The organism is Paraburkholderia aspalathi (genome assembly GCF_900116445.1).
In the GTDB taxonomy this organism is placed as follows: Bacteria; Pseudomonadota; Gammaproteobacteria; order Burkholderiales; family Burkholderiaceae; genus Paraburkholderia; species Paraburkholderia aspalathi.
On sequence record NZ_FPBH01000006.1, the window covers coordinates 115,344 to 173,014 of the forward strand.

Annotated in this window: 50 protein-coding genes and 1 pseudogene (1 of these 51 only partly in view); 21 read left to right on the forward strand and 30 right to left on the reverse strand. The window is 60.1% G+C overall.

Annotated elements, in window-relative coordinates:
• Positions 1–257 precede the first annotated feature (257 nt).
• Complete coding sequence (locus BM438_RS12260) at positions 258–683, forward strand: VOC family protein (RefSeq protein WP_093634532.1); 426 nt, start codon at positions 258–260, stop codon at positions 681–683.
• Between the two features lie 44 nt (positions 684–727).
• Here the strand turns inward: BM438_RS12260 and BM438_RS12265 are convergent, their stop codons facing one another.
• Positions 728–1,285, reverse strand: a complete 558-nt coding sequence (locus BM438_RS12265) for a YaeQ family protein (RefSeq protein WP_054037178.1) — start codon at positions 1,283–1,285, stop codon at positions 728–730.
• Between the two features lie 159 nt (positions 1,286–1,444).
• On the reverse strand, positions 1,445–2,422 hold the full coding sequence (locus BM438_RS12270) for a LysR family transcriptional regulator (RefSeq protein ID WP_093634533.1): 978 nt from the start codon (positions 2,420–2,422) through the stop codon (positions 1,445–1,447).
• Positions 2,423–2,599: 177 nt separating this feature from the next.
• On the opposite strand from BM438_RS12270, the gene BM438_RS12275 reads away from it, so the two are divergent.
• From BM438_RS12275 to BM438_RS12295, 5 genes are all read left to right on the forward strand, one after another.
• Positions 2,600–4,048, forward strand: coding sequence for an aldehyde dehydrogenase family protein (locus tag BM438_RS12275; RefSeq protein ID WP_093634534.1), 1,449 nt, complete (start codon positions 2,600–2,602; stop codon positions 4,046–4,048).
• Between the two features lie 258 nt (positions 4,049–4,306).
• A complete protein-coding gene (locus BM438_RS12280; RefSeq protein ID WP_093634535.1) occupies positions 4,307–5,311 on the forward strand; it encodes an arabinose ABC transporter substrate-binding protein in 1,005 nt (334 codons plus the stop codon).
• A 99-nt stretch (positions 5,312–5,410) separates the two neighbouring features.
• On the forward strand, positions 5,411–6,961 hold the full coding sequence (gene araG, locus BM438_RS12285; RefSeq protein WP_093634536.1) for an L-arabinose ABC transporter ATP-binding protein AraG: 1,551 nt from the start codon (positions 5,411–5,413) through the stop codon (positions 6,959–6,961).
• A gap of 85 nt (positions 6,962–7,046) precedes the next feature.
• Positions 7,047–8,051, forward strand: coding sequence for an L-arabinose ABC transporter permease AraH (araH, locus tag BM438_RS12290; RefSeq protein ID WP_093634676.1), 1,005 nt, complete (start codon positions 7,047–7,049; stop codon positions 8,049–8,051).
• Positions 8,052–8,090: 39 nt separating this feature from the next.
• Positions 8,091–9,824, forward strand: a complete 1,734-nt coding sequence (locus tag BM438_RS12295; RefSeq protein WP_093634537.1) for an IlvD/Edd family dehydratase — start codon at positions 8,091–8,093, stop codon at positions 9,822–9,824.
• 259 nt (positions 9,825–10,083) lie between these two features.
• On the opposite strand, the gene sap1 is transcribed toward BM438_RS12295, so the two are convergent.
• On the reverse strand, positions 10,084–10,422 hold the full coding sequence (gene sap1, locus BM438_RS12300) for a surface attachment protein Sap1 (RefSeq protein ID WP_093634538.1): 339 nt from the start codon (positions 10,420–10,422) through the stop codon (positions 10,084–10,086).
• Between the two features lie 448 nt (positions 10,423–10,870).
• Positions 10,871–11,410 carry a spermidine N1-acetyltransferase gene (gene speG, locus BM438_RS12305; RefSeq protein ID WP_093634539.1) on the reverse strand — a complete coding sequence of 180 codons (540 nt, stop codon included), beginning with the start codon at positions 11,408–11,410 and terminating at the stop codon, positions 10,871–10,873.
• 221 nt (positions 11,411–11,631) lie between these two features.
• On the opposite strand from speG, the gene BM438_RS12310 reads away from it, so the two are divergent.
• The gene (locus BM438_RS12310; RefSeq protein WP_143131699.1) at positions 11,632–11,865 is read left to right on the forward strand and encodes a hypothetical protein; all 234 of its coding nucleotides are present in this window, start codon (positions 11,632–11,634) and stop codon (positions 11,863–11,865) included.
• A 226-nt stretch (positions 11,866–12,091) separates the two neighbouring features.
• On the opposite strand, the gene BM438_RS12315 is transcribed toward BM438_RS12310, so the two are convergent.
• Both BM438_RS12315 and BM438_RS12320 read right to left on the reverse strand, forming a co-directional pair.
• Positions 12,092–12,562: an HIT family protein gene (locus tag BM438_RS12315; protein WP_093634541.1), complete on the reverse strand. Its 471-nt coding sequence runs from the start codon at positions 12,560–12,562 to the stop codon at positions 12,092–12,094.
• Between the two features lie 81 nt (positions 12,563–12,643).
• The gene (locus tag BM438_RS12320; protein ID WP_093634542.1) at positions 12,644–13,579 is read right to left on the reverse strand and encodes a GlxA family transcriptional regulator; all 936 of its coding nucleotides are present in this window, start codon (positions 13,577–13,579) and stop codon (positions 12,644–12,646) included.
• 175 nt (positions 13,580–13,754) lie between these two features.
• On the opposite strand from BM438_RS12320, the gene BM438_RS12325 reads away from it, so the two are divergent.
• Positions 13,755–14,555 carry an SDR family NAD(P)-dependent oxidoreductase gene (locus BM438_RS12325; protein ID WP_093634543.1) on the forward strand — a complete coding sequence of 267 codons (801 nt, stop codon included), beginning with the start codon at positions 13,755–13,757 and terminating at the stop codon, positions 14,553–14,555.
• A gap of 30 nt (positions 14,556–14,585) precedes the next feature.
• On the opposite strand, the gene BM438_RS12330 is transcribed toward BM438_RS12325, so the two are convergent.
• Positions 14,586–15,113, reverse strand: coding sequence for an Lrp/AsnC family transcriptional regulator (locus tag BM438_RS12330; protein WP_093634544.1), 528 nt, complete (start codon positions 15,111–15,113; stop codon positions 14,586–14,588).
• A gap of 152 nt (positions 15,114–15,265) precedes the next feature.
• Here BM438_RS12330 and mdeB point away from each other — a divergent pair, with 152 nt between their 5' ends.
• Positions 15,266–18,016: an alpha-ketoglutarate dehydrogenase gene (gene mdeB, locus BM438_RS12335; protein ID WP_093634545.1), complete on the forward strand. Its 2,751-nt coding sequence runs from the start codon at positions 15,266–15,268 to the stop codon at positions 18,014–18,016.
• On the opposite strand, the gene BM438_RS12340 is transcribed toward mdeB, so the two are convergent.
• From BM438_RS12340 to BM438_RS12370, 7 genes are all read right to left on the reverse strand, one after another.
• Entirely contained in the window at positions 18,017–19,126 is a 1,110-nt protein-coding gene (locus BM438_RS12340) for a diguanylate cyclase (RefSeq protein WP_093634546.1), read from the reverse strand.
• Between the two features lie 71 nt (positions 19,127–19,197).
• Positions 19,198–20,214: a chemotaxis response regulator protein-glutamate methylesterase gene (gene cheB / locus BM438_RS12345; protein WP_093634547.1), complete on the reverse strand. Its 1,017-nt coding sequence runs from the start codon at positions 20,212–20,214 to the stop codon at positions 19,198–19,200.
• 17 nt (positions 20,215–20,231) lie between these two features.
• A complete protein-coding gene (locus BM438_RS12350) occupies positions 20,232–22,700 on the reverse strand; it encodes a hybrid sensor histidine kinase/response regulator (RefSeq protein WP_093634548.1) in 2,469 nt (822 codons plus the stop codon).
• Positions 22,697–23,380, reverse strand: coding sequence for a chemotaxis protein CheW (locus tag BM438_RS12355; protein WP_093634549.1), 684 nt, complete (start codon positions 23,378–23,380; stop codon positions 22,697–22,699). Before BM438_RS12355 ends, BM438_RS12350 begins: the two co-directional genes overlap by 4 nt.
• The gene (locus BM438_RS12360; protein ID WP_093634550.1) at positions 23,373–24,899 is read right to left on the reverse strand and encodes a CheR family methyltransferase; all 1,527 of its coding nucleotides are present in this window, start codon (positions 24,897–24,899) and stop codon (positions 23,373–23,375) included. Before BM438_RS12360 ends, BM438_RS12355 begins: the two co-directional genes overlap by 8 nt.
• A complete protein-coding gene (locus BM438_RS12365) occupies positions 24,896–25,360 on the reverse strand; it encodes a chemotaxis protein CheW (protein WP_093634551.1) in 465 nt (154 codons plus the stop codon). Before BM438_RS12365 ends, BM438_RS12360 begins: the two co-directional genes overlap by 4 nt.
• Before the next feature lie 76 nt (positions 25,361–25,436).
• Positions 25,437–27,104 carry a methyl-accepting chemotaxis protein gene (locus BM438_RS12370; protein WP_372450146.1) on the reverse strand — a complete coding sequence of 556 codons (1,668 nt, stop codon included), beginning with the start codon at positions 27,102–27,104 and terminating at the stop codon, positions 25,437–25,439.
• Between the two features lie 227 nt (positions 27,105–27,331).
• On the opposite strand from BM438_RS12370, the gene BM438_RS12375 reads away from it, so the two are divergent.
• Positions 27,332–27,673, forward strand: coding sequence for a hypothetical protein (locus tag BM438_RS12375; protein ID WP_054037047.1), 342 nt, complete (start codon positions 27,332–27,334; stop codon positions 27,671–27,673).
• Between the two features lie 99 nt (positions 27,674–27,772).
• On the opposite strand, the gene BM438_RS45480 is transcribed toward BM438_RS12375, so the two are convergent.
• The 3 genes from BM438_RS45480 to mnmE form a co-directional block, all read right to left on the reverse strand.
• Entirely contained in the window at positions 27,773–27,934 is a 162-nt protein-coding gene (locus BM438_RS45480; RefSeq protein WP_167378375.1) for a hypothetical protein, read from the reverse strand.
• 289 nt (positions 27,935–28,223) lie between these two features.
• A complete protein-coding gene (locus BM438_RS12380; protein ID WP_093634552.1) occupies positions 28,224–29,435 on the reverse strand; it encodes a tyrosine-type recombinase/integrase in 1,212 nt (403 codons plus the stop codon).
• A 176-nt stretch (positions 29,436–29,611) separates the two neighbouring features.
• Entirely contained in the window at positions 29,612–31,006 is a 1,395-nt protein-coding gene (mnmE, locus tag BM438_RS12385) for a tRNA uridine-5-carboxymethylaminomethyl(34) synthesis GTPase MnmE (protein ID WP_093634553.1), read from the reverse strand.
• Positions 31,007–31,355: 349 nt separating this feature from the next.
• On the opposite strand from mnmE, the pseudogene BM438_RS12390 reads away from it, so the two are divergent.
• A pseudogene (locus BM438_RS12390) lies at positions 31,356–31,766 on the forward strand (transcriptional regulator); the annotation flags it as partial.
• 173 nt (positions 31,767–31,939) lie between these two features.
• Here BM438_RS12390 and yidC read toward each other — a convergent pair.
• From yidC to rpmH, 4 genes are all read right to left on the reverse strand, one after another.
• Complete coding sequence (gene yidC / locus BM438_RS12395; RefSeq protein ID WP_093634554.1) at positions 31,940–33,601, reverse strand: membrane protein insertase YidC; 1,662 nt, start codon at positions 33,599–33,601, stop codon at positions 31,940–31,942.
• 30 nt (positions 33,602–33,631) lie between these two features.
• A complete protein-coding gene (gene yidD, locus BM438_RS12400; protein ID WP_007180115.1) occupies positions 33,632–33,862 on the reverse strand; it encodes a membrane protein insertion efficiency factor YidD in 231 nt (76 codons plus the stop codon).
• Between the two features lie 115 nt (positions 33,863–33,977).
• Positions 33,978–34,478 (reverse strand): ribonuclease P protein component, encoded by a 501-nt coding sequence (gene rnpA, locus BM438_RS12405; protein WP_171925254.1) that lies wholly within the window; start codon positions 34,476–34,478, stop codon positions 33,978–33,980.
• Between the two features lie 14 nt (positions 34,479–34,492).
• A complete protein-coding gene (gene rpmH / locus BM438_RS12410) occupies positions 34,493–34,627 on the reverse strand; it encodes a 50S ribosomal protein L34 (protein WP_004198824.1) in 135 nt (44 codons plus the stop codon).
• Positions 34,628–35,029: 402 nt separating this feature from the next.
• Here rpmH and dnaA point away from each other — a divergent pair, with 402 nt between their 5' ends.
• From dnaA to BM438_RS12445, 7 genes are all read left to right on the forward strand, one after another.
• Positions 35,030–36,667, forward strand: coding sequence for a chromosomal replication initiator protein DnaA (gene dnaA, locus BM438_RS12415; protein ID WP_093634555.1), 1,638 nt, complete (start codon positions 35,030–35,032; stop codon positions 36,665–36,667).
• A gap of 219 nt (positions 36,668–36,886) precedes the next feature.
• Complete coding sequence (dnaN, locus tag BM438_RS12420) at positions 36,887–37,990, forward strand: DNA polymerase III subunit beta (RefSeq protein WP_054037057.1); 1,104 nt, start codon at positions 36,887–36,889, stop codon at positions 37,988–37,990.
• Between the two features lie 114 nt (positions 37,991–38,104).
• Complete coding sequence (gyrB, locus tag BM438_RS12425) at positions 38,105–40,576, forward strand: DNA topoisomerase (ATP-hydrolyzing) subunit B (RefSeq protein ID WP_093634556.1); 2,472 nt, start codon at positions 38,105–38,107, stop codon at positions 40,574–40,576.
• A 155-nt stretch (positions 40,577–40,731) separates the two neighbouring features.
• Positions 40,732–42,342 carry a type I restriction-modification system subunit M gene (locus BM438_RS12430; protein ID WP_093634557.1) on the forward strand — a complete coding sequence of 537 codons (1,611 nt, stop codon included), beginning with the start codon at positions 40,732–40,734 and terminating at the stop codon, positions 42,340–42,342.
• Positions 42,339–43,667, forward strand: coding sequence for a restriction endonuclease subunit S (locus BM438_RS12435; RefSeq protein WP_093634558.1), 1,329 nt, complete (start codon positions 42,339–42,341; stop codon positions 43,665–43,667). The genes BM438_RS12430 and BM438_RS12435 overlap by 4 nt, the downstream gene beginning before the upstream one ends.
• 39 nt (positions 43,668–43,706) lie before the next feature.
• On the forward strand, positions 43,707–47,000 hold the full coding sequence (locus BM438_RS12440; protein ID WP_093634559.1) for a type I restriction endonuclease subunit R: 3,294 nt from the start codon (positions 43,707–43,709) through the stop codon (positions 46,998–47,000).
• A 4-nt stretch (positions 47,001–47,004) separates the two neighbouring features.
• Complete coding sequence (locus tag BM438_RS12445; protein ID WP_093634560.1) at positions 47,005–47,715, forward strand: YgjP family zinc-dependent metalloprotease; 711 nt, start codon at positions 47,005–47,007, stop codon at positions 47,713–47,715.
• Positions 47,716–47,849: 134 nt separating this feature from the next.
• Here BM438_RS12445 and BM438_RS12450 read toward each other — a convergent pair whose 3' ends face one another.
• The 5 genes from BM438_RS12450 to BM438_RS12470 form a co-directional block, all read right to left on the reverse strand.
• Positions 47,850–48,035, reverse strand: a complete 186-nt coding sequence (locus BM438_RS12450) for a hypothetical protein (protein ID WP_093634561.1) — start codon at positions 48,033–48,035, stop codon at positions 47,850–47,852.
• Positions 48,036–49,064, reverse strand: coding sequence for a serine/threonine-protein kinase (locus BM438_RS12455; protein ID WP_093634562.1), 1,029 nt, complete (start codon positions 49,062–49,064; stop codon positions 48,036–48,038).
• Positions 49,057–49,512 (reverse strand): hypothetical protein, encoded by a 456-nt coding sequence (locus BM438_RS12460; protein WP_093634563.1) that lies wholly within the window; start codon positions 49,510–49,512, stop codon positions 49,057–49,059. Before BM438_RS12460 ends, BM438_RS12455 begins: the two co-directional genes overlap by 8 nt.
• Positions 49,513–49,684: 172 nt before the next feature.
• Positions 49,685–50,533: an ImmA/IrrE family metallo-endopeptidase gene (locus BM438_RS12465; protein ID WP_244179357.1), complete on the reverse strand. Its 849-nt coding sequence runs from the start codon at positions 50,531–50,533 to the stop codon at positions 49,685–49,687.
• 13 nt (positions 50,534–50,546) lie between these two features.
• On the reverse strand, positions 50,547–50,864 hold the full coding sequence (locus BM438_RS12470) for a helix-turn-helix domain-containing protein (protein ID WP_093634565.1): 318 nt from the start codon (positions 50,862–50,864) through the stop codon (positions 50,547–50,549).
• A gap of 191 nt (positions 50,865–51,055) precedes the next feature.
• Between BM438_RS12470 and BM438_RS12475 the strand changes: the two genes are divergently transcribed.
• From BM438_RS12475 to BM438_RS12485, 3 genes are all read left to right on the forward strand, one after another.
• A complete protein-coding gene (locus BM438_RS12475; protein WP_093634566.1) occupies positions 51,056–51,265 on the forward strand; it encodes a hypothetical protein in 210 nt (69 codons plus the stop codon).
• Between the two features lie 399 nt (positions 51,266–51,664).
• Positions 51,665–52,315, forward strand: coding sequence for a Cap15 family cyclic dinucleotide receptor domain-containing protein (locus BM438_RS12480; RefSeq protein WP_093634567.1), 651 nt, complete (start codon positions 51,665–51,667; stop codon positions 52,313–52,315).
• 1 nt (position 52,316) lies between these two features.
• The gene (locus tag BM438_RS12485) at positions 52,317–53,432 is read left to right on the forward strand and encodes a hypothetical protein (RefSeq protein WP_093634568.1); all 1,116 of its coding nucleotides are present in this window, start codon (positions 52,317–52,319) and stop codon (positions 53,430–53,432) included.
• A 76-nt stretch (positions 53,433–53,508) separates the two neighbouring features.
• Here the strand turns inward: BM438_RS12485 and BM438_RS12490 are convergent, their stop codons facing one another.
• From BM438_RS12490 to BM438_RS12505, 4 genes are all read right to left on the reverse strand, one after another.
• Positions 53,509–54,063 (reverse strand): AAA family ATPase, encoded by a 555-nt coding sequence (locus BM438_RS12490; protein ID WP_093634569.1) that lies wholly within the window; start codon positions 54,061–54,063, stop codon positions 53,509–53,511.
• Between the two features lie 89 nt (positions 54,064–54,152).
• On the reverse strand, positions 54,153–54,806 hold the full coding sequence (locus tag BM438_RS12495; protein ID WP_093634678.1) for a DUF7002 family protein: 654 nt from the start codon (positions 54,804–54,806) through the stop codon (positions 54,153–54,155).
• 25 nt (positions 54,807–54,831) lie between these two features.
• A complete protein-coding gene (locus BM438_RS12500) occupies positions 54,832–56,445 on the reverse strand; it encodes an adenylosuccinate synthetase (RefSeq protein ID WP_093634570.1) in 1,614 nt (537 codons plus the stop codon).
• A gap of 31 nt (positions 56,446–56,476) precedes the next feature.
• Positions 56,477–57,671 carry the 3' portion of an ImmA/IrrE family metallo-endopeptidase gene (locus BM438_RS12505; protein ID WP_167378376.1) on the reverse strand. 47 nt of this gene lie beyond the right edge of the window, so only the last 1,195 of its 1,242 coding nucleotides appear in the window; its start codon lies off the right edge, out of view; the stop codon is at positions 56,477–56,479.

Sequence of the window (57,671 nt, forward strand, 5' to 3'; positions counted from 1 at the left end):
CAATTTGGCCCGATATCGGGTTTTCCCTTAAAAAGTTATTGCGTCGCATCAACCCCATGTGTATATTAGTACTTGTCTCCTCCATGTCTCCTCCTGATATGGATTCAGCCCGCTCCACATAGAGCGGGCTTTTTTTCGTCTGAACATTTCTGATCTGCCCCTCGTGGCGGATTCATCACCTGCTCTCGCGGCGCCGTCCTTTCTCCTACACTGGTGGCTGTTCATCCGTTCTGCGGGCCACGCAAGGGGCGTTCGATATGAAAATCCACATTCGCGAGATCGATCACATTGTCATTCGGGCGTCGAACGTTCCGGAGATGACGCGCTTTTACTGCGAGGTGCTCGGTTGCAGCGTCGAGAAGGAGCAGCCCGATCTGGGCCTGACGCAGTTGCGCGCGGGGCGCTCGCTGATCGACCTGTTAAAGGTCGGCGCGAAGCTCGATCACCCCGAAAACGGCGTGCCGGGCGCGGGGCGGAACATGGATCACGTGTGTTTGCGAGTCGAGCCGTTCGACGCCGAGGCGCTCAAGGCGCATCTGGCCGAACACGGCGCGCGGCCTGGCGAGGCGGCTTTGCGCTATGGCGCGGATGGGTTTGGGCAGTCGCTGTATCTGTTCGACCCGGAAGGCAATATGGTCGAACTTAAAGGGCCACCCGAAGCGGCGCGTGTGACGTCGCTGTAACGGGGCGCTGCCAAGGCCGTTAGCGGGCCGAAGAACCTGTCAGCCTACCAGGCGTTGGCAGGCGCCTTCAACACCGTCCACTCGATCTTCACCGCATCGGCATCTGCGCTGCCGAGCCATGCTTCGCCGTCCTGCACGGTGCATTGCAGACGCATGGTCCGTTCGGCGAGCGAGCCGAGCGCGGCGGCGACGTCTTCGCCGAGCGTCCATACCGTCACATTGCGCATGCGTTCGACCTTGCTGCGCACGCCCTGCCACCAGATGTCCGACGTGCGGCCGCCATAAGCGATCACGATCACTTCGTTCGAGCGGCCGCTCGCCTTGGCAATGCGCCGTTCGTCGGGCTGGCCGACTTCGATCCAGGTTTCAATCGCGCCGGTGAGGTCCTTCTGCCACAGATCCGGCTCGTCGACATCCGACAAACCTTTGCAGAATTCGAGGCGTTCCTGCGCGAACAGCGCGAACGCGGCGACGCGGACCATCATCCGTTCGTCGGTTTCCGAGGGATGGCGGGCGATCGTCAGGGAATGGTCGGCGTAATAGTGCCGGTCCATGTTGGCGATCTGCAGTTCCGCCTTGTAAATCGTCGATTTGAGAGCCATGCCGTTACTAAACCAGGCGCTCACTCCACCGGAGGCGGAGCGAACAGAAAAAGAATCGTCGACGGCGCGTTGCCGTTTTCCGTGTTTGTTGTACATCGCGTGTTCCTCCCGGGCCGAAAAAACCGGCTGCAATTGCGACTATTGCAACGGGAGAAGCATTTATCGCGCCACTGTCGGCTCGAAAGCAGTGCCATACACCTCGGCAGCGGCTGCCCGTAAGGCTTCGAGCACGACGGAGGCCGCTGGCGAAAGCAGATGCGACTGGCGCGTGATGATACCGAATGTATCCATTCTGCACGGTAAATCGATCGGTACCTGCTTGAGAACACCGTACTGTTGGTACTGACGCGCCACTTCGTCAGGTAAAACCGCCAACATGTCGCTTTGAAGTAATAAGCTCGAAATCGCCAAAAAATTGTTGGTATTGACGACGTTTTGGGGTGGATTCAGTCCGATCTGCGAAAACATCAGATCAAAGCGGTGACGCAAAACGCTGCCCGGCGGGTGCAAAACCCAACTCGCGTTGACGATTCCACGCAGTGTCAAACCTGTTTCATTTTCGAGAGGATGGCCGGGACGCGCCACCACGCACAGCGGCTCGTCGGCGAGCGGCTCGTAGCGGACTTCCGCCTTGAACTGGTTCTGCCGCTCCAGTACCCGGCCGATCATGATGTCCAGTTCGCCTTCGGCGAGCTTCGGCAGCATCACGTCCGACGTTTCCACCTCCACCCAGATTTGCAACTGCGGATAGCGTTCCTTCACGCTGGCGATGGCGCGCGGCACCATCGTCGCAGCCGCCGCGGCGATCACGCCGATCCGTACCTGGCCGGCCAGACCGGCGCGCAGGGCCGAGATTTCATCGTGTGCGTGGCTGAGATTCGAGAGCACCATGCGCGCGTGACGGATCATCACTTCGCCGTACAGCGTGGCGTGCATGCCGTGCGGTGTGCGGTCGAACAGACTCACCTCCAGCATGTCCTCCAGCTCTTTCAGAAGCCGCGACGCGGCGGGCTGGGTCATGCCGAGCACGTCGGCGGCGCGCCGGACGTTGCCCTCCTCTTCCATTGCCGCAAGCAGCAGCAACTGTCGCGTTTTAAGCCGCGCCCGCACGAACCAGTTCGAGTAGCTACGCGTCATGGCCTGTCTCCCTATGCGGCTCGATGCCGTCTATCGGACGATTTGCCGTCGTTGAGTCTCCATCATGCCATATCGAAATTGATATCGGGATGGCCGAAAAAGGGATTGGAAAGTTATTGGGGCGGCTCATACCATTCGTGGACTTTCTGAGCTTCCCCATGTGGCGCCCTCCCGTCGATGAATCGTGATCCGCTCGTCCCGCTCGTTGCCAGTCCGTTTCGCCATTACATCAATGGCGGATGGGAGACGGGCGCGACCACCGGCGTGTCGCTCAATCCGTCGGATCTGGATGAACCCGTCGGCGACTATGTGCGGGCCGATGCAAGGCAAACCGATACGGCTATCGAAGCGGCCAGCGCGGCGTTCCGCGAATGGTCGCTGGGTTCGGCGCAGCGCCGCGCGGATGCGCTCGATGCGATCGGCAGCGAGATGCTGGCGCGACGTGACGAACTGGGCCGGCTGCTCGCGCGCGAAGTCGGCAAGCCGTTGTCCGAGGCCTTGACCGAAGCTACGCGCGCCGGACAGATTTTCAAATTCTTCGCTGCAGAGGCACTCCGCGCGTTTGCCGAACCCGTGGCGTTGGCGCGCGCCGGCGTCGAGATCGATGTGACGCGCGAACCGCTCGGCGTCATCGGCATCATTGCGCCTTGGAGCGCGCCGCTGGCGATTGCCGCCGCCAAGATCGGCGCTGCCCTCGCCCACGGCAATTGCGTGGTCTTCAAACCGGCCGAATCGGCAGCAGGTTGCGCGGCGGCGCTGGCATCGATTATCAGCCGCGCAGGTTTTCCGGCCGGCGTGTTCAATCTCGTGATGGGCAGTGGGCGGCAGGTCGGCGCGCGGATCGCCGCGCATCCGTTGGTGGCGGCGATCAGTTTCACCGGGTCGGCAGAAACCGGCACACGTGTGCTGCAGGTTGCCGCTGCAAGGCAAGCCCGTGTGCAGCTGGAAATGGGCGGCAAGAATCCCTTCGTGGTGCTGGGTGATGCCGACCTCGACAGCGCTGTCGATGCAGCCCTCAGCGGCGCGTATGGTTCCACCGGCCAATGCAGTACGGCTGCGTCGAGGTTGATCGTCGAACGTGCAGTGTTCGAGCCGTTCGTCGACGCATTGCGGACGAAGCTCGCGAGGCTCAACGTCGATCACGCACTGAAGCACGGCACGGATGTGGGTCCGGTCGCCAACGCCGCGCAATTGGAGCGCAACCTCGACTACGTGCGAGTTGGTCAGGAGGAAGGCGCGCAACTGCTGCACGGCGGCCGACAGCTCGAGCGCGCGACACGTGGCTACTTTTTCGAACCGGCTTTGTTTATCGGCGAACCCGAACACCGCATCGCACGGGAAGAGATCTTCGGTCCGCTCGCCGTCGTGCTGAAAGCCGACGACTACGACCACGCACTGCATCTCGCGAACGACTCCGCTTACGGTCTATGCGCCGGCATCTGCACGCGCTCCTTGAGTCGCGCGCGGCATTTCCGCCGCCACGCGCAATGCGGCCTCGTCACGATCAATCTGCCGACGACCACCGTCGAGCATTGCGCGCCTGGTGGCGGCCGCAAGGCATCGGCCTACGGCGCAACTGATTCAGCGTTCTGCACGGCCGTGAAAACGGCCTACGTTGCGGGTTGATGGCCATGAGACTCGCTTACCACGCCACATCTCCCACGGCTCAGTCCGCTGCCCGTTGCAGCGCTGTAGCTGCCGTGTATCTCGCTGTTCACTCGGCCGCGAATCTCATTGCTCAGCATGCCGCGCATTGCACAGCGCCCGCTGCCGCGATCCGAACGGTTCACCCCATCGCCCATCCACGCCCCGGCTGACGCCGCCGTGCATTCCCCGCTGCAAATAAACGAAACCAATGCAGCTTTCCAACCTCAGGAGACAAGTATGACCAGCAAGCTTCGCCGTTTGACGCTATCCGCGATCGCAGCCGTGGCTCTCGCCGCACCCTTTGCCGCACAATTCTCGGCGCACGCCGATCAGCCGCTGAAAGTCGGCTTCCTCGTGAAGATGCCGGAACAGGCGTGGTTCATCAACGAACAGAAAGCCGCCAGCGCGCTCGGCCAGAAAGACGGCTTCGCGGTGGTCAACATCGGCACGCCCGACGGCGAAAAAGTGCTGGCCGCGATCGATAATCTCGGCGCGCAAGGCGCCAAAGGCTTCGTGATTTGCGCGCCCGACGTGCGGCTCGGACCGGCGATCCAGGCGCGTGCGAAGCGCTACAACATGAAGTTCGTCACGGTCGACGATCAACTCGTTGACTCCACCGGCAAGCCGCTGCCGAACGTGCCGCATCTGGGCATGTCCGCGTTCAAGATCGGCAATCAGGTCGGCACGGCGATCTCCGAAGAGATGAAGCGCCGCGGCTGGAAGCCGGAAGAAGTCGGCGCGCTGCGCATCACGAACTACGAACTGCCGACCGCCAAACTGCGCACCGACGGCGCAACGGAATCGCTGTTGGCCGGCGGCTTCAAGAAGGAAAACATCTTCGACGCGCCGCAAAAGACCACCGATGACGAAGGCGGTTTCAACGCATCGTCGCCGGTACTCGCGCAGCATCCGAACATCAAGAAGTGGGTGATCTTCGCGTTGAACGAGGAAAGCGTGCTGGGCGGCGTTCGCGCGACCGAACAACTGCACATTCCGGCGGCGGACGTGATCGGTGTCGGCATCAACGGTGCGGGCGAAGCGTTTGCCGAGTTCCAGAAGAAGGAACCGACGGGCTTCTACGGCACGATCGCCGTGAGCTCGACGATGCACGGCAAGGAGAGCACGGAGAACCTCGTCGAGTGGATCAAGGACGGCAAGCAGCCGCCCGCCGACACGCAAACCACCGGCAAGCTGATGGTGCGCGGCAACTGGCAGGACGTGCGTAAAGAGCTCGGAATTTAAGCGGTATTCGAGTTTGCACACTGCGGGCCTTTTTCACGTTCACGCTGACGTCAACGCGAGATCGGCCCGCACAGCTTGTCCACCCGCTAGAGGCTTTTGATGACGGTTTCTCACACTGGCGAAATGGCGTCGCCCACGCAAGCGCCCTCGCCTACGCTTGCGTCGACTGATTCGTATCTGCAACTCGACGGCATCACCGTGCGCTTTCCCGGCGTGCTCGCGCTCGACCAGGTGTCGCTCGACGTGCGGCGCGGCGAAGTACACGGGCTGATGGGTGAAAACGGCGCCGGCAAATCGACGCTGCTCAAAGTGCTGTCCGGCGTGAACCAGCCGGCGGCGGGGACCTTGCTGCTCGATGGTGTCGAGCAGCAGTTCGTCACCACCAAGGCGGCCATCGCGGCGGGCGTCGCGATCATCTATCAGGAACTGCATCTGGTGCCTGAATTGACGGTTGCAGAAAACCTGATGCTCGGCGCCCTGCCCAACCGCTTCGGCGTGCTCGATGAGAAGGCGCTGGTTGCACGTGCGGTGCGCGAGCTGGAACGACTCGGCGAAAAAATCGATCCGTCGCAGCAGGTGAAGAATCTCTCGATCGGTCAGCGGCAGATGATCGAAATCGGCAAGGCGCTGATGCGCGACGCGCGTGTGATTGCGTTCGACGAACCGACGAGCTCGTTGTCGTCGCGCGAAACCGCGCAGCTGTTCCGGATCATTCGCGCATTGAAGGCCGAGGGCCGCGCGATTATCTATGTCACACATCGGATGGATGAAGTCTACGAACTATGCGACCGCGTGACGGTGTTTCGCGACGGTCGCCGCATCGATACGTTCGAAGCCGGCTACGGACTTGATCGCGATCGCCTGATCAGTTGCATGGTGGGGCGTTCAATCGCCGACGTGTACGGCTACCGCTCACGCGAACTGGGCGGCCTGCAACTCGAAGTCAAGGACCTGATGGGACGCGGCTTGTGCGAACCGGCCTCGTTCACCGCACGCAAAGGTGAAATCGTCGGGTTCTTCGGTCTGGTGGGTGCGGGCCGTTCCGAGCTGATGAAACTGATTTACGGCGCCGTCAAACCGAGCGCCGGTGAGATCACGCTGAAGGGAAAACGCGTGCGTTTCACCACGCCGCGCGATGCCGTGCGTGCCGGCGTCGCACTGTGTCCGGAAGATCGCAAACAGGAAGGCATCGTCTCGATTGCTTCTGTGTCGGACAACCTCAACATCAGTTGCCGCCGTCACTTCAGCCGTTTCAACGTGCTCAACGGCCGCAAGGAAGCGCAAACCGCCAAAGAGTTCATTGGCAAGCTCTCGATCAAAACGCGTAACGGCGAGACACCGATCGGCACCCTCTCCGGCGGTAATCAGCAGAAGGTGATTCTGTCGCGCTGGCTCGCCGAAGACATCGATGTGTTCCTGATGGATGAACCCACGCGTGGCATCGACGTCGGCGCGCGCAGCGAAATTTACGGCCTGCTGTATGGGCTCGCTGAAGCGGGTCGCACGGTGATCGTCGTGTCGAGCGATCTGGCCGAAGTGATCGGCGTGGCGGATCGCGTGATCGTGATGAAGGAAGGCTGCATCGTCGGCAATCTGCCGAAGGCGCAGGCCACGCCGGATGCGCTGATCAAGCTTGCGCTGCCACGCTGAGGACACCGCGTTCGCGAATCAACCGAAGAACACTGAATGCAACCGACGGCAACTGCGTCACGCCATCGAAAACGGAATAGACATCATGCAGACACCCTCAACCGACTCCTCTACGCCAGCCATCGCTTCCTCGGGCCTGAGCGCGCGCGCCGCGCGCACCTGGGACCTGATCAACAAGTCCGGCATTGTGATGGTGTTCATCATCCTGTTCGCGGCTTTGTCGTTCACCGTGCCGGATTTCTTGAGCTCGCGAAACATCCAAGGCTTGCTGCTCTCCGTCACGCTAATTGGTTCGATATCCGTAACGATGATGTTCGTGCTCGCGCTCGGCGAAGTAGATTTGTCGGTGGCGTCGATCGTTGCGTTCGCGGGTGTGGTGGCGTCCACCCTGATTACCGCGACGCATAGCGTGACGCTGGGCATCGCGGCCGGTGTGCTCGCTGGCGGCGCGGTCGGACTGGTCAACGGCGTGCTGGTTGCGCGCTACAAGATCAACTCGCTGATCGTCACGCTTGCGATGATGGAGGTCGTGCGCGGCCTCGCTTTCATCACGTCGAACGGTGACGCGGTGATGATTTCAGAAGAGCGTTTCTTCGACCTCGGCGGCGGCGCGTTCCTCGGTATTTCCTATCCGATCTGGAGCAACATTGTCGGCTTCGTGCTGTTCGGTTTTCTGCTGAAGAAAACCGTGTTCGGCAAAAACGTGCTGGCCGTGGGTGGCAATAGCGAGGCCGCTTTGCTCGCGGGCTTGCCGGTCACCCGAATCAAGATCACAGTGTTCGTATTGCAGGGCCTCGTCACGGGCTTTGCCGGCGTGATGCTGGCGTCACGCATGAGTCTCGGCGACCCGAAAACGTCGGTCGGTCTCGAACTCGGCGTGATCTCCGCGTGCGTGCTCGGTGGCGTCTCGCTGACGGGTGGCGTCGCAACGATTTCCGGTGTGCTGGTCGGCGTGCTGATCATGGGTTCCGTGCAGGACGCAATGAGCCTGATGAACGTGCCGACCTTCTACCAATACCTGATTCGCGGCGGGATTCTGCTGCTCGCGGTGTTGTTCGATCAGTACCGCCGCAGCAAGCGCGTGCACTGACACGCGCCCCGCACTACATGCTTGTCAACAGGAGATTTCATGGCTGATTCCAACCAGACTAAAAAGCCGCTGCGCAGCCAGGCGTGGTTTGGCCTCAAAGATCGCGACGGCTTTCTGCATCGCTCGTGGATGAAGAACCAGGGCATTCCGCACGACGAATTCGACGGACGCCCGGTGATCGGCATCTGCAATACGTGGTCCGAACTGACGCCTTGCAACGCGCATTTTCGCGAGCTCGCTGAGTACGTGAAAAAAGGCGTGCACGAAGCGGGCGGCTTGCCGCTCGAGTTTCCGGTGATGTCGCTCGGCGAGACCAATTTGCGGCCTACCGCGATGCTGTTTCGCAATCTGGCTTCGATGGATGTCGAGGAGTCGATTCGCGGCAATCCGATGGACGGCGTGATTCTGCTGGTCGGCTGCGATAAGACCACACCGGCGCTGCTGATGGGCGCGGCGTCGTGCAATCTTCCCGCACTGGCCGTGTCGGGCGGACCGATGCTCAACGGACGGTTCCGCGGCAAGAACATCGGCTCGGGTACGGGCGTCTGGCAGATGTCCGAAGAAGTGCGCGCCGGCACGATGACGCAGGAAGAATTCACCGAAGCCGAGTCGTGCATGAACCGCTCGCGCGGCCACTGCATGACCATGGGCACCGCGTCGACGATGGCTTCGATGGTCGAATCGCTCGGCATGGGCCTGCCGCACAACGCCGCGATTCCCGCCGTCGATGCACGCCGGCAAGTGCTCGCGCATCTGGCCGGCCGGCGCATCGTCGATATGGTCCGCGAGGACCTGACGATGGACAAGATCCTCACGCGTCAGGCGTTCGAAAACGCGATCCGCACCAATGCGGCGATCGGCGGCTCGACCAATGCGGTCGTGCACCTGATCGCGCTGGCCAAGCGCATCGGCGTGGAGCTTTCGCTGGAAGACTGGGAGCTCGGCTCGAACGTGCCGTGTCTCGTGAATCTGCAACCGTCAGGCGAGTACCTGATGGAAGACTTTTACTACGCGGGTGGCTTGCCCGCCGTGCTCAAGCAACTCGGCGAGCAAGGCCTGCTGCATCGCGAAGCCCTGACGGTGAACGGCAAGACGATCTGGGACAACGTGCGCAACGCGCCGAATCACGACGAGAAGGTCATCACGACGTTCGCCGAGCCGTTCAAGCCGAAGGCCGGCATTGCGGTGCTCAAGGGCAACCTGGCGCCGAACGGCGCGGTGATCAAGCCCTCGGCGGCAACGCCGCATCTTCTGAAACATCGCGGCCGCGCGGTGGTATTCGAGAACATCGAGGAGCTGCACGCGAAGATCGACGACGACTCGCTCGATATCGATGAGCAATGCGTCATGGTGCTCAAGGGCGCGGGGCCGAAGGGATACCCGGGTTTCGCTGAAGTCGGCAACATGCCGCTGCCAAAGAAGGTGCTGCAGAAAGGCATCACGGACATGGTGCGTATTTCGGACGGCCGCATGAGCGGAACGGCATACGGCTCGGTGGTTCTGCACGTATCGCCGGAAGCGGCTGCAGGCGGCCCACTCGCGTTCGTGCAGACCGGCGACATGATCGAACTCGACGTCGGCGCCCGCCGCCTGCATCTGGATGTCACCGACGAAGAGCTCGCGCGTCGGCGCGCTGCCTGGCAGCCGCCTGCGCCGCCTACGCGCGGCTACTACAAGCTCTACGTCGAGCACGTGTTGCAAGCGGACCAGGGGGCGGATCTGGACTTCCTGGTCGGATCGAGCGGCGCGCCGGTGCCGCGCGACTCGCATTGATTGTTTTTTAACGGTTAGCCGTTTCTCCCTGCGCTTTGCGAGAAGGCGTATTGCCGATGCGGATCGAAAGCCCGCATCGGCTTTTTTATCGGCGTTACGTTATGGAAAGCGCGCGCAGAAATAAAAAGCGGCCGGGCACGTAATGCCCAGCCGATTTTTAACTCGCAGGTTCGCAGCCCCTCAGTTTTTTATCAGAGGGTTTGTAGCGCAAATTAAAACCCGTCAACCCGGGCGTTTACCCGGGGTATTGGCGTTTAGCTTATTGTTTGATGAATCGATCGTTTGCCCAGAGGCCTTGCGTATCGCTATTGCCGGCATTGACGAATTCGACGTCATGGCCGACTACGCGCACAACGCGGAAACTCGAGTTTTCCGGCGTCGAAACGCACTGATATCCCGAGAAGAATTCCTGCATCTTTTGCTGTTCACCGGCTTGCGCGTGGACATCGGCGGCGTCGAGTTTATCTTTCGACAGACAGCCATACGCGTTGGCCTTGAACTGGATTGTTTGCTGCGGCTTGACCATGGAGTCTTGAGCCTGAACAGAAGCGGCAGCCAATCCCGCAATGGCGAAAACAAGGGCGATTCGCGTTTTCATATTTTCCTCCGGTGCGGGTTGAATTACTCAGGTTAGCTATGTATTTAACTTTAACGTCGAACCCGCACCTTGCACTTTAGGAGAACGCGCAAGAACGACAAGCACATCTTGTGTGCGGTCGCAACAGCGGCGAATTGTCGCACCACCTGCCGCACCTGCTTAAGCCTTGAGCAGTCGCTTAAACAGGGCTGATTGAAACGGATAACTAAAAGACGTGCAGGGTGCGCCGCTTTAACCAGTAAAGCTTTGCGGCGCGTATTGGCGTAAACGCGAGGCACCAATTAAGTGATTTACTACAATTAATGCAGGTGTTTGGTGCATTGCACACAAAGTCATTCACCCGACTAATCAAAAATCACGAAATAACGGTGTGTATACAGAAGATAAAAGGTGCCAGGTGCCCTAGGCGACGCAGCATCGCGTGCCTGGGCGACGCGGTTTAGGGTACTCAGCCGTGCTGATTGGTCTTGAAGAACTCGGACTGGAACATGCACATGCGCAACGCATTGTGATAGCGGCCGTTGCCGAAAAACTCCTCGATCAACTCGGCCTCGTGCCGGAAACCGCACTTCTCATAGACGTGGATGGCAGCGGTATTCGACTTGTCGACGATCAGGTAGACCTTGCGCAGGTTCAGCACCGAAAACGCATAGTCGATCGCGAGCTGCGTGGCGACGGTGGCATAGCCGCGGCCCTGCGCATGCGGCGCGATGATGATCTGAAACTCGCCGCGCCGGTGGATATAGTCCAGTTCGATCAATTCGACGACACCGACGGTCTGGCCGTCGTTGTCGATCGCCACGAAGCGGCGCTCGCGCAGGTCGTGCACGTGCTGATCGTAGAGCTGGGTCAGTTCGGAGAACGTTTCATAAGGCTCTTCGAACCAGTAACGCATGATCTTTGCGTTGTTGTTCACTTCGTGGACGAAGCGCAGATCGGTGCGCTCGAGCGGGCGCAGGGTCAGTTCGCTGCTGCGTTCGATAGTCATTGGATTCCCCTTGAGAATTATTGGTTTGATTGCGCAGGCTCAGCGTGAGAGCTCAGGCTTGCGTTTCCTGTTAGTCAGGCCTCAGCGCAGGGAGTTCTTACAACGCCTCGCGCCCGCGCAGCGCGTTCTTGCGAAGCGCGAGACGCTGCGCGGGTTCGGCAAGGGAGGGGCGTCGCGTTGTCGCAGGCCGCTTATCGCAAATTTGTGAGGGGCTTGGCACCGTGTGGGCACATGCGGTGCTCTACAATGAAAATCATGCTCTTGCGATGGAGGCTACCGTGATCGAGCACTTGATATTAGGCGCCTTTCTGGTCATCCCGCTGCTCATCGTCGCGTTTCTTTTTTCCGACGAATTGTGGCAGGAGCATCGGCATCTGCATGACCTGCATCTTGAGCCCACGAAGCCGCGCCGTGACTGGCGGCATCCGCTGCGCCGCTCGCGGCATCGGGTTTGACCCTTTCAGGGGAATGCATCGATCATCGCGCTGCAAGCGTCGCTGCGAGGCGAGGGCGCTTCGCGTGAGACCCACGAACGAGACCCACAATCAGACCCGCAAATAAAAAAGCCTGCCGTTTCGGGCAGGCTGAAAAGAGATCCACACTCAATGCCTTGCGGGTACAAGGCAGACGCCAGTCTAGCCGTCTAGCGCGTGCGGCTGGTTTCACCGGCCATTACACATATTACGGGGCGTGACCAGTTGCGTCGTCCTCGGCCTTCGCGCCGTCTGCAGGGGCGCGCCAATGGTTGCGAATGCGCGTGGCGAGCGCTTCGAGCGTGGCCGCATCGGCGACATCGCGTGCATGCATGCGCAGCGGCTGTCCTTCCCAGCGCGGGATCACGTGAAAATGCACGTGCGGCACCGTTTGTCCCGCCGCAGCGCCATTGAACTGTCCGATGAACACGCCGTCCGGGCGCAAGGCCGCGCGAACGGCGATGGCGAGTTTCTGCGTCATGCGCATGCAGGCCACCGTCGACGCATCCGACAACTCGAAAATCTCAACCGCCGCTTCCTTCGGCACGACCAGCATGTGACCGTCGGCTTGCGGCATCAGGTCCATGAAGGCCAGCGCGGCATCGCTTTCCGCCACTTTGATGCAGGGTAATTCGCCGCGCAGAATCTTCGCGAAGGGATTGCTGTCGTCGTAGTTCATCACGCGTCCTCTAGTTGCCGTACGGTTCAAAGTGGAGATGCTGTCGGCGATATTGTCCACCACCTCTGTTACAACACACTGCTACATCGCGCGCGCTGCCCGTTTAATCGCTTGCGGCGGCTGGCCGAACGCGCGCAGAAAGGCGCGCCGCATCCGTTCGGTATCGATAAAGCCGGTTTCGGCCGCGACAGCTTCCATCGAGTGACGGCCTGCTTCGAGCATGGCCCGGGCGGCTTCCACACGCAACGCCTCAATGGCCTTGGCCGGCGATTGGCGCGTTTCGTCACGAAAGGCGCGGCTGAACTGGCGCGGACTCAGATGCGCGACGTCGGCGAGCTGTTCGACCGTCAACGGCTCGCGCAGATGGTTCTTCGCGTATGACAGCGCGTCCTGAATCCGGTCGGACTTCGGCTCGAGGTCGAGCATGGCCGAGAACTGCGACTGCCCGCCAGTGCGCCGGTGATAGACCACCAGTTTCTTGGCGATGGCGCGCGAGACCTCGACGCCGAGATCGCTTTCGACCAGCGCCAGACACAGATCGATGCAGGCCGTCATGCCGGCCGAGGTCCACACCGAGCCGTCGGCGACAAAGATGCGGTCTTCGTCGATACGCGTATCGGGAAAGCGCTGCTGCAAGTTGCGGGCGTGGTACCAGTGGGTCGTGGCATGCCGGCCGTCGAGGATGCCCGCTTCGGCCAGCACGAAAGCGCCGGTGCAGATGCTGGTGGTGCGGCGCGAGGCGGCGAGGGCGTCATTCAGAAACCCCAGCAATCCCGCCGATGACGGCTCGATCTGCATCGCGCCCGTCACGACGACCGTGTCATACGCCGGGTCACCGAACGCCTTCGTCGCAACCTCGACGCCCGCCGAGCTGCGCACCATCCCGCCCGATTCGGAGATGACTTCCACCTGGTATTCCGGCTGCCCGACCTCGAGGTTGGCCAGCTCGAACACGGAGATCGCCACCATATCGAGGATCTGGAAGCCGGGAAAAACCACCACGCCGACGCGTTTCATTGCGATGTCCTAAAACGAGGTAAATACGACATTTGAGACAAGAGGCTACGCGCTTAGACTTCACTCGTCAACACCGCGATGCCCACAAAAAAGGCGCAGCGGCGGAGGTTTCAGTCTTCCCCATTCATCGATCAGGGCTCAGGCGTGACGCGCCAAGCCCGCAAGGAGATTCACCATGGCAACGCAAGCAAACAAGGGCACGGCATTGATTACGGGCGCATCGTCGGGCATCGGTGCGGTTTATGCGGACCGCCTCGCACGGCGCGGTTACGACCTGATTCTGGTGGCGCGCGACGTCAAACGTCTGACGGGCGTAGCCGAGCGTCTGACCGCGGAAACCGGCCGCCATATCGAGACCATTGCCGCCGATCTGACCGTCAAGGCCGACCAGCGGCGTGTTGAGGAACGTCTGCGCGCCGACCGTGGCATCACCATGCTGGTCAACAACGCAGGCGTCGGCGCGACGGCTTCGTTGATCGACTCGAATATCGATGACCTCGACGGCATGATCGAGCTGAACGTGACAGCACTGACGCGGCTGACGGCGGCAGCCGTGCCGGGTTTCGTGGAGCGCGGCAACGGTATCGTGATCAATATCTCGTCGATCGTCGCGCTGTCGCCTGAAACGCTGAACGGCACCTACAGCGGCACCAAGGCCTACGTGTTGAACCTGACGCAGTCGCTGCATCACGAAGTGGGCGGCAAGGGCGTGCAATTGCAGGCCGTGCTGCCGGGCGCAACCAGCACCGCGTTCTGGGACCGCGCCGGTCTCGCGGTCGAACATCTGCCGTCGCAGATCGTGATGACCGCCGAGGACATGGTGGACGCCGCGCTCGTGGGTCTCGACCAGCATGAACTCGTGACGATTCCGTCCTTGCCGGACGCGGCCGACTGGGAGCGCTTCAACACCGCTCGCCAGCATCTCGGGCCGAACCTGTCGCACAGCCTGCCGGCTGCGCGTTACACACGCGGGTAATCGCTGGCTTGGTGTGCGCCTCGCGAGCGCCTAGCGCCAGTCGGTTGAAACGTCGTTGGGATCGACCAGTGTCAGTCCCGACGACGGCAGCGGCAACGCCGTCTTGTAGCGCACCTGCTTGAGCGCAAAGCTCGACCGGATATTGGAGATGCCCGGAATCTTCGTCAGATGATCGACGATGAACCGCTCCAGCGTCTGCATATCCGGCATCACCACGCGCAGCAGATAGTCGGCGTCGCCTGTCATCAAATAGCACTCCATCACCTCGGGGCGCTCCGAAATCGCCTGCTCGAAGCGAGTCAGCGCGTCTTCCACCTGCTTTTCCAGACTCACCTGAATAAACACGTTGATGCGTAGCCCGAGCGGCTCCGGATTCAGCAGCGTGACCTGCTGCTTGAACAGGCCGAGCTTTTCGAGCGCGCGCACGCGGTTGAAGCAGGGCGTGGGCGACAGATTCACCGAGCGGGCCAGATCCGCATTGGTGATGCGCGCGTTCTGCTGCAACTGGCTCAGGATGCCGATGTCGATGCGGTCGAGTCGTCTGGGTGGCGTGGTCATAGAGTAAATATTCTGTCGTGTTGGCCAAATCCGGAATAAATAGCCTATCCCAGTGCGGGATCACAAGCAAATGAGATGCTCATTTTGTGAGCACGTGGTTACCATTGACTCACTTGATCTTGAGCCGAACGCGTTAATGCGGGAGTGGTGCCATGACGGATTTGTCCAGCGGTAGCAAGCAGTTGCAGTCTTTGGATCTCCAGCGCGCGGAGCGTGCGGAGCCGGAAGATGCCGATCCGCAGGAAACCGCCGAATGGTTGGAAGCGCTCGATGCCGTGGTCGAGCATGTCGGCCGTGATCGCGCGCAGTTTTTGTTCGACAAGCTCGCGGGGCATGCGCTGTCACTGGGTGTGGAATCGGCGCGGACCAATGTCACGCCGTACCAGAACACGATCCCGTTCGATCAGCAGCCGCGCTATCCGGGCAATCTCGACCTCGAAGAACGTCTGGCCGGCGCGCTGCGCTGGAATGCGCTGGCGATGGTGGTGCGCGCAAACCAGGCGTACGGCGAACTCGGCGGCCATATCGCGAGCTACGCGTCGGCGGCGGATCTGTTCGAGGTCGGCTTCAACCATTTCTTTCGCGCCGCGGCGCCGGGCGGAGAGGAGGGCACGGGCGACCTCGTTTACTTCCAGCCGCATTCGTCGCCGGGCGTGTATGCGCGGGCTTATCTCGAGGGCTTTCTCTCCGAACAGCATCTGCAGCATTACCGTCGCGAGATCGGCGGGCCGGGGTTGTGCTCGTATCCGCATCCGTGGCTGATGCCGGACTTCTGGCAGTTCCCCACCGGCTCGATGGGCATCGGTCCGATCAACGCGATTTACCAAGCGCGCTTCATGCGCTATCTCGCCAATCGCGGCCTCGTGCAAACGGAAGGCCGCAAAGTGTGGGGTTTCTTCGGCGACGGTGAGATGGACGAGCCGGAATCGACCGGCGCGCTCTCGATTGCGGCGCGCGAAGGGCTCGATAACCTCGTATTCGTCATCAACTGCAATCTGCAGCGCCTGGACGGGCCGGTGCGCAGCAACGGCCGCATCATCGACGAGCTCGAAGCGCATTTCATCGGCGCCGGCTGGAACGTGATCAAGGTGGTGTGGGGCTCGGACTGGGACGCGCTGTTCTCACGCGACCGCACCGGCGCGTTGCTGCGCGCGTTCGCACACACCGTCGACGGCCAGTTTCAGACCTTCTCGGCTAATGACGGCGCGTACAACCGCGAGCGTTTCTTCGGCCAGAACCCGGAGCTTGCCGCGCTCGCCGCGCAACTGAGCGACGACGACATCGACCGCTTGCGCCGCGGCGGCCACGATGTGCGCAAGCTGCATGCGGCGTATGCGAAGGCGCTCGGCCATCGCGGCCAGCCGACGGTGATTCTCGCGAAGACGATGAAGGGCTTCGGCATGGGCACCTCGGGCCAGGGCCGCATGACCACGCATCAACAGAAGAAACTCGGCTTCGACGACCTCAAGGCGTTTCGCGATCGTTTTCGCCTGCCGCTCACCGATGAGGACGTCGAACAGGTGAAGTTTTACAAGCCAGCGGACGACAGCCCGGAGATGCAATACCTGCACGCTCGCCGGGCTGCCCTGGGAGGCTATCTGCCCAGAAGGCGGAAAGTGGCATCGAAGGGGCTGATCGTCCCGCCGATGTCCTCCTGGGGGCAATTCGCGCTGGATTCGAATGGCCGCGAAATGTCCACGACGATGGCGTTGGTCCGCATGCTGACCGCGCTGCTCAAGGACAACGAAGTGGGTCCGCGCGTGGTGCCGATCGTCGCGGATGAAGCGCGCACCTTCGGCATGGCGAACATGTTCCGCCAGGTCGGCATCTATTCGCCGCTCGGGCAGTTGTACGAGCCGGAAGACCTCGGCTCGATGCTGTACTACCGCGAGGACACCAAAGGGCAGATTCTCGAAGAGGGGATTTCGGAAGCGGGCGCGGTATCGTCGTGGATCGCGGCGGCGACCTCGTACAGCGTGCATAACCTGCCGATGCTCCCGTTCTACATCTACTACTCGATGTTCGGCTTCCAGCGGATCGGCGATCTGATCTGGGCGGCGGCGGATCAGCGCGCGCGAGGTTTTTTGATCGGCGCGACATCGGGTAAGACGACGCTCGGTGGAGAGGGTTTGCAGCATCAGGACGGCACGAGCCATCTGGCGGCATCGACGATTCCGAATTGCCGCGCGTACGATCCGGCGTTCGCTTACGAGGTTGCCGCGATCGTCGACGAAGGCATGCGCGAGATGGTCGAAGAGCAGCGCGACGTGTTCTATTACGTGACGGTGATGAACGAGAACTACGCGCAGCCTTCGGTGCCAGGTGGTGATTTGACGACGCTGCGTGAGGGCATTCTTAAGGGCATCTATCCGCTTGGCGGGGATGCGCAGGCGGTAACGTCGGCAATTTCAGCGCAGGTGCAGTTGCTCGGCGCGGGCGCGATTCTCGGTGAAGTCATCGCGGCGCAGCAACTGCTCAAGGACGACTGGCAAATTGAAGCCGCGGTGTGGAGCGTGACCAGCTTCACCGAGTTGCAGCGTGACGGGATGACGTCGGAGAGAAATGCGCGCCTTGGCGAACCGACAGAGGCGCCGTACGTCACGAAAGCGCTCGAAGCATCGCACGGCCCGATTATCGCCGCGACCGACTATGTACGCGCGGTGCCCGAACTGATCCGGGCCTACGTGCCGCGCCGCTATGTGACGCTCGGCACGGACGGCTTCGGCCGCAGCGACACGCGCCAGGCGTTGCGCGAGTTCTTCGAAGTGGACCGCAAGTCGATCGTGATCGCGTCGTTGAAGGCGCTGGTGGACGAAGGCGCAATCGATGCAAGCGTGCTCGCCGGAGCACGCAGCAAGTATCGAAGCGATGCGCCCGTGGGCGCCGCTTCGTGGCAATGCTGATCAGCCGCTCACCGACACCTGATTCTTCCCGTCGCGTTTCGCCCGATACAGTCCGACGTCGGCGGCTTCGATCAACGTCGTCACGGGTTCGGTAGCGGACGGCACGAGGTTCGCCGCGCCGATACTGATCGTCACGACGCCCGCCGCCGATCCCGCATGCGGGATCGCGAGCCCTTCAATTGCGAGGCGGATTTTCTCGGCAAGCAAGTGCAGGCCGCCCGATGATGTTCCCGGCAGCACCACCGCGAACTCTTCGCCGCCAAACCGGGCCGCGAGATCGGGTGAACGTCCCAGACACGACTCGACGGTGTGCGCAACGCGCTTAAGCACTTCGTCGCCGGCAACGTGTCCGTAGGTGTCGTTGTAGGCCTTGAAGTTATCCACATCGATCATCAGAAAGCCGAGGGCTGTCTTGTCGCGCGTGCCGCGACGCCATTCGGCGGCCAGGTACTGATCGAGGTAGCGTCGATTCGACAAACCCGTCAATCCGTCCGAATGCGTGAGTCGCTGCAGTTCCAGATTGGTTGCAAGCAACTGCTGTTGCGACTGGCGCAGGGCTTGATACGCCTCGTCGCGCTGCAACAGGTTCAGATACGAGCGCGAGTGATAGCGAATCCGCGCGATCAACTCGATGCGATCCGGCAGCTTCACCAGGTAGTCATTGGCGCCGGCGGCGAAGGCCGCGCTTTTCACGAGCGGCTCTTCCTTGGTCGACAGCACGATGATCGGAATATCGCGCGTTGCCGGTTTCTGCCGGTATTGCCGCACGAGGGTGAGGCCGTCGGTGCCGGGCATCACGAGGTCCTGCAGGATCACCGTTGCGCGGGTTTCCTCGGCGCAGCGCACCGCCTCTTCGGGCGACGCGCAGTAATGGAAGTCAACGCTCGTTTCGTCGGCCAGCGCCTGGCGGACCGCCTCGGCGATGATCGCCTGATCGTCCACCAGCAACACCATGATCGGGCACTCTGCCGCGGGCGGATTGCCGAGGATGCGCGCTAACGCGTCATCGATGGCGCTATTGGGTGCGTCCTCCGCGTAGGCCTGCGCGTTCGCGTCCTGTTCTGCGAGCTCCGGCGCGGTGGCGGTCTGATGCGGTTTAGGAGTGTCCATATTGGTCAGCCAGAATGAATGTCAGTGAGTCGTAGCGGGCTAATGTGCGGCTAGTGTGCGCCTATCGGGCCTTAACGTGTGCCGACGGCAGCAGCGAGCGCGGCGGCGATACGGGGCAGAGGCAGGATCGCGGCGGCGGCATCGAGCGCCGCGGCCGCCTTCGGCATGCCGTACACGGCGCAGGTCGCTTCGTCCTGCGCGATCGTGTGATAGCCCTTGGTGCGCATCGCCTTGAGCCCGATCGCGCCGTCGCGGCCCATGCCGGTCAGCAGCACACCGATCGCCCGCGCCGGCCAGCGCGCCACGACACTATGGAAAAACACGTCGACGGAAGGCCGGTAGGGCGTTTCCGCCGGCACGTTCGTGTAACCGAGTACGTTGGGCAGTTTCAGGTGTAAATGATCGTCGGTGGCGGCGAGCAGCACGATGCCCGCTTGCGGCCGGTCGCCTTCGTTGGCGATCCGCACCGGCAGCGCCGACTGCTGGTTCAGCCAATCGGCCATGCCGGCGGCGAAGGCCGCGTCGACGTGTTGGACGATGACGATTGCCGCTGGGAAATCCTTCGGCAAGCCGGCGAGTAAGGTAGCGAGTGCTGCCGGGCCGCCTGCCGAGGCGCCGATTGCAACCAGCGGCGTGTCGCGGTTCGTCGCGGTTCTGGGCGCCGCCGCAGCTGCTGCGCCAGGCGCATTGCGTTCGGTGACCAGCGCGGCGATGCTGTCGATCTTGGCGATCAGGGTGGCGATGCTTTTGTTCGCGTCGGGACCGCTCAACGAGGGCGTATCCACCGCATCGAGCGCGCCCGCGCCCATCGCTTCGTAGACGCGCCACGCATTCGCGCCCACGTCGACGGTCACGATCAGGATCGCGCACGGCGCCTTCGCCATGATGCGGCGCGTGGCTTCGATGCCGTCGACGTTCGGCATCACCAGATCCATCAGCACGATGTCGGGTCGCTGCGCGGTGCAGAAATCGACCGCCTGCTGGCCGTCCTGCGCGACCCATAGCACCTCGTAGTCTTGGCGCGCAGCAAGCGCGCGGCGCAGTGCCTCGACAGCGAGCGGCAGGTCATTGACGATTCCGATTTTCATCCGTTTTACCCGTGGGTTTAACCGTAAGCTTCGCCGATCAGATCACGCACTGCATCGAGCAGTGCTTCGTCGTGGAAACTGCCTTTCGCCAGATAGTAATCCGCGCCCGCGTTCAGGCCGGCGCGGCGGTCTTCTTCACGATCCTTGTACGAGACGATCATCACCGGCAGCGACTGCAGTTGCGGATCGCGCTTGATGAGCGTGACGAGTTCGATGCCGTCCATGCGCGGCATGTCGATGTCGGTAATCACGAGGTCGAAGTGTTCGCCGCGCACCGCGTTCCAGCCGTCCATGCCGTCGACGGCGATCGTCACGTCGTAACCGCGTGTCGCCAGCAGCTTGCGTTCGAGCTCGCGTACGGTGAGCGAATCGTCGACCACCAGCACGCGTCGCGTGACGCGCCGGGCGGTGAGGGCCGCGCCGTGCTGCATATGTTTCAGATCGCCGCCTGCGACGAGCCTTTCGACCGAGCGCAGCCAGTCGTCGACATCCGCGATCAGCACCGGGTCGCCGTTTTCCATCAACGCGCCGGCGGTGATGTTCCTGATCTTGCCGAGGCGCGGGTCGAGCGGCTGCACGACCAGCATCCGCTCGCCGAGAAAGCGATCGACCACCACGCCGTAGGTTTCTTCACCGTCGCCGATCACGATCAGGCTGACGGTATCGCCTTCGTTGGTGGGTGGCGCGGTGTCGAGAATCTGATGCGCGGTGACGACGCCGATGCGGCGGCCGTCGAAGGCGATGTGCTGATGGCCTTCAAGCAATTCGATATCCGCGCGGCTCACGTGTAGCGTGCGGTTCACATGTGCGAGCGGTACGGCGTACGGCTCGCCCGCGACTTCGACGAGCAGGCTGCGAATCACCGAGAGCGTGAGCGGCAACTGCAACTGCACGCGCGTGCCGACGCCGGGTTCGTGCGTGATGCGCACCGTGCCGCGCACGCGCTTGACGACGTCGTGCACCGCGTCGAGTCCGACGCCACGGCCCGACACCTCGGTGACCTGATCGCGCAGCGAGAAGCCGGGCAGCAAGAGGAATTCGAGCAGTTCGGTTTCAGACAGACGTGCGGCCGTTTCCGCACTCGCCAGTTTCTTGCGAACGATCGACGTGCGCAGTGCGTCGAGATCGATGCCCGCGCCGTCGTCGGAGACGCTGATGAGCAGGGCACCGGCCGTGTGACGTGCGTCGAGCGTCAGCGTGCCTTCTTCGGGCTTGCCGCGCGCGAGACGAACCTCAGGCGCTTCGATGCCGTGGTCGATCGCGTTGCGCAGCATGTGGCCGAGCGGCGCTTCGAGCAGATCGAGAATGTCGCGGTCGACCTGAGTTGATTCGCCGACCAGTTGCCAGCGCACCTTTTTGCCGAGCGAACGCGCGACGTCGCGCACCATGCGTGCGAGACCGCTGGTGCCGTCGCCGAAGGGGCGCATGCGGCATTGCAGTGCGGCGTCGTACAGCTGCTGCGACAGGTGGGTCGAGCGGCGGTCGAAGCTTTCCAGATCGGCCAGGCGCTCGGCGAGCAGGTGTTGCGATTCTGCTGTGAGGCGGCGCAGTTCTTCGAGCGCGGCGTGCGCGCGCGGGTCGAGCTTCAGGTCGGCGAGTGTTTCGTGTAGCTGGTCGAGCGCGCGTGTGCCGTCACGTTGAACGCGTTTGACGCGCAGCATCGATTGCGCGAAGGGTTTGAGCCAGCGCGATTCGACCAGCGATTCGCCGGATAGGGAGAGCAGCCGGTCGAGGTTGTCGGCGCGTACGCGCAGCATGCGGCCGGGGTCTGTTGTTGGGGCGCTTGATTCGTTTGTCGTGGATGCAAGGGCGCTTGCAGGAACGGCCGCTGAGGCGCTTGCAGGTGCGGACTGGATCGTAGAGGCGAGGGTGGACCCATTTGCAGTCGTGCTGGCTGATGCGGTTGGGGCAGGCGTCGCTTCCGCGCGCAGGGCGCTGGCTAGCAGATTGAATGCGGCGTCGGGGTCAGCGTCATGGTCGGCGTCGGCCGATGCGTTTTGCGGTTTGGTGGCTACGCTGCGAGCAGATGCAGAACCATCGACGCTAGCAGGAGCAGCCGGTGGCGCAGCGTCCCTTCGCATTGCCGCGCCGTGGGGCACCACATCCACCATCCGCGCTTGCAACGACGCGACGCACGCGCTGACCGCATCACGCGCCGATTCATCCTCGTCATTACCGATGCGCGCAACGATATCGACCCCGCGCAACAACTCATCAATCCAGGCGGCATCGAGCAACGCGCGTCCTTCCTGCGCCGCGACGAAGCAATCCTCCATCGCGTGCGCGAGTTCGACCCCAACCTGCACACCAACGATACGCGCCGCACCCTTCAACGAATGAGCCGCACGCATGCAGGCCTCGAGCGCGGCGGCATCGCTCGGCGCGCGATCGAGCGTGAGCAGGCCGTCGTTGAGAACGCGTGCCTGGGTCCGCGCTTCTTCGCGGAAGAGATCGATCAGCGACGGGCGGCGCGGGTCGTCCGTCATCCGAGACTCCGGTTCAAAGTGTCGAACAATGCGTCGGCGTCGAGCAGGCCGACCGTCATGCCGCGCCACGGAGCCACGGCGCGCGTATGGGCAGCGGCGGCGTGCGAGAGCGTCGCGGGCGGTGGGCAAAAGGTGGAGATCGCGATCCGATGCACGCCGTCGACCTGATCGACGGGAAACACCGCGTGCTCTTCGGCGCGCGAGACCACCAGCAAACGCGGCAGATCGTGACGGGCTTTGTCGTCGCCTGCAGTGGTGTTGGTTTCGAAACCCAGCAGATGCGCGAGCGACAGACAGACCAGCAAGTCGCCCTGCACGTTCACGACGCCCAGCACCGCGCGATGCTGCCGATGCGGCAACGTATGAATCGGCCGCGTCTGTACGATGCGCTTGAAGATCGGCGTGGGCAGCGCGAGCCATTCACCGCCGATACGGAAGATGAGGAACGATTCACTCGCGTCTTGCTGATCATGTCGCTGCAATCGCGCCGGCGTGTCAGGGTCATTCAGCGAGAGATCCACAAGCGGAATCGGACGCTCCAGCAATTTGGCCGCGGCCGCTTCGAACACGGGGCAATTCAGACAGCGCACGTATTCGACCAGCCGCTCGCACGACGAATCGCCGCGCACGCCGATGCGGTTCCAGCAATCGTCGAAGGTCACCGTGCGTTCTTCAACCACGTTGCGCTCCCTGTGCGCGCGACGCGCGGTCCATCAACAGACGCGCGCCGTTGCGATCGCCTTCAAGCTCGAGCAGCGTCGCCAGATGCGCGAGCGCCTCGGCGTGCTGCGGGTCGAGGTAGAGCGCCTTGCGATACTGGCCGCGAGCGAGGTTCGTATCGCCGCTGGCGTCGGCGAGCACACCGAGCAGGTAGAACGCGTCGGCGTGCGGCGCGTGCTGTTCCAGATAGACGTTGATCGCGTTCGCGGCTTCCGTCAGACGGCCCGCGTCAGCCAGCGCGTGCGCTGCTTGCAGCGTGTCGCGTGCGGCGTTGGTCGGCGAGGTGATGGGCGATGACGCAAACTCGTGCGACTGCGACGCGGCTTTGTACGGTTTCGGCGTGGGCTGCGGAATACCGCCTAAAGGCGTGCGCTGTGAAATCTCATTCGACGGCGTGTTCTGAGAAATACCTGTCAATGACGTGCGCTGCGAGACTCCATCCGATGGTACGAGCGGCGACTTTGCATTAAACGGCGTCTGCGCCAAACCGCCATTGAACGGCGTGCGCGCAACCGGATCGGGCCACGCAAAAGGCTCGGCAGAAAACACTTGCAACGGCGCGAGCGCGGGCACCGGCGAATGCGTCATCGCGAGCGCCGCGGCAGTAGCGAGCGGCGCGGTGTGCCAGCTGTTCAACTGCGCTTCAGCAGGCGTAGCGCGATGGAACGCGAACGCCAGCGGAATCTTCGCCGACTGCATGCCATAACGCATCAACAGCCCGGTTTCCGCAGGGCCGACGAACAGCGTGCCGTTTTCAGCCAGCACGCTGTTGAGCGCATGCAGGGCCTTCTGCTGTGCGTCGCGGTCGAAGTAAATCAGCACGTTGCGGCAGAACACGAAGTCGTAGACGCCGAGCGCCGCGGCATCGAGTTGCATCAGGTTCGCGCGCGAAAATCGGACTGCGTCGACGATGCGCGGCGCGAGACGCCAGCCGTCTTCGGTGCGCGTGAAGTGGGCGTCGCGGAACGGGAACGCATTGCCGCGAAACGAGTTGCGGCTGTACACGGCGCGCTGCGCGAGGGCCAGCGAGCGCTCGCTGATATCCATTGCGTCGATGCGCATGTGCGCCGCGTCGATGCCGGCGTCGAGCAGCGTCATGGCGATCGTGTACGGCTCTTCGCCGGTGGAGCAGGGCAGACTCAGAATCCGCAGCGGCAGCGCGGTGCCGCGCTCGTCGAGCCGTTCGTGCGCGAGACGCGCGAGCGCCCTGAACGCGTCGGCGTCGCGATAGAACCAGGTCTCCGGCACCACCACTGTTTCGACCAGCGCCTGCACCATCGAGGGTGACGCGTACGTGGCCTCCCAGTAGTCGGCGAGCGTGGCGTCGGCGTGACCGTCCGCGCACCAGGCTGCGGCGCGCTGATCGACCGCGCGCTCGATCGACTGATGACCGAGCGACGCTGCATCGAGCCCGATGGTTCGATGCAGCAAGTCGGCGAAGCGTCGATAGAGCGGCGCGTTGTCGTGATGCGCGTTCATGCGTGCGCCTCGGGAAACAGCAGGGCTTTGACGTCGTCGGGCAACAGATGCTCGACGCGAATCCATTGCACCAGACCGCCTGCTTCGCTCGCCACCGGCCCCAGATAGCGCGCGTTCGGCATGTCGATGCCGGCGTCATGAAACGCGTCGGCGTCCAGACGGATGGTGCGCGTTGCGCCTTCGAGCAGGAGCGCGAGCAGGCGCACCGTGCCCGCATGCGGATAGCGCACCAGCACGACGCGTGTCGACATCAACTGCGCGGCTGGGCGGCCGAGCGCGAGCGCCGGCAGATCGATCACCGGCAGCGGCGCGCCCTCGTGATCGAGCACGCCCGCGACCCACGACGGCGCGCCGGGGATCGTCTTCGGCGGCGACTGCGGCGTGAGCGGCATCAGACGCTCCACCTGCGTCGCGTCGATCACGTAGCGTTCGTTATCGAGCGTGAAGAGGATGAAGAGCATCGGCGTGGGCTGGGCTGTAGGAGAAGCGTATGGGTGGATCGGCGTCGGCGTGCTTCAGTGAGCCCGCCGCGGCGCGTCAGGCCACCACCTTGAAGCGCGATACGCCGGTGCGCAGACTATTGGCGACGTGCGTCAGATCGTCGATGGCCTGGGTCGACTGCCGCAGCGATTCCGCCGTTTGCTGCGCGGCCTCCGAGAGCTGCGTCAGCGCCTGGGTAATCTGCTCGGCGCCAGTGGCTTGCGTCTGCATGCCTTCGTTGACCATCGAGAAGCGCGGCGCGAGTTGCTGCACTTGCTGAATGATCTGCGTGAGATGGCCGCCTACGTTCTGCACGTCGAGCATGCCGCGGCGCACTTCTTCGGAGAACTTGTCCATGCCCATCACGCCCGCGGCCACTGCCGACTGGATCTCCTTAACCATCTGTTCGATGTCGTAGGTCGCCACGGCGGTTTGATCTGCGAGGCGGCGAATCTCGGTTGCCACGACCGCGAAGCCGCGGCCGTATTCGCCGGCCTTTTCTGCTTCGATCGCCGCGTTCAGCGAGAGCAGATTGGTCTGATCCGCGACCTTGGTGATGGTGGCGACGACCTGGTTGATGTTGCTGGCCTTCTCGTTGAGGATCGCGAGCTTCGCGTTGACCGAGCCGGCCGCTTCCATCACGAGGCGCATGGTGTCTTCCATGCGCGCGAGACCGGCGTGACCGGTGCCGGCGAGTGCGGCCGATTGGCCTGCTACTTCGGAGACTTCGTTCATCGTGCGCAGCAGGTCACGCGAGGTTGCGAAGATTTCGCGCGACGTGGCACCGATCTCGGTGGTGGTCGCCGCGGTTTCGTTCGCGGTGGCTTGCTGTTCACGCGAGGTCGCCGCGATCTCCGTCACCGACGTGGTCACCTGAACCGCCGACTTCTGCGCCTGGCCAACCAGCGCGGTGAGCTCGTCGGTCATGCGGTTAAAGCCCGCTTCGAGCGCGCCGATTTCATCCGCGCGGTTCAGTTGCAGACGTTGGGTGAGGTCGCCCGTGCGCATGACGTCGACGACTTGCAGCACCTTCGCCATCGGCGTGGTGACCGCGCGCAGCAGCCAGTAGCCGGCCAGCACGGCGGCGATGGCGGCAACCAGCAGCATGACGAGCAGCACGACACGGGTCGCCTCAACCGAACTACGGATGTTTTCGGCGGCTTTGTCGGCGTCGGCCTTGTTGTTCTCGACCAGCTTGCGCGCCGAGACACGGCCCGCTTCCCAGATCGGCGTGAGTTGCGTGTTGAAGAGGTGCGCGGCGTTCTCTTTCGAACTCGGCAAGACGTTCAACAGGGATGCCTGGATCGGCAGGTACTGTGCGTGTTGCTGGCGAAAGTCGTTGAAGAACTCGCGATCGTTGTCGCGGAAGATGGTCGCGCCGTAGTCGCCGAGGAGCTTCTGAAGCGTTTGCTCGGTGTCCTGCAAAGCTGCGGTGTCGCGCTTGACGGACTCGGGGTCCGTATCAACGTAAATGAGACGCTGCGTGACGGTGTAGTTCTCGAACCAGGCCGCGCGCATCGCAGTCGCGTAGTAGAGGCCGGGCATCGAGTCTTCCTGCTGACTCTTCGCGTCGCGATCGATTCCGCTGAGTTGCTCGAAAGTGACGATTGCCATTGCCAGCATCACGATCAGCACGATCCCGAAGCTGCACAGAATCCGTTGCCGGATGGTCCATTGTTTCACGCGCACGCCCCTTAACTTTTTTGCTTGGGCTCGACGCCCGATGTCGACTTGTGGGTCTCGGGGTCGAAGGATCGGAAAGCTTTGCGGACGTCGGATTCGTCCGACGGGTCATGCGGCGAATTTTACATTGATCGTGGGAATGGATGGCGGTCGATGAGGCGGTTGCCCAGCCACGCGTTACACCCGTAATGGCCGGTTACCAACTGCAGCATCTATTTCTGCGCGCGCCATACACAATCTGTTCCATGCCTGAACGGCGGGAGAGAAACATGAAAAAGATTGCGGTGGCGTTGTTGATGGTGGGGAGCCTGAGCGTGGCGGGTCAAGCGTCGGCGCATGGCAATGGCGGCGATGTGGTCGGTGCGCTGATCGGCGGCGCCGTGCTGGGCGCGGTGGTGACGTCCGTGTTGAATCCGGCGCCCGTGGTCGCTTACCAGCAGCCGGTCTATGCGCAACCGGTGTATGCGCAGCCGGTGTATCAGCCGGCGCCTGTGTACGCGGGGCCGCCGCCGGGATACTGCTATGACCAGTACCAGCGTGCGTATGTCGCGTGCGGTGCGCCGCCGCCCGCACAGTATGGGTATCCGCAACAGCCTCAACAGGGCTGGTAAAGGACGTGAGCAGACACGCGCAGCTTTGATGCTCGCGCGTTAGAGAGAGAAAAAGGCCGTCGCAGGGTGCGACGGCCTTTTCTTGTTGGGTATCTCTGCTCAGTGCTTGTGATGCAACCACTCCGCATAATGCGTGTCGAGCCAGCGTTCGAGGCGCTCCGGCTTCGTCTTTTCGTGATAGTGGGACGCGGCCCAGATCGCCACGCCGACCACCAGCATCACCAGGGGTCCCAGCAAATAAGCCATTAACGGTTCAGACATGGGAGCCTCCGTCCCGATGTGCATCGATGTTTTAGTTTAGTCGATGAACGGCGAGAAAAAAGGTCGCTTTAAACGGTTGGCTGTTGGCGCGGCTGGATTGACGTGAACGGGCTTGTGGGGTGCGGTGTAGGGGATTGAGAACCTAGTGAGGGAGGTGGTTTTCTTTTTCTAGAAAGGTACTTGCCTCTTGCTCTTCTTTCTCTGTGTACCAAAAGTGTGCTGTTGGCCACGGGCGAGGAGGGTTGCGGCGGGTGGCTGACGCCCGCGGCGTTTACAGCGCCGGACGCATTTAGCTTGTCACGCCTTGTCGGTTGCTCTCGATCTGGGCGTCGACAAAATCTGCCCATAGTTGCAACGTCCGACGCCGTTCTGCGGCGTGTTCAGCGGGATGGCCTCCGTCCGGGGCGTCTTTGACGGCATGCGCCAGCGCATTCTCAATCACGTCCGCAGACTGTCCCATCTCGCGCAAGTGGGTCGCGGCGGTGCGTCGAAAGTCATGTAGGACGAAATGCTCGACGTCGAGCCCGAGCGATTTGACGGCTTGATTGAGCGTGCTCTTCGCGATCGGCCGGTCGTCGCCCCTGACGCTCGGGAATACGAAATTCCGGCTGGTTTTCGTGTCCTGAAGCTCGCGAAGCAGAGCCACCGCCTGGTGCGAGAGATGCACCACGTGCTTGCGGTCCTTATTCATCCGCTCAGCGGGGATCGTCCATCGTGCTGCGTCGAGGTTGAATTCGGACCAGGCCGCTTCGACGAGGTCGGATTTCCGCACCATCGTCAGCACCAGCAGGTGTAAAGCCAATTTCAGCGGGCGTCGAATGTTCGACGCGTAGATCGCCCGGAGCGTGGCGCCTATTTCGCCAGGATCGAGCACGCGGGTGCGGCTGTCCGGCGTCGCGATGAAGCGTGCCGGGATCAGCTCTGCAGGGTTGACCGTGGCGAGTTGCCGGGCGATCAGGTACTCATAGAGCCGCTTGACCGCGTTGCGCGTGTGCAGCGCCATCTTGGGCGAGCCGCGGCTTTTGATCTGGTCGCATATCGTGCGGATGTCGTCGTCCGTGACGGCTTTGATCGGTTTGGCGCCGATGGCGGGCAGGACGTCCTTTTCGAGCGCGCGCCGCGTGGTGCGCTGATATTCCGCCGACTTACCGGCCATCTCCGTCGCGAGATAGAGCTCGGCGCCTTCGCGCAGTACCTCTGCCTTGCTTTCCGCACCGCGGTCGCGACGTGCCGTCGCCACTGGCGAGACGCCGCTCGCGACCATCTCCGCGTACTTCTGCGCCTTGGCGCGCGCGACCCGCAGCGAAATCATCCGGTAATCGCCGATCGTGACGAGCGGTTGACGCTTGCCGTTCAGCGAATAGCGGAAGCGCCAGACTTTGGTGCCCGTCGTCATGATCTCGATGACGAGGCCGTTGCCGTCTGCGACGCAATATCGGGTGGCGCGCGGTTCGAGCGCGCGGATCTGCGTTTCGGTGAGGGGGGCGGCTAGTTTTGGCATGACGGATCGTTTGATGCACGGACAGCCGGGATTTTAAACCGGTTGTCTTTTGTGTACCAAAGAAATGTGGGAATTTGGGTCAACAGAAGGTATTTGACGCCTGTCCTGATGGCTACTCGGAAAGGACTTGTCAGGCATGACAGGTAAGCCTTTTGTCCGAAATCTGCCGACCCGTCTTACTTGCCGATACAAAACCGGCTGAAAATCACTCCGAGCAGGTCATCCGAGCTAAATTCACCGGTGATCGAGTTCAGTTGATCCTGCGCGAGACGCAGTTCTTCGGCGAACAGATCGAGCGCTTGGGAATTCTGATCGGCGTGCGCCGCAGCGGTCGCCAGATGCTCCTGGGCCGCGCGCAGCGCAATCAGATGCCGCTCACGCGCGAGGTAGACGCTCTCCGCGCCCGCCTGCCAGCCGGCGATGCGCAGCAATTCCTCACGCAGCAGCGCAACGCCATCGCCCCGTTTCGCCGACAGCCCGACTTCGCTGAGTTCGAGATCCGCGTCGAGCGGTGTCACCGACGGCGCGAGCCCCGTCAGATCCGTCTTGTTCAACACGCGCACCACCGGCACACCGCTCGGGAACCGCGCAGCGATCGTTTCGTCTTCGGCGGTCATGCCTGTGCGTGCATCGAGCAGATGCAGCACGACGTCCGCGCGTTCAATCTCGCTCCAAGTGCGCGCAATGCCGATCTTTTCCACCTCGTCTTCGGTATCGCGCAGACCGGCTGTATCTATCACATGCAGCGGAATGCCTTCGATCTGGATGGTCTGCGCGACCTTGTCGCGCGTCGTGCCGGCGATCGGCGTGACGATGGCCAACTCCGCGCCGGCCAGCGCGTTCAGCAGCGACGACTTACCGACGTTCGGCTGCCCCGCCAGCACCACCGACAAACCCTCGCGCAGCAACGCGCCCTGGCGTGCTTCGCTCAGCACGTGCACAAGGCGCTCGCGGATCCGCGTGAGCTTGCCGCGGGCGTCGGCGGCTTCGAGAAAGTCGATTTCTTCTTCCGGGAAATCGAGCGTCGCTTCGACCAGCATCCGCAGCGTGATGACCTCTTCGACCAACGCGTGGATGTCGCGCGAAAACGCACCGTCGAGCGAGCGGCCCGCCGAGCGCGCAGCGGCCTCAGTGCTGGCCTCGATCAGATCGGCAACGGCTTCAGCTTGCGCCAGATCCAGCTTGTCGTTGAGAAACGCGCGTCGCGTAAATTCGCCCGGCTCCGCCAGACGCAGGCCGAACGCACGACCAGCGTCGATGCACCGCTGCAGCACCAGTTGCAGCACGACCGGACCGCCGTGACCCTGCAACTCGAGCACGTGCTCGCCGGTGTAGGAGTGCGGCGCGGGAAAGTACAGGGCGATGCCGCGATCGAGCGCGCTGCCGGTGTCATCGAGGAACGGCACATAGCTCGCGTGACGCGGCGCGAGTGCCTGGCCAGTGAGCGCTTGCATCAACGGCTGCGCGGCGACTTCCCCGGCGCGGCCGAACGAAATCCGCACGACCCCGATTCCACCTCGGCCGGGTGCGGTGGCAATGGCGACGATCGGATCGGAATCGGTGGCGAGCATGGGGACGAGGCTGTCAGAAGGGATTGAGTGCGCATGAGTAAGCGCCGGGCATTGTAACGCGGGGGCATCCACCGGCTGTGGACTCGGGCCCGATTCCTAAGGCGGCATGAGCCGCATAAGACAAATAAGGATTTATCTCACACAAGCTAAGATAGCTTAAGACGCATTTGCGACTCGCTGACGCATCAAAGTGCCTAAAACGCACGCTGCACAAGGAAAAGACGGAATTCTATAAAATCGTGAAACGCGTTATTAGCTGCCGATTTCAGGCTAAAAATAGCTTATTTAAGCAATAAAATTGCGCGTTTGGTTGTCCACTGATAATGCGCCGAATTGCACAATCGGGCCCATGCCGACCTCCAAAGAAAAAGCAGCTTTCGCCAAACGGCTGAAAGACTCACTCCCCAAAGACATTAAGGGTGGGACCGATTTAGCCAGGGAATTCAATCTGCTTTATAGCAGTGGCCCTGCCGTCTCACCACAAACCGCGCACAAATGGCTCGCGGGTACGACGATTCCGAAGCGCGACAAGTTGCAGGTTCTAGCGACGTGGCTGCAGAAGGACGTTCACTGGCTGCACTACGGGCCGACGCCCTCCGGCAAGGCTAAGCCGCTTGCCCGTGGCGAGAAGTATCCGATGACGCCGGAAACGATCGAGCTTGTCACGAAGATGGCTAACCGCTTCGTGGGTTTGTCGCCGAGGCAGCGCAATCTGGTGGAAGAACTGATGACGGAGTTCGACGGCGGCACGCAACAGGAAACCGATGCCGCGCCTGAAGACGCATCGACATCGGGAACGACATCGAAAGATAAGGGCCAATCGGCCGAGTAATAAAAAAAGCCGCCCGGCGCAAACCGGGCGGCTTTTTTACAGCTAACTTCTGCCTATCAGTCAGCGGGCGCTACCACCACCCGCCTCAAGCAAGACATCAATCAAGCCGCTTTCGTCTTCGCCTGCCCCATCATCCGCGTGATGTAGTACTGCTGGGCGATCGACAGCACGTTATTCACGACGTAGTACAGCACCAGACCGGCCGGGAAGAAGAAGAACATCACCGAGAACGCGATCGGCATGAACATCATCATCTTGGCTTGAACCGGGTCCGGCGGCGTCGGGTTCAGCTTGGTCTGCAGGAACATCGAGACGGCCATCAGCACCGGCAAGATGAAGAACGGATCCTGCTGCGACAGATCGTGAATCCAGAGAATCCACGGCGCGCCGCGCATTTCAACCGACGACAGCAGCACCCAGTACAGCGAGATGAACACCGGAATCTGAATCACGACCGGCAGACAGCCGCCGAACGGATTGACCTTCTCGGTCTTGTACAGCTCCATCAGCGCCGAGTTCATCTTCTGCGGATCGCCCTTGAAGCGTTCGCGCAGGGCTTGCATACGCGGCGTGATCGCCTTCATGCGCGCCATCGACTTGTAGCTCGCGGCCGACAGCGGGAAGAACACGGCCTTGATCAGCAGCGTGAGCAGAACGATCGACCAGCCCCAGTTGCCGACATAGCTGTGGATCTTCTCGAGCAGCCAGAACAGCGGCTTCGCGATGATCGTGACCCAGCCGTAGTCCTTCACCAGTTCCAGGCCCGGGGCGATGCCTTCGAGCATGCGCTCTTCTTCCGGACCGGCAAACAGGCGCGCGGACACATCAACCGATTGACCCGGGGCGATGGTCGCCACCGGTTGCTTCACGCCGACGCGATACAGAGTCGGATCGATCTTTTCGACATAGATGTCGCGCTTCGCACCTTGCTGCGGAATCCACGCCGACGCGAAGTAATGCTGCACCATCGCGATCCAGCCGTTGTCGGCCGAATTGACGAAGTCTTCCTTGTTCTTGTCGATGTCGCTGAACGTCATCTTCTGGAAGTGGTGCTGGTCGGTGTAGACAGCCGGTCCGATGAACGTGTGCGAGAAGCGCGGCGTTTCCACCGGCGTGTCGTCACGCACCAGTTCCATATAAACCGACGGCGTAACCGGCGCGGTCCCGACGTTCTCGATCTTCGTGTCGACGCCGATCACATAGCTGCCGCGCGTGAACGTGTAGGTCTTGATGACCTTCACGCCACCCTTAACCGGCGACTCGAGGCTGAGCTGGAACGACTTGGCGTCGCCCGTCAGATCGTGCGGCTGGTTCGGCACCGGCGTGAAGACGTCGGTGTGGTTCGGGAAATCGCCGCCGAGCAGACCGGTGCGCGCCAGATACGTATGGTTCGCGGTGCGGTCGAACAGCGTGATGACCAGATCGGGTTGCTTGCCGTCGCCTTGCTTGACGAGCGACAGCTTCGACAGCGTGCCGCCGCGGGTGTCGATCTCGCCGTTATAGACGTCGGTGCTGAAGCTGATCAGCTGGCCCTGAGCCGCGGCAGCCGGCGCAGTGCCCGGCGCAGCAGCAGTGGTGGCCGGCAGATCGGCGGATTGGGTTCCCGGCGTCGTGGTTCCCGGTGCGGCGCTACCGACGGTCTTGGTCGGGTTGGCGCTCGGGAAGAACATCGACGGGCGTCCGTGGTCGCGTTGCCAGTTGTCGAACAGCATGACCGCTGACATGAAAAAGATGACCCATAGGACGGTGCGTTTGATATCCATGCGTTGTCTCAGTGTCGATGGAACGGCGCGTCAGCGCTTTTCAGAAGTGGGAGGCGGGACGAGATCGATGCCGCCCGCGGAAAACGGGTGGCAGCGGCAAATACGCCTGGCGGCGAGATAAGTCCCGCGCGCGGCGCCATGATACTGGATTGCTTCGCGCGCGTAATCAGAGCAGGAAGGGTAAAAACGGCACCGGTTGCCGAGCATGGGGCTGACGGCAACCTTGTAGAAACGCAATAAAGCGATGAGTACCGTTTGCATGACTGGTGCGGCCTAACGGCGCCGCGCAACGTGGAGTACCGGGCGACGCCCGCGCAGCCTGGCTGCCTGACCTACTTTGGCGGCCTGTACTGCACAGCGGGCGGTCACTTGAGCGTCATTCCGTCTTGGGCGCTTCCGCGGGCGGCGCCTCGCGACGGACAATTTCGCGCGCTGCTTTATCGAGCAGCGTCTCTATTTCGCTGCGGCACAGCGCCCTCAACGGCGGCGACGAGGCGCTCGGCAAAGCTTTCTTGTCGAAGCGCGTGTGCAGACGCAACAGCACATCCCAACCGCCGAATTCCGCGCGACGCAGCCGGAAGGCTTCACGCGCGAGTCGACGTACCAGATTACGCGTGGCCGCGCGCGGCGCATACTTTTTGCCGATCACGAGACCTAAGCGAGCGTCATTACCGGTGGGCCGGCCGTACACCACGAAGTGCGCGGTGCGGCGCCACGGGCGCAAACGAAAAACGGATGAAAATTCATCCGTTTTCAGTAGCCTTGCGGCTTTGGGGAAGGCGGCTTGCGCTCGCAACGGAATCGAGCCCAGTTGCGGCGCCCCAGCCGCTCCCGCTTCACCGCGGGCTTCGCCTGTAGGCACAGACAGAGCGCGCAATCCGCTCGCCAACCTTAGATGGCGAGGCGCTTGCGGCCCTTCGCGCGACGTGCGTTGATGACCTTGCGGCCACCTGCGGTCTTCATGCGAACGCGAAAGCCGTGGGTGCGCTTGCGACGGGTAACGGAAGGTTGGTAAGTACGTTTCATGTTGCTCTCACTTGATCGACTGATCGAAAATTAACCGCACGATCATCGCTGAAGCGGCAATGGCCGGAGGTTTACAGAATTGGTTTTCGCGGAACCCGCTATTTAAACCGGTTTTCTTTTGGCCGTCAATAGTTTAGCCTGCTTCGGCCTGACCCCAAGAGGAGTTCGCCAGATGATCCGTCCCTGTGGATAACTCCCTTTCGCCGACGATTTGGCGTTAGAATCTCGCCTTACTTCCCAAAAATTCTGCACGCCGCTCCGGCTCGCTTGCCCCGCAAACCCTTGTGGCACAAGCGCCTGGAGCCATTACGCCTGGTTCGGCCTGACTGCTCAGGGCCTTGTTGCGTATGCGCGACAGGGGCAGCGGCGAACCGCCGTGCACATCATAACGACAGCAACTCGATGAACGATTTCTGGCAACACTGTTCCGCATTGCTGGAGCGCGAGCTAACGCCCCAGCAGTACGTGACGTGGATCAAACCGTTGGCCCCGGTCGCCTTCGACGCCGCTGCGAACACGCTTAGCATCGCTGCGCCGAACCGCTTCAAGCTCGACTGGGTCAAGAGCCAGTTCTCCGGCCGCATCGCGGATATGGCCCGCGACTTCTGGCACGCTCCGGTCGACGTGCAATTCGTGCTGGACCCGAAAGCAGGCATGCGCGCCCCTGCGGCGACGTCGTCGCCGGCTCCGTCGCGTCCGTCTTCCGCGCCTGGCGCAATGGGCGGCGGCCATTCGGCTGGTGCAAACGGCGGTGGGGCCGCCGTGGACGCAGCCGTCGGTGCCGTACAAGCGTCGCAAGCCGCGCGCGCCAATGGCGCGAACAGCGCGATGGCGACGCTCAACGCGAATGCACGCGCTGCGGCTGACCACAACGCGAACGCACGGGCGGTCGCTGAAGATGCCGCCGACCTCGATCTCCCCAGCCTCGACGCGAACGAAGCCGCCGCTGCCCGCCGCACGTGGCGTCCGGGCCAAAGCGCGAGCTCGAACGGCAACGGCGACAACGACTCGATGTACGAGCGTTCGAAGCTCAACCCTGTGCTGACCTTCGACAATTTCGTGACCGGTAAGGCCAACCAGTTAGCGCGCGCTGCGGCGATACAGGTCGCGGACAACCCCGGCATCTCGTACAACCCGCTGTTTCTGTACGGCGGCGTGGGTCTCGGCAAGACCCACCTGATCCATGCGATCGGCAACCAGCTTCTAATGGACAAGGCCGGCGCGCGGATTCGGTACATCCACGCGGAACAATATGTGTCCGACGTGGTGAAGGCCTACCAGCGCAAGGCGTTCGACGACTTCAAGCGCTACTACCACTCGCTCGACCTGCTGCTGATCGACGATATTCAATTTTTCTCAGGCAAGTCGCGCACACAAGAGGAATTCTTCTACGCGTTCGAGGCGCTGGTCGCGAACAAGGCGCAGGTGATCATCACCAGCGACACGTATCCGAAGGAAATCTCCGGCATCGACGACCGCCTGATCTCGCGCTTCGACTCCGGTCTGACGGTCGCGATCGAGCCGCCGGAGCTGGAAATGCGCGTCGCGATTCTGATGCGCAAGGCGCAATCCGAGTTCGTGAGCCTGAATGAAGACGTCGCGTTCTTCGTCGCCAAGCATCTGCGCTCGAACGTCCGTGAACTGGAAGGCGCGCTGCGCAAGATCCTCGCGTATTCGAAGTTCCACGGCCGCGAAATCACGATCGAAGTGACGAAAGAAGCGCTGAAAGACCTGCTGACGGTGCAAAACCGGCAGATTTCGGTGGAAAACATCCAGAAGACCACGGCTGACTTCTACAGCATCAAGGTCGCGGATATGTACTCGAAGAAGCGTCCGGCGAACATTGCGCGGCCGCGGCAGATCGCGATGTATCTGGCGAAGGAGCTGACGCAGAAGAGTTTGCCGGAAATCGGCGAGCTGTTTGGCGGGCGCGACCACACCACGGTGCTGCATGCGGTGCGCAAGATCGCCGCCGAGCGCGGCACGGACGCGCAGTTGAACCACGAACTGCACGTGCTGGAGCAAACGCTGAAAGGTTAAGCAGGTTGGATGGGAAATTCGACCTGTTTATTTCCAAACTCGCCCCCATTTTAGTGGAGCGGTTCCGTTTTCAGGCACAATACAGGTTTAACCGCCCGGCGGCCGCGGGCGGAATTCACGCCGTGACAGGCGCTGCGTGGCGCCGGCGGGGAGCCGCGGTTGCGCGCTGTAAGGCTGGCAAGTCAGGCGCGCAGGCCGTTATATCAACGAAGGAACTCTATGCAACTGGTCAAGACCGAACGCGATAACCTCCTCAGGCCGCTGCAAACCGTGAGCGGCATCGTCGAACGCCGCCATACGTTGCCGATCCTCGCCAATTTGCTGATTACCAAGAACGGCCCTGAAGTGTCGTTCCTGTCGACCGACCTCGAGTTGCAGATCACCACGCGTGCCGATTTTGGCGTGGGCGGCGATTCGGTCGCGACCACGGTGGCAGCAAGAAAGCTCCTCGACATTCTGCGCGCCATGCCCGACGGGCAGGTCACGCTCACGCTGAACGACAAGCGTTTGACCGTGCAATCCGGCAAGAGCCGCTTTGCGCTGCAAACCCTGGCGGCCGACGAGTTCCCGACCGTCGCTCAGGCTAAAGACTACGGTGCGAACCTGGTGGTTCCCCAGAAAACGTTCCGCCAGTTGCTCGGCATGGTCCATTTTTCGATGGCCCAGCAGGACATCCGCTACTACCTGAACGGCATGCTGCTGGTGGTAGATGGTGACCAGCTGATGGCAGTCGCAACCGACGGCCACCGCCTCGCGTTCTCGTCGATGAAGATCGAAGGCTCGTTCGCGCGTCAGGAAGTGATCATTCCGCGCAAGACGATTCTCGAACTGCAGCGTCTGCTGGAAGACATCGACGACACGCTGAAGATCGACATCGCGCCGACGCAGGTGAAGTTCACGTTCGGCCAGGTCGAACTGGTGTCGAAGCTGGTGGAAGGCAAATTCCCCGACTTCCAGCGCGTGATTCCGAAGTCGCACAAGAATCAGTTCGTGATCGGCCGTGAAGAACTGCAGCGCTCGCTGCAACGCGCCGCGATTCTGACGTCGGACAAATTCAAGGGCGTGCGCTGCATCATCGAGCCGGGCCAGTTGAAGATCATGTCGACCAACGCCGATCAGGAAGAGGCGCAGGAAGAACTGGAAATCGCGTACGACGGCGACAGCGTCGATATCGGGTTCAACGTCACGTATCTGCTCGACGTGCTCGCGAACCTGAAGGTTGACATGTTGCAAGTGAGCCTTGGCGACGCCAGCTCCAGCGCGTTGATCACGATTCCCGAGAACGACGAATTCAAATACGTCGTGATGCCGATGCGCATCTAACGCGTCCAAAACCAAAGAACACACCAAGGGGCGCAGCGCCCCTTTGGCGTTTTTATGGTGTTTTGAAAAGTCCCGAGCAGCAACCTTGCAGTAACGCAGAACCGGAAAAAATCCATGACTGAAACGAACAATTCGCAACCCGATAACAGCTACGGCGCCTCCTCGATTCAGATCCTCGAAGGTCTGGAGGCGGTACGCAAGCGGCCGGGGATGTACATCGGGGATACGTCAGACGGGACCGGTTTGCATCACCTCGTATTCGAAGTGCTGGACAACTCCATCGACGAAGCGTTGGCGGGGCATTGCAACGATATCCAGGTGATCATTCACGCGGACAACTCGATCTCGATCACCGACAACGGCCGCGGTGTGCCGACCGGCCTGAAGATGGACGACAAGCACGATCCGAAGCGCAGCGCCGCTGAAATCGTGATGACCGAACTGCACGCCGGCGGCAAGTTCGACCAGAACAGCTACAAGGTGTCCGGCGGCCTGCACGGCGTGGGCGTCTCGTGCGTGAACGCGCTCTCGGCGTGGCTGCGCCTGACCATTCGCCGCGACGGCAAGAAGCACTTCATGGAATTCCACCGTGGCGTGCCGCAGAACCGCGTGATCGAAGAGATCGACGGCGTGGCTGTCTCGCCGATTCAGCTGATTGGCGACACCGAAAACCGCGGCACCGAAGTGCACTTCCTGGCTGACGAGACGATCTTCGGCAATGTCGAATATCACTACGACATTCTGGCCAAGCGGATTCGCGAACTGTCGTTCCTGAATAACGGCGTGCGAATCAAGCTGACCGACCAGCGCACGGGCAAGGAAGAAGATTTCGCGTTCGTGGGCGGCGTGAAGGGTTTTGTTGAGTACATCAACAAGAACAAGGCCGTGCTGCACCCGAACATTTTCCACATCAGCGGCGAGAAAGACGGCGTGGGCGTGGAAGTGGCGATGCAGTGGAACGACAGCTACAACGAAAACGTGCTGTGCTTCACGAACAACATTCCGCAGCGCGACGGCGGCACCCACCTGACCGGGTTGCGTGCGGCGATGACGCGCGTGTTGAACAAGTACATCACCGATCACGAAGTCGCGAAGAAAGCGAAGGTCGAGACGGCCGGCGACGACATGCGCGAAGGGCTCTCGTGCGTGCTGTCGGTGAAGGTGCCGGAGCCGAAGTTCAGCGCGCAGACCAAGGACAAGCTGGTGTCGTCGGAAGTGCGCGCGCCGGTGGAGGATGTGGTCGCGAAGGCGCTCGAAGAATTCCTGCTGGAAACGCCGAACGACGCGAAGATCATTTGCGGCAAGATCGTTGATGCTGCACGGGCGCGCGATGCGGCTCGCAAGGCGCGTGAAATGACGCGTCGTAAGGGCGTTCTGGATGGCGTTGGTTTGCCTGGGAAACTGGCGGATTGCCAGGAGAAGGACCCGGCGAAGTCGGAAATTTATATCGTCGAGGGCGACTCGGCAGGCGGCTCGGCGAAGCAGGGGCGTGACCGGAAGTTTCAGGCGATCTTGCCGCTGCGCGGCAAGGTGCTCAACGTGGAGAAGGCGCGCTATGACAAGCTGCTTTCTTCGGAGCAGATTGTGACGCTGATTACGGCGCTGGGTTGCGGGATCGGCAAGGAAGACTACAACCTCGACAAGCTGCGTTATCACCGCATCATCATCATGACCGATGCTGACGTGGACGGCGCGCACATCCGCACGCTGCTGCTGACGTTCTTCTATCGTCAGATGCCGGACATGATCGAGCGTGGGTATATCTATATCGCGCAACCGCCGCTGTTCAAGATCAAGGCGGGTAAGGATGAACGGTATTTGAAGGATGAGGCTGAGGTTAATGCTCACATCCTGAAGCTGGCGTTGCAGGGGTCGGAGTTGTTGGCTTCGGAAGGGGCTACGCCTATCACCGGCGATGCGCTTGGGGAGTTGGCTCGGGCTTATTTGTTGGCTCAGGCTGTGGTTAATCGACTGAGCCGGTTGTATGACGCTGGGGCGCTTGAGGCTGTGATGGATGGGGTTGTTATTGACCTGTCTAGCGAGGAAGCTGCTGCGGTGTCGGCGGCGGCTCTCGAAGTCAAGCTGCGGGATGATGCGTTGAAGCCTGAGGTTAAGGTCACGACGATGTATGACCCGGTGCGTGAGCTGCGCTCGCTGCGCGTCGCGCGGACTCATCACGGGAATCAGAAGATTTCTGTGCTGGATCAGGATTTCCAACTCACTGCTGATTACCAACAGCTGATCAATACCGCTAATACGTTTAAGGGGTTGATTGGGACTGGGGCTGTCATTAAACGTGGCGAGCGGAGTATGGCCGTTACCGACTTCAAGAGCGCTATGAAGTGGCTGCTGGCTGATGCTGAACGCAATATCTCGAAGCAACGCTATAAGGGTCTCGGTGAGATGAACCCCGGGCAGCTTTGGGAGACAACGATGGATCCGACGGTGCGTCGCTTGCTTCGTGTGCAGATTGAGGATGCTATTGCGGCTGATGGCATCTTTACGACGCTCATGGGGGATGATGTGGAGCCGCGTCGGGCGTTCATTGAGTCGAATGCGTTGAGGGCGGGGAATATTGATGTTTAACTGCGTTTGTAGGTAATCGCATAAGACGAGAAAAAGAGACCCATAAATTGAGAAATTTATGGGTTTTTTCTATGAATTAACTTCCCCTATTGAACCAGTGTTGTAGTCGCTGACAAGCGACTCCATGTTCAGTCGACCACTTGTAAATAAGACTTATGCCGAATCAACTGTCGCTACAAGCACTCGAGTCTTGGCTCTGGGAATCCGCCAACATCCTACGCGGGTCCATCGACTCATCTGACTTCAAAAATTACATATTCGGCTTGCTGTTCCTGAAGCGCTTCAACGATGTTTTTGAGGAACGCTTGGCCCGCCTGACGCGGGACGAAAACTTGACCCTCATCGAGGCGGAAGGCGAGGTGGAAGACAGGTGGGGGCGTTTTCCATTGAGTGCCAGATGGTCGGCGCTTAGCGCACGCACGGAAAACATCGGCGAGGCGTTGGACAAAGCCTTCGCCACTATCGAGGCGAACAATCCCGAACTGCAACACGTGCTCACGGCTACCCAGTATGGCGACAAGCGGGTGCTGTCGGATGCCACGTTGCAACGCCTGCTACGTCACTTTAATCAGTATCGTCTTGGCAATGACGACCTCTACAAGGCCGACATGCTGGGCGATGCTTATGAATATCTCATCAAGCAGTTTGCCGACGATGCGGGAAAGAAGGGCGGCGAGTTTTACACGCCCAAGGCCGTGGTGCGACTGGTAGTGGGGCTGATTGACCCGCAATCTGGTCAAAGCGTCTATGACCCGACCTGCGGCAGTGGCGGCATGCTGGTGGAAAGTGCCCACCATATCGCCGAACTGCCGAACGGCACCATCATGGGCAAACCCAATGTGCTGCTATACGGGCAGGAAAAGAATCTCGGTACCTGGGCCATAGCTAAGCTCAACCTCTACCTGCACAACATGCGGGCCGAGATTGAACGCGGAGATACATTGGTCGAGCCTAGGCACCTCGATGGCGACTACATCAAGACCTTTGACCGGGTGATTGCCAATCCGCCGTTTTCGGACAAGTCGTGGTGGACACCGCTCGAATTGGCAGCCGAGGCGGAACTTGAAAGCGGTAAAAAGCCCAAGGCCCCCAACTACAAGCAGGTCAGCGACCCTTACGGCCGCTTCGCCTATGGCGTCCCACCGCGCAACTATGCCGACCTTGCCTTCGCTCAGCACATGCTGGCCAGCCTCAAGGCCGACGGCCGCATGGGCGTCATCCTGCCCCATGGCGTGCTGTTCCGCAGTGGTGAAGAGGGAAAGATTCGCGAAGGGTTGTTATTCGGCACCGATGCTGCCAGCGGCAACCAGGCTGGCGACCTCATCGAAGCCATCGTCGGCCTGCCCTCAGCCCTGTTCTACAACACGAGCATCCCGGCCTGCGTGCTAGTTCTTAACAAGCGCAAGCCGGCAAAGCTCAAGGACAAGGTCATTATCATCGACGCCAGACGCGACTACCTCGAAGGAAAAGCCCAAAACAGTCTGCGCCCCGAGGACATCGCCCGTATCGTCGCCAGCCATAAAGCCGCCTTCCAGAGCCAGACAGAGGTAGAAAATTACTGTCGGGTGGTTACGCTAGACGAAATCCGCAGCAACGACGGCAATCTGAATATCGCGCGCTACATAGCCAACGGCGAGACAGAGGAAACCATTGATGTGGCCGCCACCTTGGCAGAACTGGCAGCGTTGACCGAGGAAGAGGCACGGATTGATGCGCGGCTGAGTGGTTATCTGGTGGAGTTGGGCTTGCTGGAGGTGGATGTATGAGCGTAACCGACAAGTCGGGGTATCAGGAAAGTGCTGTTGGCTGGATACCGTCAGAGTGGCAGGTCACCGTAATCGGAGACTTGGCCGAGGTTAGTGCGGGTGGCACTCCTGCCACGTCACACGACGAATACTGGAACCCACCGGAAGTGCCGTGGATGAGCTCCGGTGAAGTGCATTTGCGACGTGTTCGCTCAACGGAAAAGAAGATTTCGAAGCTTGGGCTGGAGAATTCAGCCGCAAAAGTCTTTCCCAAGAAATCCATCGTGATGGCACTTGCAGGGCAAGGCAAGACGCGAGGGTGTGTTGCGGTTTTGGAAGCTGAAGCTGCCACCAATCAGTCGTTAGCGGCAATCTACCCCAGTAAGCTATTTGAGACTGACTTTCTCTTTCATAACCTCGATTGGCGCTATAAGGAGCTACGGTCACTTTCTTCGGGCGAAGGCGGCCGAGGTGGGCTAAATCTGTCAATCATTAAGTCAGTTCCAGTTGCACTTCCCCCACTCCCCGAACAACAGAAAATCGCCGCCATCCTCACGACCGTGGACGACAAACTGGAGGTGATTGCATGCCAGATTGACGCCACCCAGACTATCAAACGGGGTTTGATGCAAACCGTGTTCAGCCGAGGTGTAGGCATCCAAGACGCTAACGGCCGCTGGTTGGCACATACCGACCTCAAAGACAGCGAAGTCGGGGAGATTCCAGTGGGATGGGTCGTTCGAAGCCTCGAGAGTGTTGCCAATGTCGAGCGCGGAAAGTTCTCCGCTAGACCTCGCAATGACCCGAAATACTTTGAGGACGGTAACATCCCGTTCATTCAGACGGGGGACATCGCGTCTTCAACCCGCTTTGTACGCAAAGCATCGCAGTTCTTGAATTTAAAAGGACTGGAAGTGAGCAAACTGTTCCCGGTCGGCACAATATTCATAACCATCGCTGCCAACATTGGGGATGTTGCTATTGCAAAAACTCCAATGGCTTGCCCGGATAGTGTTGTCGGCATCAACATAACTGCAGAGGTATGCGATGGGACATGGTTATATTATCTGCTCAAGAACAGTAAGGATTACTTCGACAGCAGGGCAACGCAGAATGCGCAAAAGAACATCAACTTGCAGGTATTGAGGCCATTCTTATTTGCGTTGCCACCAATGCTTGAGCAGCAACGCGTGGCCGAGATTCTTTCATCTCTGGACGAGAAGCTCGATGTGCTGTCGTCAAAACAAGCTCAATACAAAGCCCTCAAACGCGGCCTGATGCAGAAACTGCTGACAGGCGAATGGCGAGTAAAGCTAGACGCTCCGGAAGAGGCCGTCGCCGCCTGACGGAAAGAAATCACAAGAACACACTGGGAGCAACCGCATATGGGGGCTGCAGAGAAAACCGGGGTCGAGATTCCTGCGCTGGAATGGCTGGTCAACCTAGGGTACATCCATCTATCGGGCAATGCGGTCAAGGTCGAACACCGCCATCTCGCCCCGGTACTGGAAGGCATCCTGCGACCGCGTTTGCTGGCGTTGAACCCTTGGCTGACCAAGGCGCCCGGTGGCGTGGATGCCGCGCTTATCGAGTTCCGCAAACGGGTCAATGACGAGCTGCTTCCTGCCAACAAAGCATTCTGGGAACAGGTTGTGCATCGCTCGGACATCCAGGTGAAGGATGTCGACGGCGGGCTGCGCAGTGTCCGTTTCTTCGATGCCACGGATGCTGCGAGTAACGACTTCCACGTGGTGGACCAGTATGTGGGCAAGAACGCTGATGGCGACCTGTTCCGCCCCGACCTGCTGCTGTTTGTGAACGGCTTGCCGCTGGCTATTATCGAATGCAAGGCCAGCCACCATCGGCTGGATGAGGCACTGGCCCAGCTGGACGGCTACCAGCGAAGTTTTGCCGCGCAATTTGTGTTCAACCAGGTTTGCGTGGGATTGAACCGGCGCGAGGGACGGTATGGGGCAATCCTCGCCAAGCCTTCCTTCTATGCCAGCTATCGTCTGCAGGAGGAAGAGCTTAGCGCGGTGGCAAAATTGCTGGGGAATGAGTCGAGCGAACAAGACCAACTGCTATGGGCCTTGTTCGAACCGGGCCGTTTTCTGGAATTGGTCACCCACTTTGTGCTGTTTGAAACCCGCGATGGCAAGACGGTAAAGAAGCTGCCGCGCTACCAGCAATGGCGTGCGGTGCGCAAGACCATCGCCCGGCTGACCGCACCTAAGCCAATGGGCGGCGTGGTATGGCACACGCAAGGCAGCGGCAAGTCTCTCACCATGGCCCTTCTGGCCCGCATGCTGCGCGCTGACAGCACTGGCCTTTCCAACCCCACTGTGCTGGTGCTGACCGACCGCAAAGACCTCGACAAACAAATCTTCGACACCTTCAATGCTGTGGGTATCAAAACCATCCAAGCCATCTCGGTTGATGGCTTGGAGAAGATGCTGTCGAACGACTACGGCAGCATCTTCACCAGCACAGTGCAAAAGTTTCAGGAAAGCGAGCAGCCCGGCGCTCAGACCGAGGACGCGACGAACGCTAGCCAGAACGATGATGATGACCTGTTGCATGCCACCCGGCATAGACGGATGCGCGAGGGCAAGAACTTCTTCATGGTGGCAGAACGCAACGAGCACTTTGGTCAGCATGACGGCGATGGCGTGCTGCTCGGTGCTAAGTGGATAGAGGTCAGTCGTGAGAAGGTAAACTTCCGTGTGCTTAGCGCCAAGCCCAACTTCTATGTGTTGGTGGACGAAGCTCACCGCAGCCAGTACGACTTCCTCGCCGCATTCATGCGAGCCAGCCTAGCCAATGCCAAGTTCATCGCCTTCACAGGCACCCCGCTGCTGAATGACGACAAACACACGCTGGCCGAGTTCGGTGGCGACACTTACATCGACGAATACCGGTTGCACGAGGCCGTGGCGGACGGGGCAACACTGTCCATCAAGTACCAAGACGCGTGGGTCAATCTCGCGGCCGATGCCAAGCTCGATGAGGCTTTCAATACTCAGTTTTCGAAGGAGACAGAGGCGCGCCAACAGACCCTGAAAAAGGCGTTGCTGGCGAAGTGGCGCCAGGCTGGGGACCGCATGGAACAGGTGGCCGCGCATCTGGCCGAACACTTCATCGCCAACGTGCAGGCGAAGGGGCTGAAGGCCATGCTGGTATGCGATGGCCGGGACATGGCAGTGCGCTACAAAGACCTGCTGGACGGACTGATGGATGAACGCGCCAAGCACGGACTGCCTACCTTTCAGAGCAAGGTGGTCATCTCTCTGGCCAGCATGACGGCAACGCGCACCGGGGCATCGGTGGAGGAGGCCGCTGCGGAGTACAAGCTGGACGTTGCCAAGGTGCAGAGCATCGAAGAGCGGGTGCGAGACGAAGTCAAGGCTGGTAAGGAGCCGGTAGCTATGCCGACTGAGCAGATTGCGAATTTCGTCAGCAAGCTGTTCACTTTGCCGTATGGGGATGAGAGCAAAGGTCGCGACGGTCAGCCGCATGCAAACAATGTGAGCCTTATTATTGTGTCCGACATGCTGCTGACCGGGTGGGATGCCCCCATTGTCGGCACCATGTACCTCGACAAACCGCTGAAGGAACATACCCTGTTGCAGGCCATCGCGCGAGTGAACCGCACCATGGCCGGCAAAAACGCGGGCTACATCGTGGACTACCATGGGGTGGTGGAACACTTGGACCACGCTCTGAAGATTTACGGGGGCAAGTTGCAGCCTTCGCAGGTGTGGGAAGGCGTGGAAAGCGAACTGCCCAAGCTGCAAGCTACGCTCGAGCGTATCCTGAAGCTGCTGCCGAATAAACACGACCCGGTGACCCAGCGCGAGGACTACAAGGCCGACGCTGAACGCTTCCTTGACCCTGCCGGCAGGCTCGATGCTGTCGAGGATTTCCTGGCCCTGGCAAAGCAGTTCAACCGCAGCGTGGACATCATTCTGCCTGACGCGCGCGGAGTGCCCTTCAAGCCCTACTTCACGCTCTTTGCCGAAATCCGGCTGATGCTGCGCGACAAGCTGCCCGACGCCACCTATCGCGAACGCATCACGAGGCTGGAATCGGCCCTGCTGCAGCAACTGCTGGACGAGTACATCGCCGCCAGCCCGGCCAAGAGCCTGCTGGGGCACGACGTGTCGATTTTGGACGCCAGCGATATGGCCAGACTTAAGAAGCTGGCCAGTCCCGGCAGTCAGGCACTGGTGATGAAGAACCAGCTGAAGTACACCATCGCCACGGGCCGGGACAAAGACCCGGCCTTCTTTGACAAGCTGGCCGAAGAGCTGGAGAAGCTGCTCGAAAAGGAAAAGGCTGGGCGCATCAGCCAGGCGCAATTCTTGGAGCAGCTGGAGCTCTTCAGCCAACGCATCAAAGACAAAGACAAGACGGGCTTTGACCATCCGGCTCATTCCGCTGTATACCATTACCTGGCTGCGCTGCTGAGTGAAGAGACTGCCAGAGCAGCCACCACCAAGATGTTCGAAGACGCGGAACTGAGCCATACCATGGCAGCCGGTAACTGGAAGCAGATGCCCGACCTGCATCCAGAGATTCGCGACCTGCTTCGCAAGTTGCTGATGCCGTTGGCGGGCTGGGAGCGTTCTGTGGCCCGCGAACATGCCAGACGCATCCTGGACATCTTGCTAAAGAACTGACGTCATGCCCCAGTTGCAGTACGGCTCAATCACCATCGATTGGCTTTTCCAGCCCGACGCCGCTCTTAAGCGTCACTATGTAACGGTCGAGCGCGGTCGGCCTGTCCTGCTGCGCGGACCTTGGGTGGATGCGCCGAAGCAAGAAGCCTTGGTGCGGCGGCGTGCTCGCTGGATTCGCGAGAAGCTGGCCGTGGTCAACCTGCCGCAGGTCAGCGATGCCATCGTCACCGGCAGTCGACTTCGGTACTGCGGTCGGTCGTATTTCACGGAGGTGCGCCATGCACCGACCCTGTCACAACCCAAGCTGAGCTTCACGGCATCCCGCTTCGTTATCGAACACCCGGATGGAACATCCATCACGCCCGAAGCTCTTGCCCCTCTTCTGATGGACTTCTACCGGGAGCGCGCCCATGAGCGGCTGGTCTCACGGGTGCGGCACTGGGAGCGTAAATCGGGATTGCACGCTCGAGGAGTTCGCATTCGGGTGTTCCAAAGCCGCTGGGCCAGTTGCAATGCCCACGAGGTGCTGGAGTTCCATCCCCGGGTCATGGAGCTACAAGCCAGCATCCAGGAGTATGTGGTCATCCACGAGCTCTGCCACACGGTGGAAAAGAACCATACCAAGGCGTTTTGGGCGCTGGTGGCGCAACATATGCCGAACTGGAAGCGGCAGCACGAAGCACTGGAGGGCGCCGCGTTCGGTGACGCCGTTTAAAAATCAGCGACTCAAATTCTGGCGCTAGCGAGTCTTGCCGGCATCGAATCCGCACGCCGAATTTTTGGTGCCCAATGGGCCCATTATTGGGCGGTCCCCCCGAGCAAACACTGGGCTCTCGAGTTACTCGTCTGTCAGTCTTTTGATTTCGTTGCCACGTTCCAATGGACGTAGCCCAACGAGTCTACGTAACGGACGCGCCTCAGCAACTGCTCGGCAGATACCGGTTTCGCCTCCTGTTTATCAGACGAGGTGGCGCCGCCCGCGCCTAGCTTCGCGCGCGTGCGATAGTCTTCAGGTCGGTTTTTAACGACGGCCATCTAAACCTCCTTCAGAAAGCGGCGGATTGTCTTTTCGTCCATGGCCTTGATGCACCAGTCCTTCAGTTTTTGCGTAGTTTTTTCGGTCTGTCGCGTGGCTGTGGAGCTGCCATTGGGTGCAACAACTAAAGTGAAGGTTCGCTCACCGTCCGACTTCGTCCACGTGCGCGTGCCATCATCGTCAGTCGTATAGCTCCAGTCTAGTTCATTCCCGTCTAGGTTCGCCAAAGCGTTTGCAACCTCAATAACCGCCTTATATCGCTCATTGATGGACACTGCGAGACACTTTTTGACGATGGTCCGCAGGGTGTTGGGGATGTGCGCTGGAAACTGATGTCGGTCTGGAAACGCCGCTGTATGAACAGCTATGGCAAACTCCTCGGTAGTTTTGTATTCCCCAAACTGCTCGTAGAAGGTCGAATTACCGCAGCACATTCGGTACAGCGTCAGCCCGACCTGGTATACGTCAAATGCCGGTGTATGCTCGTCCTCCAGAAACGCCTCGGGAGGAATATTCTTCCAGTACATCAAAGGCTGTACCGCCTTTCCGCCAGCGTGCATCTTCTGGGCGAGACCGAAATCGGAAACTAGCGCCTCGTTACGGTTGGACAGCATGATGTTGTCAGGCTTGATGTCGAAATGAATCAAACCCTTCGAATGGATGTTGTGAAGGCCACTAAGAAGTTGAACGGAGTAGCGCACGATTTCGCGCACCGTCAGGAAGCGCTGCTCAAGTACCTTGTTCAGGGACCCCAACGGAAAGTAAGGCATTGCAAGATAGATGAACTCGTCATCTTCACACGCATAATGGATGGGTGCCACGTTGGCATGGTCACTCAGATACAGGATGCTGGCTTCGCGATAGTAGTGTGCGACGTCGTTCATCGAGTCTTTCCGGACACGCTTTATCGCAAGGTCAGCGTCGAGCTGTAAATCGTGTGCATGGAACACGGCTGAATTCTTGCCTTCAGCGCCGATTTCGTCGCCAAGCTGAAACCTGAGGTTCGCTTCGGTATGGGGATTAAGCATTCGCTGCTCCAATGGCCGTGGCGATTGCCTCACGTTCTTCCTTCTTGAGCTTCACCCAGCCTTCCACTTCTTCGTAGTCTGCACCCTCAAGCAGTTCACGTAGATGTTCGCGGCTCATCTTCAGCTTGGCAGCAATGCGCGCAATCTGGCCACAAAAGTAGCCTTCGAGTTCACTGCTTGCGAACGCTTCTTGAATAACACCCTCAAGCTCGATGCGCTCGATTGAGATTCCCTGAGCATTGCCCTCGGTGATGCGGATACCGGCTCGCTTCACGTCATATTCCCGGATGATGTCTAGAACGGTGTTTCTGACGTATTTCAGCTGTTCAGGCGTCTCCAATGCTTTGGGTACAACGATGCCTTCCATATCCACAATCTGCTTCTCGTCCGCGTCGTATACGACGAACGTGACGCGTTTCGGGGCAACGCGTATTCCAATCGTTCTCATTTTTCTCTCATATTGTGCAGGTGAGCATGTTGACCATCGAGCCAGATGTTCGACTCGGCTCAAGTATCCTCGCGCCCTTTGATATAACTGCATGCAATGCAAAATCTTGATGTGCCGGCGGTGAACTTAAGCGGCACGTCCGCGAGCGCTCCAATGAACTCCGGCGGATGCGTTATCGATTCACCCACGGCGCCCAAACTGCTTCCGTGCCGGGCAATTCAAGCAACGTCAAGACCCCGTACTGCCCGGAAGCGATTTTCATTTCCCGAAGTTTGGTGCCCGAGCTTGCGTCCGCAAACCAGACACTGGCAGGAACCGTCGCGCCCTCGCTTTCCCGAACCACTGACTCGTCCGCTGCAAGCGACGCCGCTGGAAGCTCGACGATGTGTTTGCGTGCTCTGAAAAACGCACCCGACTTACGAGCGCTCTCGCTCGAGTAGGACCAGCGCATGAAGCCATCGTTCGAAGCAATCAAAACGACCTTCTTGTCCGTTGCGCTTACCCACCTCAGCGCTGCGGCCGTGAGCGACACACCGTAGCGGGCCGCACAATCACCCAGTTGCTCAAAGTCGACCCTTGTCGATATTTGCTGCCTGAAGTCATCAAGAGGCATCAGCAGGTTCGCGGCAAAGCTGTCTGCTTCGATTTCGATTCGCCGCTCGTCCGCCTGCCAGTCGTCCATATCCTGGTCGGTGCAGTTGAACTCTGTTTGCGTGGCACGATGAAGGATGTAGTGCCCGAGTTCATGCGCCTGAGTGAATCGAACGCGTCCTCTGGAGCTGACGGCCTCGTTATAAATGAGAGCCCAACCGTTGCCCTTTCCAAGATATGACAGGCAGCCATCGAAGCCAGGAATGTCGGCCGCCACGACGCTGGTAATCGGGTCATGCCATTTGAATATTTCGTGGCAGTTCTTCGCGAGCGACTCGACATCAACCGGGAAACGCACGTCGCCATGAACCGTGCTCAGCTGATTGAGAAGACCCGTCAAGCGAAAAGCAGCCTTTGCAGGCGTCAGCACGTCTGTCTGCATCTTAGTTTTTTAGCGCGTCAAGAATCTTGCGAAGCCGTTCTTTTGCGTCTGCGTCCAGCTTCTTGTAGTTGCGGTAAAACGCCTCATCCAAGTGATGCTGCTCTGGCGCTTGTACATCATCTTCAACCAGATAGGCAGAACTCACCCCCAAGGCATCTGCCAAGGCCATGAGCTTTTCCGCCGATGGTCTCTGCGATTCACGATTCTCAAGTTCCCACAGATAACTCTTGCTCAAGCCTGCTTGCGCTGCCAGAGCCTCAAGGGTCAGTTTCTTTCCCTTACGCAACTCGCGAATCTTTTCGCCGAGCCGAGTGGCCATCGTAAATACCCCCAAAGATACACACTCAAAATATACCACGATTCCGAACTTTTCAAATGGCCAAGCCGGAAAAGCTCTTGACTTTCGGTGCAAACAGCGCAACACTGAGTCCGAAGTTCGGTACACCGGAAATTTACTGACACTTCTTGGCGTAATTCCGCGCCGTCAACTACGTTGTAAGGATTGAGATTATGACCAAGCATTACCCGAAAGGCCTAGATGGCCGTCAGCGCGACGCCAATGGCGAGATTCGCCACAAGCGCGGCGACACCCTCGTTCGTACGTTACGCAAGGAGTACGGCGAGGATTTCGCGAAAGGCGTGCGTTCGGACGCCCGTCTCGATACCGTGCTTGAGCGTACCGGGGCGACCTCTCTGAGCGAGTTGCTGAAGAAGGAGTGAAGCCGCTGAAAACAACATGTTTCACATCTAGAAAAATTGAGCGGAAAAAAAGTCATGTTATCAGGCAATTTTTACTGATAACATGACAACACATATTGTGCTTTGACGGGGTTTCGTCGCTAAATATGGTGTGCAAGACGCTTGACTGCACCACATGAACGACGCCGACTTGAACGCGACACTTGATGACCTTGTGGCACTGCCAGTGTGTTAGCTGCGATTGCTCGTCGGCAGCTTTCGAGCATCGGTGTTTGCGCGGTACGGCAACGTTTTCGAGTTTGAACTTGACACCTCGATGAGCATGCCCGCGTGCCAGCAGGGCTGACGGCAAGCACATGTACAAACAAATTATTCGGCCATACGCAGAGATTTTGGGCCCGAGAGTGAGAGCGACAAAATATGTCCGACCATGAATACTCCATCCTTGACCACGACCGGGGTCGGATTTTCCAGTACATCGGTACCGGCATCACTATTTTGGCTACGTTGTACGCGGCTAGTTGGGGGTTACTTGGGCAACTGGTGACGCGGATTTTTCCGTCCGTATGGGGTTTTGTTCCCAAAACTCTCGATAGCGGGGTTGCATTTGCGGTTTTGTACTTCGCATTTAACCGTTGGTTTTGGCGCAACTGGGTTTGTCGAAAGCTATTCGGCTTTCACAACGTCAGTGGTGAGTGGAGCGTTGCAGGGACGACGCTGGGGCCTGCCGAAGCCTTGCCGCAAGGAGGCGAGCCACGACAATGGGCGGGAAACGTAAAAATCAATCAGCAGTGGACAAAAATTGGCGTCCATCTTAGGACGAAAACCTCGGAATCGTTCAGCCTATCTGCGGCCGTAAAGGACCATGACGGTGAGGCATTGCTTATGTACTCCTATTCAAATGAGCCGGCGGCCCGGGCTAGAACAGCGGATGGCTTGCAGGTACACCGTGGGTACTGCGAGCTACGCTTCAGCGAGGATGGTAAGAGCGCGTCTGGTTGGTACTTCAATAACATGGGGCGGGTCACCTACGGCGAAATGGCGCTCACGAAAATCGACCGGAGAACATAAGATGGCAAGCAACTACACCCAGAAGCTCGAAAAGCTTCGCCAGCGCCGCGCCCCTACCAATCTCACAAAGAGCCTGACCGCTGGACTTACCTTCGATTCTGCCGAAGCCCGACATACAGTCGAGTCATTTGAGTCCAAAGGGAAGGGCGATGCAACACGGTACGCCCTAGGGTGCATGGCTGAGGTGCCGCCAGAGTACACGGAGATTTCCATCCGGGACGGGCAAAGAATTTCCGACCAGCTCACAAAGCAAACGGAATATGGCGTTCTTACCCGGCTGCAGGGCTCGGTACCGCTCAACATTCACATCTATGCCTCGTCCGATGTCGACCTCTTGGTGCTTGCAGATTGGTTTGTCACGGTCGACATACCTGTGGTTCCGCCAAATACATACAACTTCCGTCCGGGTCTGTCACCGGTGTCGGAACTAGGAAAACTGCGGTCGTTTTGCGAAAGATATCTGACCAGCAAATACCCAGTTGCTGATGTCGATGTATCAGGCGCTAAGTCCATCGCGGTGTCCGGCGGGTCACTCGCGCGGAAAGTTGACGTAGTTCCCGCGCACTGGGTCGACACATCTGACTACCAGCGGACAAAGAATCAAACGTATCGGGACGTTTGCATCTTAAACAAGACAGACGGGTCGACGATGTCGAACCGGCCGTTCCTGCATATGGCGCTCATCGAGCTGAAGGATAGCGCTTCGGACGGCTACGCCAAACGCGCGATTCGTCTGCTGAAGTGTTTGTCGCGCGACTCGGATGTCGAGATTAAGTTGAGCAGCTATGATATCGCTGGCCTGGTTTACCACATGAGCAATGACCAGTTAAAAGTGAACCAGTACTTGCCGCTGCAGCTGCTGAACCGCGTTGAGGAGTACCTTCGGTATCTGGAGGCGAACCCGTTTTATGCTGCGTCTCTTAAGGCGCCCGACGACACTCGCACCTTGCTGGACTCAGCAGACAAGGTACGTTCTCTCTCGGCGTTACGCCAAGAGCTGACAGACGCCATCGACAATGTTGCAGCAGAGTACAACACTGAGTTGGCTTACATCTTCGACCGGGCCCGCGCTGCGGAAGCAGCGCGCAAAACGCTGAAGGAAACGGTCATATTTTAAGTTGGCGAAAGCAGCAAGGTCCGTGAAAGTGCATGCGCCGCAAGCCTCGTTCCGACGCTGATTCGACCGCACTAGGTCAATGCGAAACAATAAGGTCTATCGCCTCGCCCACGGTCATCTCCGACATGTCCAACACGAGGTCTGCGACTTCAATCAGACTCCGTGCGGCCCTTTCGTTGTCGTGGGCAATGGCCTCGTCGTACGGCGCTGAATCTTTGTCATTGCCTTCGAGTCGCCGCTTCTCGTAACGGTCGCGTAGCACGACCTCAGGCGCCGTCAAGTGCACATGCCGAACGGTGGCGGGAGCCATACGCCGAAAATGTTCGACTTGACGGGCCTTGCGCACGGCGTCGACCAACCAGCGGTCTTGCGATGGTAGTGCGTCCATGCTTGGCTTCGCGACGTCATCGACTATCCAGCGATAGTCAGTTTCACGGTCGAGGCGGTCGCCCAATTCCTGCAAACTTCGGCGGTCTATCAGAAGGTTTTCCCGCCGTGCCATTTCCATCAGGAATCGGCTCGAGCGCACATATTCAAATCCGTGTTCCGATACCAAGCGCTCTCGAAGGGTCGTCTTTCCAACAGCAAGCGGGCCGCTAAGCAAAACAAGTCTCTTCGGGCTATCGGTCATCTGCTTCCCCTTATTCGAAGCTCGCTACCCTCCAACCACCTCGCATGGCGCGCGGTGTCGTGGTGTCTGCTCCCCTGTCTGCTGAACAGCTACCGCAATGGTACCTGCCGAAGTACTTCAGTGCCTTTGATTCGGCGGACCTCACGAACAAAGTTCGCGATGTCGGGAATGCTGTAGTCAACGACGACCTCGACCACTTCTTTGCGTGGTCCACCATCGCGATTGGTTGGGTAGTCTGCGACGCGCTTAAACGTATCCATGCCGCGAGCGTGAGGCATCGGAAAGGTGTTGCCGGAGTTCATGTGGCACAGCCAGACGCGGTCACCGTGCACTTCCATCAGTGACTTCGTGTCGATTGTGAGGACGTCGTGCTCCAGATTTCGGTAGCCACGCGCATTCAGCAGGCCGAAGAGCCGCCTTTCCTCGGCCCACATAAAGACCTTGTTGTTCAAAAATGCATACCATTCGCTGGGTGTTGTCCCATCTATCAGTGCCTTTTCGAGCCTCGAAGGATGCATTGGTTTCTGGTCGCGAAGCACAATGCGGTCCGCCTCTGTGCCGATAGCCACTTTCTCGGGACGATGCAAAATCTCGAGTGCAGCACGCACGGCGTCGGTCAGGTTATAGCGGTCAAGCGCCGCAGACGTGCTGAGCAGCCCTTTCCCCCTTATGTCAGGCCAGGTGTCTTTCTCGGCCATGTGGTATAGCACCGGATACCGCTCAATAAGAACAGACATTTCCATCTGTGTGACCTGCTTTCCCCTGACCTCACCACATTCGGCGGTCAATAATGTTTCGTTCGTTGAAGGCGGTGGATATCATCGAGACTGGCACTCCGCTTACTTTTTCTGCTTCCTCGATGAATCGAAGTGTCTCGGCATTCAACTGCTCGTAGCGGTATGCTTTCCGGTTATCAACACCGAAGTAGTCGGCAAACGTCAGTGCGATGTCGGTAGGTCCATTCAGTACCAAAGAGCGGCGCAGTTGCGCCCAGTCAAACTCGGCGATGCGTCGCGGGCGGTGGGTCGTCGAGGTTGTTTCCGTCCGCTTCAGCTCCTCCAGTAGTATGCCGGAGCGTTGTGCTATCTCCTCGACGGTAATTTCCTGGCTCATGTAGCCAGAAGTATTTCCCGTATCGGTGTCACCTACCCGGATAGGATAAGTGCGGCACACCATAATAATGCGCCTGACATGGCGCGAAGAAAGGCCGGCTTCGGCCAGGCATCCCGTTGCGGTAGTCACACGGGAAGTCACGTGCGGATAGTGCCCGTGGTGCAGGCTCAGCGATGTGCCTTGTGTGCCCTCGAGCATTACTTTCTTCCCGGACGACAGGCAGCTCGCGAAAAACTCGACGGAGTCGCGGATGTAGTGCTTCAATTCGGGGACGTCTTTAGCAAGCCGGACGTCAGTATCGGGCCTGCGGTTGAGAATCTTGCGGGCCGTTGCCATTCCCACGCCTTGGGCCGTTGACCCGATTGCCTGCTTGAGATTCCGTTCTTCCCACTCGATATCGAGTGCCTTATCGATAATCATGGCCTGAGGGTCAATGATTAGCTTGCGGTACTCAACATACAGTTGTCCGATTTCAAGGCGCAAGCGGTCAAGGCTAATTACCGCCCCGGCGCCGATGACGAGAATCGCATCGCTATTCGCTAACGCGCCCGACGGCAGTTGGTGAAACGTGTATGGTGAATCGTCCCGCCTGAAGACTTTATGGCCAGCGTTTGGGCCGCCCACGCGTACCAGTACGTCGTACTCTGGTGCGAGATAGTTGGCGATGTTGCCCTTTCCTTCGCTCCCATACTGGCCGCCAACCAGAACATCAACCAGCGGTTGCGCTATTACCGGTCGCACTTCCAGCCGGGCAGCAACACGGGCATAGACGTCATTAGCATTGCAGCGGTCAGTATCGATTACGACATCAGCGATGGCTTCGAGGGCCCTAATGTGTTTCGCGGAAAGTCCGGCAGAAAGTGACACGGATGATTGTGAAACGTTGGTCACACTGCCTGGGGCTGCTGTTCGAGCAGCTGATGCGCTGTCACTAGCGTTGAGGTGAACGTGAGTAACGACCCATCCGCTCAGCCTAAGAAAATGAATCTGTTCGACGGTCTGGACTGAGTCAATTACCCACAGCGGCGGAGTTTCTCGCTGTCTCGACTCGGCGAAGGCATTCGCTAACCAGCGACCACCAGTAGCGCGCTCGGTCCTTGCCAGAAGTCGCCTCATCTGTTCGGAGCTTTGCTCGGTTGAAGGAGCTTGAGCATGAAGCACGGCGTACGCGTCGAGGACCTCCGCTGACAACTTCTCGCTAAGAAGCATCGCCAGTGCCGACTTTCCGGACGCTGGTCTCCCGGACAACATGATGACTCTGGGCTTCATTGGCCCCTCTCAGAATATTCTTCTTGATGTCCTAACGCGGCAACGTGTAGACGGTTGCCGCTATGCCTTTTTCAACCAATTCTTCGGTAATCAGTTCTTTTACGACGTCCCAATTAGCGCCCCCGTGTCCGGTACCGACGCGCGGCATATGCACCGTCGCACCGAGACGTTGGGCCGTGTGCCGCACTTCGGCCAGGCAAGCAGCTAAGGCGGCATAACGCAGCCTTTGAGTTGGCGAGCGACCGAAACCTTGCTGCGCAACCATGTGGATTACGGTTGTCTCATCGTCGATTCTTCCCAGAAAGCTTTCGCCGAGCGCCAGCTTCGTCCTCACAGGACCGGCCGCATCCAGAAACTGAGACCAGATTTGCGGATACCTACGGCGCAGGTTCGACGCGAATCCGTTTCCTCCCCATTGGACAACGACGTCCGGGATGACATGAGCAACGATTTTGGGTCCTTCACCCCGGGGACTCAGCACATCTCCTTGCACCTCTGTGACGCGAGGTGGTTGCAATTCCCCAGCGGCCTCGGGAATCATGAGGCCTACAACGCGGGGGGCTAGACCGCCAGGGTATGGCGCGAGACCGATACATTCAACCCTCATGTACTGAGAGTCGGGGGTCCACTGCTCTTGACCAACCGCCGTGAAACCGATAGCTGTAGTATCCGTGATTGCTGAGCCGTCGGGCACAGATTGGCCTACCGATACGGGATTCTTCGACCCCGGCGCTGGAATACAGTAGTCAATCCGATATTGGCCATCTTCGTGCAACGAAGCACAAAACGCAGAGCACGGGGTGGTCGCAAGCTTGGTAAGTCGAATGAGGCACGCCTCGACCGATACGTCGAACTGCTTGCGTAGTTCTATAACCGACTGAATCGATAGCTCCTTGCCCACCAGCTGGGAAAAGCTGCCGAGCGGCATCAGCAATTCAGCTGCACCGATGTTGCAGAGAACTTCGAGCTGCCAGTTGTCCTTGGTCGGTGAGGGGCCTCCATCACGATGCCGCACATCTTCGGCGCAGTCAGCGAACAGTGTGTGCGCGACTTCATGCGCGATGGAAAACCTGACGCGTCCCCGGGGGCGCGTCGGATTATATTCAAGAAGCATGTTGCCGTCGGGCGCTGGAACCGTTCGCGCGTCCGGTATGTCACCTCGAGCCTCGGCTTGCATGCCCAGCCATTTGGCAAGCAACAAGGGGTCAAATGGTGGTCCGGACCAA

Excerpts from the sequence above, each read along its gene's own strand:
- BM438_RS12295 (WP_093634537.1), top strand. The coding sequence starts at position 8,091 with ATGGCTGATTCCAACCAGACTAAAAAGCCGCTGCGCAGCCAGGCGTGG.
- BM438_RS12375 (WP_054037047.1), top strand. The coding sequence starts at position 27,332 with ATGAAAAAGATTGCGGTGGCGTTGTTGATGGTGGGGAGCCTGAGCGTG.
- BM438_RS12440 (WP_093634559.1), top strand. The coding sequence starts at position 43,707 with ATGGGGGCTGCAGAGAAAACCGGGGTCGAGATTCCTGCGCTGGAATGG.
- BM438_RS12475 (WP_093634566.1), top strand. The coding sequence starts at position 51,056 with ATGACCAAGCATTACCCGAAAGGCCTAGATGGCCGTCAGCGCGACGCC.
- BM438_RS12340 (WP_093634546.1), bottom strand. The coding sequence starts at position 19,126 with ATGGACACTCCTAAACCGCATCAGACCGCCACCGCGCCGGAGCTCGCA.
- BM438_RS12280 (WP_093634535.1), top strand. The coding sequence starts at position 4,307 with ATGACCAGCAAGCTTCGCCGTTTGACGCTATCCGCGATCGCAGCCGTG.
- BM438_RS12265 (WP_054037178.1), bottom strand. The coding sequence starts at position 1,285 with ATGGCTCTCAAATCGACGATTTACAAGGCGGAACTGCAGATCGCCAAC.
- BM438_RS45480 (WP_167378375.1), bottom strand. The coding sequence starts at position 27,934 with ATGTCTGAACCGTTAATGGCTTATTTGCTGGGACCCCTGGTGATGCTG.
- BM438_RS12350 (WP_093634548.1), bottom strand. The coding sequence starts at position 22,700 with ATGACGGACGACCCGCGCCGCCCGTCGCTGATCGATCTCTTCCGCGAA.
- gyrB (WP_093634556.1), top strand. The coding sequence starts at position 38,105 with ATGACTGAAACGAACAATTCGCAACCCGATAACAGCTACGGCGCCTCC.
- BM438_RS12325 (WP_093634543.1), top strand. The coding sequence starts at position 13,755 with ATGGCAACGCAAGCAAACAAGGGCACGGCATTGATTACGGGCGCATCG.
- BM438_RS12500 (WP_093634570.1), bottom strand. The coding sequence starts at position 56,445 with ATGAAGCCCAGAGTCATCATGTTGTCCGGGAGACCAGCGTCCGGAAAG.
- yidD (WP_007180115.1), bottom strand. The coding sequence starts at position 33,862 with ATGCAAACGGTACTCATCGCTTTATTGCGTTTCTACAAGGTTGCCGTC.
- mdeB (WP_093634545.1), top strand. The coding sequence starts at position 15,266 with ATGACGGATTTGTCCAGCGGTAGCAAGCAGTTGCAGTCTTTGGATCTC.
- speG (WP_093634539.1), bottom strand. The coding sequence starts at position 11,410 with ATGACTATCGAACGCAGCAGCGAACTGACCCTGCGCCCGCTCGAGCGC.
- cheB (WP_093634547.1), bottom strand. The coding sequence starts at position 20,214 with ATGAAAATCGGAATCGTCAATGACCTGCCGCTCGCTGTCGAGGCACTG.
- dnaN (WP_054037057.1), top strand. The coding sequence starts at position 36,887 with ATGCAACTGGTCAAGACCGAACGCGATAACCTCCTCAGGCCGCTGCAA.
- BM438_RS12380 (WP_093634552.1), bottom strand. The coding sequence starts at position 29,435 with ATGCCAAAACTAGCCGCCCCCCTCACCGAAACGCAGATCCGCGCGCTC.
- BM438_RS12455 (WP_093634562.1), bottom strand. The coding sequence starts at position 49,064 with ATGCTTAATCCCCATACCGAAGCGAACCTCAGGTTTCAGCTTGGCGAC.
- BM438_RS12260 (WP_093634532.1), top strand. The coding sequence starts at position 258 with ATGAAAATCCACATTCGCGAGATCGATCACATTGTCATTCGGGCGTCG.
- BM438_RS12430 (WP_093634557.1), top strand. The coding sequence starts at position 40,732 with ATGCCGAATCAACTGTCGCTACAAGCACTCGAGTCTTGGCTCTGGGAA.
- BM438_RS12315 (WP_093634541.1), bottom strand. The coding sequence starts at position 12,562 with ATGAACTACGACGACAGCAATCCCTTCGCGAAGATTCTGCGCGGCGAA.
- dnaA (WP_093634555.1), top strand. The coding sequence starts at position 35,030 with ATGAACGATTTCTGGCAACACTGTTCCGCATTGCTGGAGCGCGAGCTA.
- BM438_RS12320 (WP_093634542.1), bottom strand. The coding sequence starts at position 13,579 with ATGAAACGCGTCGGCGTGGTGGTTTTTCCCGGCTTCCAGATCCTCGAT.
- BM438_RS12450 (WP_093634561.1), bottom strand. The coding sequence starts at position 48,035 with ATGGCCGTCGTTAAAAACCGACCTGAAGACTATCGCACGCGCGCGAAG.
- araH (WP_093634676.1), top strand. The coding sequence starts at position 7,047 with ATGCAGACACCCTCAACCGACTCCTCTACGCCAGCCATCGCTTCCTCG.
- sap1 (WP_093634538.1), bottom strand. The coding sequence starts at position 10,422 with ATGAAAACGCGAATCGCCCTTGTTTTCGCCATTGCGGGATTGGCTGCC.
- BM438_RS12485 (WP_093634568.1), top strand. The coding sequence starts at position 52,317 with ATGGCAAGCAACTACACCCAGAAGCTCGAAAAGCTTCGCCAGCGCCGC.
- rpmH (WP_004198824.1), bottom strand. The coding sequence starts at position 34,627 with ATGAAACGTACTTACCAACCTTCCGTTACCCGTCGCAAGCGCACCCAC.
- BM438_RS12270 (WP_093634533.1), bottom strand. The coding sequence starts at position 2,422 with ATGACGCGTAGCTACTCGAACTGGTTCGTGCGGGCGCGGCTTAAAACG.
- yidC (WP_093634554.1), bottom strand. The coding sequence starts at position 33,601 with ATGGATATCAAACGCACCGTCCTATGGGTCATCTTTTTCATGTCAGCG.
- BM438_RS12445 (WP_093634560.1), top strand. The coding sequence starts at position 47,005 with ATGCCCCAGTTGCAGTACGGCTCAATCACCATCGATTGGCTTTTCCAG.
- BM438_RS12275 (WP_093634534.1), top strand. The coding sequence starts at position 2,600 with ATGAATCGTGATCCGCTCGTCCCGCTCGTTGCCAGTCCGTTTCGCCAT.
- BM438_RS12460 (WP_093634563.1), bottom strand. The coding sequence starts at position 49,512 with ATGAGAACGATTGGAATACGCGTTGCCCCGAAACGCGTCACGTTCGTC.
- BM438_RS12330 (WP_093634544.1), bottom strand. The coding sequence starts at position 15,113 with ATGACCACGCCACCCAGACGACTCGACCGCATCGACATCGGCATCCTG.
- BM438_RS12435 (WP_093634558.1), top strand. The coding sequence starts at position 42,339 with ATGAGCGTAACCGACAAGTCGGGGTATCAGGAAAGTGCTGTTGGCTGG.
- araG (WP_093634536.1), top strand. The coding sequence starts at position 5,411 with ATGACGGTTTCTCACACTGGCGAAATGGCGTCGCCCACGCAAGCGCCC.
- BM438_RS12480 (WP_093634567.1), top strand. The coding sequence starts at position 51,665 with ATGTCCGACCATGAATACTCCATCCTTGACCACGACCGGGGTCGGATT.
- BM438_RS12490 (WP_093634569.1), bottom strand. The coding sequence starts at position 54,063 with ATGACCGATAGCCCGAAGAGACTTGTTTTGCTTAGCGGCCCGCTTGCT.
- BM438_RS12495 (WP_093634678.1), bottom strand. The coding sequence starts at position 54,806 with ATGGAAATGTCTGTTCTTATTGAGCGGTATCCGGTGCTATACCACATG.
- BM438_RS12470 (WP_093634565.1), bottom strand. The coding sequence starts at position 50,864 with ATGGCCACTCGGCTCGGCGAAAAGATTCGCGAGTTGCGTAAGGGAAAG.
- BM438_RS12365 (WP_093634551.1), bottom strand. The coding sequence starts at position 25,360 with ATGCTCTTCATCCTCTTCACGCTCGATAACGAACGCTACGTGATCGAC.
- BM438_RS12360 (WP_093634550.1), bottom strand. The coding sequence starts at position 24,899 with ATGAACGCGCATCACGACAACGCGCCGCTCTATCGACGCTTCGCCGAC.
- mnmE (WP_093634553.1), bottom strand. The coding sequence starts at position 31,006 with ATGCTCGCCACCGATTCCGATCCGATCGTCGCCATTGCCACCGCACCC.